64 protein-coding genes and 1 tRNA gene (2 of these 65 cut by a window edge) are annotated in these 54,761 nt (G+C 62.1%); 44 read left to right on the top strand and 21 right to left on the bottom strand.

All coding sequences use genetic code 11. The features are described 5' to 3' along the window. Window positions 1–665: the 5' portion of a phosphate ABC transporter substrate-binding protein gene (locus tag HWN36_RS00785; RefSeq protein ID WP_176789533.1), read on the bottom strand. The gene continues 166 nt to the left of window position 1, outside the view; the window shows 665 of its 831 coding nt (coding positions 1–665); the start codon lies at window positions 663–665; the stop codon falls past the left edge of the window. A gap of 184 nt (window positions 666–849) precedes the next feature. Between HWN36_RS00785 and HWN36_RS00780 the strand changes: the two genes are divergently transcribed. The 11 genes from HWN36_RS00780 (at window position 850) to HWN36_RS11855 (ending at window position 11,220) form a co-directional block, all read left to right on the top strand. Beyond that, complete coding sequence (locus HWN36_RS00780; protein ID WP_176787434.1) at window positions 850–1,854, top strand: phosphate signaling complex PhoU family protein; 1,005 nt, start codon at window positions 850–852, stop codon at window positions 1,852–1,854. Window positions 1,855–1,906: 52 nt separating this feature from the next. Further along, window positions 1,907–2,302 (top strand): thioredoxin family protein, encoded by a 396-nt coding sequence (locus HWN36_RS00775; RefSeq protein ID WP_246269801.1) that lies wholly within the window; start codon window positions 1,907–1,909, stop codon window positions 2,300–2,302. A gap of 492 nt (window positions 2,303–2,794) precedes the next feature. After that, complete coding sequence (locus HWN36_RS00770; protein ID WP_176787432.1) at window positions 2,795–3,871, top strand: glucose-1-phosphate thymidylyltransferase; 1,077 nt, start codon at window positions 2,795–2,797, stop codon at window positions 3,869–3,871. A gap of 17 nt (window positions 3,872–3,888) precedes the next feature. Continuing rightward, the gene (rfbB, locus tag HWN36_RS00765; RefSeq protein ID WP_176787431.1) at window positions 3,889–4,845 is read left to right on the top strand and encodes a dTDP-glucose 4,6-dehydratase; all 957 of its coding nucleotides are present in this window, start codon (window positions 3,889–3,891) and stop codon (window positions 4,843–4,845) included. A gap of 500 nt (window positions 4,846–5,345) precedes the next feature. Then, window positions 5,346–6,095 (top strand): YkgJ family cysteine cluster protein, encoded by a 750-nt coding sequence (locus HWN36_RS00760; RefSeq protein WP_176787430.1) that lies wholly within the window; start codon window positions 5,346–5,348, stop codon window positions 6,093–6,095. 88 nt (window positions 6,096–6,183) lie between these two features. Continuing rightward, window positions 6,184–6,255 (top strand) — tRNA-Thr (locus HWN36_RS00755). Window positions 6,256–6,659: 404 nt separating this feature from the next. Continuing rightward, window positions 6,660–7,433 carry a hypothetical protein gene (locus HWN36_RS00750; protein ID WP_176787429.1) on the top strand — a complete coding sequence of 258 codons (774 nt, stop codon included), beginning with the start codon at window positions 6,660–6,662 and terminating at the stop codon, window positions 7,431–7,433. A gap of 261 nt (window positions 7,434–7,694) precedes the next feature. Further along, window positions 7,695–8,186, top strand: a complete 492-nt coding sequence (locus tag HWN36_RS00745; RefSeq protein ID WP_176787428.1) for a hypothetical protein — start codon at window positions 7,695–7,697, stop codon at window positions 8,184–8,186. A gap of 54 nt (window positions 8,187–8,240) precedes the next feature. Then, window positions 8,241–9,926: a sodium-dependent transporter gene (locus HWN36_RS00740; RefSeq protein ID WP_176787427.1), complete on the top strand. Its 1,686-nt coding sequence runs from the start codon at window positions 8,241–8,243 to the stop codon at window positions 9,924–9,926. Window positions 9,927–10,075: 149 nt separating this feature from the next. Next, window positions 10,076–10,591: an SLC13 family permease gene (locus HWN36_RS11860; protein ID WP_246269800.1), complete on the top strand. Its 516-nt coding sequence runs from the start codon at window positions 10,076–10,078 to the stop codon at window positions 10,589–10,591. Continuing rightward, window positions 10,588–11,220, top strand: coding sequence for an SLC13 family permease (locus tag HWN36_RS11855; protein ID WP_246269799.1), 633 nt, complete (start codon window positions 10,588–10,590; stop codon window positions 11,218–11,220). The genes HWN36_RS11860 and HWN36_RS11855 overlap by 4 nt, the downstream gene beginning before the upstream one ends. Here the strand turns inward: HWN36_RS11855 and HWN36_RS12200 are convergent. Then, window positions 11,114–11,968 carry a universal stress protein gene (locus HWN36_RS12200; RefSeq protein WP_176787426.1) on the bottom strand — a complete coding sequence of 285 codons (855 nt, stop codon included), beginning with the start codon at window positions 11,966–11,968 and terminating at the stop codon, window positions 11,114–11,116. The two genes, HWN36_RS11855 and HWN36_RS12200, sit on opposite strands and share 107 nt — an antisense overlap. 86 nt (window positions 11,969–12,054) lie before the next feature. Between HWN36_RS12200 and HWN36_RS00725 the strand changes: the two genes are divergently transcribed. Next, on the top strand, window positions 12,055–12,453 hold the full coding sequence (locus HWN36_RS00725) for a GNAT family N-acetyltransferase (protein ID WP_176787425.1): 399 nt from the start codon (window positions 12,055–12,057) through the stop codon (window positions 12,451–12,453). A gap of 37 nt (window positions 12,454–12,490) precedes the next feature. Here HWN36_RS00725 and HWN36_RS00720 read toward each other — a convergent pair whose 3' ends face one another. Next, entirely contained in the window at window positions 12,491–12,958 is a 468-nt protein-coding gene (locus tag HWN36_RS00720) for a hypothetical protein (protein WP_176787424.1), read from the bottom strand. Window positions 12,959–13,130: 172 nt separating this feature from the next. Between HWN36_RS00720 and HWN36_RS00715 the strand changes: the two genes are divergently transcribed. From HWN36_RS00715 to HWN36_RS00695, 5 genes are all read left to right on the top strand, one after another. Further along, window positions 13,131–13,634, top strand: a complete 504-nt coding sequence (locus HWN36_RS00715; protein WP_176787423.1) for a PadR family transcriptional regulator — start codon at window positions 13,131–13,133, stop codon at window positions 13,632–13,634. Then, window positions 13,615–14,592, top strand: a complete 978-nt coding sequence (locus HWN36_RS00710; RefSeq protein ID WP_176787422.1) for an ATP-binding cassette domain-containing protein — start codon at window positions 13,615–13,617, stop codon at window positions 14,590–14,592. Before HWN36_RS00715 ends, HWN36_RS00710 begins: the two co-directional genes overlap by 20 nt. 2 nt (window positions 14,593–14,594) lie before the next feature. Next, window positions 14,595–15,344: an ABC transporter permease gene (locus tag HWN36_RS00705; RefSeq protein WP_176787421.1), complete on the top strand. Its 750-nt coding sequence runs from the start codon at window positions 14,595–14,597 to the stop codon at window positions 15,342–15,344. Window positions 15,345–15,496: 152 nt separating this feature from the next. After that, window positions 15,497–15,760, top strand: coding sequence for a hypothetical protein (locus HWN36_RS00700; RefSeq protein ID WP_176787420.1), 264 nt, complete (start codon window positions 15,497–15,499; stop codon window positions 15,758–15,760). Window positions 15,761–15,804: 44 nt separating this feature from the next. Continuing rightward, window positions 15,805–16,869: a hypothetical protein gene (locus HWN36_RS00695; protein ID WP_176787419.1), complete on the top strand. Its 1,065-nt coding sequence runs from the start codon at window positions 15,805–15,807 to the stop codon at window positions 16,867–16,869. On the opposite strand, the gene HWN36_RS00690 is transcribed toward HWN36_RS00695, so the two are convergent. From HWN36_RS00690 to HWN36_RS00680, 3 genes are all read right to left on the bottom strand, one after another. Beyond that, entirely contained in the window at window positions 16,862–17,272 is a 411-nt protein-coding gene (locus HWN36_RS00690; RefSeq protein ID WP_246269919.1) for a GntT/GntP/DsdX family permease, read from the bottom strand. The genes HWN36_RS00695 and HWN36_RS00690 overlap by 8 nt on opposite strands. Window positions 17,273–17,406: 134 nt before the next feature. After that, window positions 17,407–18,003, bottom strand: a complete 597-nt coding sequence (locus HWN36_RS00685; protein WP_176787417.1) for a GntP family permease — start codon at window positions 18,001–18,003, stop codon at window positions 17,407–17,409. Between the two features lie 60 nt (window positions 18,004–18,063). After that, on the bottom strand, window positions 18,064–19,524 hold the full coding sequence (locus tag HWN36_RS00680) for a response regulator (protein ID WP_176787416.1): 1,461 nt from the start codon (window positions 19,522–19,524) through the stop codon (window positions 18,064–18,066). A gap of 149 nt (window positions 19,525–19,673) precedes the next feature. On the opposite strand from HWN36_RS00680, the gene HWN36_RS00675 reads away from it, so the two are divergent. The 6 genes from HWN36_RS00675 (at window position 19,674) to HWN36_RS00650 (ending at window position 23,162) form a co-directional block, all read left to right on the top strand. Further along, on the top strand, window positions 19,674–20,381 hold the full coding sequence (locus HWN36_RS00675) for a glycerophosphodiester phosphodiesterase (protein ID WP_176787415.1): 708 nt from the start codon (window positions 19,674–19,676) through the stop codon (window positions 20,379–20,381). A 127-nt stretch (window positions 20,382–20,508) separates the two neighbouring features. After that, window positions 20,509–20,751, top strand: coding sequence for a sulfurtransferase TusA family protein (locus tag HWN36_RS00670; protein WP_004039100.1), 243 nt, complete (start codon window positions 20,509–20,511; stop codon window positions 20,749–20,751). 8 nt (window positions 20,752–20,759) lie between these two features. Then, on the top strand, window positions 20,760–21,119 hold the full coding sequence (locus HWN36_RS00665) for a DsrE family protein (RefSeq protein ID WP_176787414.1): 360 nt from the start codon (window positions 20,760–20,762) through the stop codon (window positions 21,117–21,119). Between the two features lie 10 nt (window positions 21,120–21,129). Then, a complete protein-coding gene (locus HWN36_RS00660; RefSeq protein ID WP_176787413.1) occupies window positions 21,130–22,278 on the top strand; it encodes a cysteine desulfurase family protein in 1,149 nt (382 codons plus the stop codon). A 15-nt stretch (window positions 22,279–22,293) separates the two neighbouring features. Then, on the top strand, window positions 22,294–22,683 hold the full coding sequence (gene nifU / locus HWN36_RS00655; protein ID WP_176787412.1) for a Fe-S cluster assembly scaffold protein NifU: 390 nt from the start codon (window positions 22,294–22,296) through the stop codon (window positions 22,681–22,683). An 11-nt stretch (window positions 22,684–22,694) separates the two neighbouring features. Beyond that, on the top strand, window positions 22,695–23,162 hold the full coding sequence (locus tag HWN36_RS00650; RefSeq protein WP_176787411.1) for a hypothetical protein: 468 nt from the start codon (window positions 22,695–22,697) through the stop codon (window positions 23,160–23,162). Here HWN36_RS00650 and HWN36_RS00645 read toward each other — a convergent pair. Then, window positions 23,135–24,079: a ketopantoate reductase family protein gene (locus HWN36_RS00645; protein WP_343044896.1), complete on the bottom strand. Its 945-nt coding sequence runs from the start codon at window positions 24,077–24,079 to the stop codon at window positions 23,135–23,137. The genes HWN36_RS00650 and HWN36_RS00645 overlap by 28 nt on opposite strands. 728 nt (window positions 24,080–24,807) lie before the next feature. Here HWN36_RS00645 and HWN36_RS00640 point away from each other — a divergent pair. Together HWN36_RS00640 and HWN36_RS00635 are read left to right on the top strand one after the other, a co-directional pair. Next, complete coding sequence (locus tag HWN36_RS00640; RefSeq protein ID WP_176787409.1) at window positions 24,808–26,535, top strand: MBL fold metallo-hydrolase; 1,728 nt, start codon at window positions 24,808–24,810, stop codon at window positions 26,533–26,535. A gap of 475 nt (window positions 26,536–27,010) precedes the next feature. After that, a complete protein-coding gene (locus HWN36_RS00635; RefSeq protein ID WP_176787408.1) occupies window positions 27,011–27,412 on the top strand; it encodes a fasciclin domain-containing protein in 402 nt (133 codons plus the stop codon). A 40-nt stretch (window positions 27,413–27,452) separates the two neighbouring features. Here the strand turns inward: HWN36_RS00635 and HWN36_RS00630 are convergent, their stop codons facing one another. From HWN36_RS00630 to HWN36_RS00595, 8 genes are all read right to left on the bottom strand, one after another. Then, window positions 27,453–28,742 carry an STAS domain-containing protein gene (locus tag HWN36_RS00630; protein ID WP_176787407.1) on the bottom strand — a complete coding sequence of 430 codons (1,290 nt, stop codon included), beginning with the start codon at window positions 28,740–28,742 and terminating at the stop codon, window positions 27,453–27,455. A 14-nt stretch (window positions 28,743–28,756) separates the two neighbouring features. After that, window positions 28,757–29,122 (bottom strand): ATP-binding protein, encoded by a 366-nt coding sequence (locus HWN36_RS00625; RefSeq protein ID WP_218133231.1) that lies wholly within the window; start codon window positions 29,120–29,122, stop codon window positions 28,757–28,759. Window positions 29,123–29,161: 39 nt separating this feature from the next. Next, a complete protein-coding gene (locus HWN36_RS00620) occupies window positions 29,162–30,523 on the bottom strand; it encodes a PP2C family protein-serine/threonine phosphatase (protein ID WP_176787406.1) in 1,362 nt (453 codons plus the stop codon). Next, window positions 30,520–30,876 carry an STAS domain-containing protein gene (locus tag HWN36_RS00615; RefSeq protein WP_176787405.1) on the bottom strand — a complete coding sequence of 119 codons (357 nt, stop codon included), beginning with the start codon at window positions 30,874–30,876 and terminating at the stop codon, window positions 30,520–30,522. The genes HWN36_RS00620 and HWN36_RS00615 overlap by 4 nt, the downstream gene beginning before the upstream one ends. 74 nt (window positions 30,877–30,950) lie before the next feature. Next, entirely contained in the window at window positions 30,951–31,559 is a 609-nt protein-coding gene (locus HWN36_RS00610) for a class I SAM-dependent methyltransferase (RefSeq protein ID WP_176787404.1), read from the bottom strand. 21 nt (window positions 31,560–31,580) lie between these two features. After that, a complete protein-coding gene (locus tag HWN36_RS00605; protein ID WP_176787403.1) occupies window positions 31,581–32,069 on the bottom strand; it encodes an FKBP-type peptidyl-prolyl cis-trans isomerase in 489 nt (162 codons plus the stop codon). A gap of 43 nt (window positions 32,070–32,112) precedes the next feature. Continuing rightward, complete coding sequence (locus HWN36_RS00600) at window positions 32,113–33,513, bottom strand: MFS transporter (protein WP_176787402.1); 1,401 nt, start codon at window positions 33,511–33,513, stop codon at window positions 32,113–32,115. Window positions 33,514–33,546: 33 nt separating this feature from the next. Next, window positions 33,547–34,287 carry a SagB/ThcOx family dehydrogenase gene (locus tag HWN36_RS00595; RefSeq protein ID WP_176787401.1) on the bottom strand — a complete coding sequence of 247 codons (741 nt, stop codon included), beginning with the start codon at window positions 34,285–34,287 and terminating at the stop codon, window positions 33,547–33,549. Between the two features lie 96 nt (window positions 34,288–34,383). On the opposite strand from HWN36_RS00595, the gene HWN36_RS00590 reads away from it, so the two are divergent. The 3 genes from HWN36_RS00590 (at window position 34,384) to HWN36_RS00580 (ending at window position 37,915) form a co-directional block, all read left to right on the top strand. Further along, window positions 34,384–35,604 carry an aminoacetone oxidase family FAD-binding enzyme gene (locus HWN36_RS00590; protein ID WP_176787400.1) on the top strand — a complete coding sequence of 407 codons (1,221 nt, stop codon included), beginning with the start codon at window positions 34,384–34,386 and terminating at the stop codon, window positions 35,602–35,604. A 516-nt stretch (window positions 35,605–36,120) separates the two neighbouring features. Beyond that, window positions 36,121–37,392, top strand: a complete 1,272-nt coding sequence (locus HWN36_RS12195) for a GNAT family N-acetyltransferase (RefSeq protein ID WP_176787399.1) — start codon at window positions 36,121–36,123, stop codon at window positions 37,390–37,392. Window positions 37,393–37,426: 34 nt separating this feature from the next. Further along, window positions 37,427–37,915, top strand: a complete 489-nt coding sequence (locus HWN36_RS00580) for a peroxiredoxin (protein WP_176787398.1) — start codon at window positions 37,427–37,429, stop codon at window positions 37,913–37,915. Here HWN36_RS00580 and HWN36_RS00575 read toward each other — a convergent pair. Further along, window positions 37,906–38,742 (bottom strand): DUF2115 family protein, encoded by an 837-nt coding sequence (locus tag HWN36_RS00575; RefSeq protein ID WP_176787397.1) that lies wholly within the window; start codon window positions 38,740–38,742, stop codon window positions 37,906–37,908. The genes HWN36_RS00580 and HWN36_RS00575 overlap by 10 nt on opposite strands. Continuing rightward, complete coding sequence (locus HWN36_RS00570) at window positions 38,720–39,085, bottom strand: YigZ family protein (RefSeq protein ID WP_176787396.1); 366 nt, start codon at window positions 39,083–39,085, stop codon at window positions 38,720–38,722. Before HWN36_RS00570 ends, HWN36_RS00575 begins: the two co-directional genes overlap by 23 nt. An 84-nt stretch (window positions 39,086–39,169) precedes the next feature. On the opposite strand from HWN36_RS00570, the gene HWN36_RS00565 reads away from it, so the two are divergent. Genes HWN36_RS00565 through HWN36_RS00545 form a run of 6 tightly spaced genes read left to right on the top strand, consistent with a single transcriptional unit; the run spans window position 39,170 to window position 42,623 of the window. Continuing rightward, the gene (locus HWN36_RS00565) at window positions 39,170–39,577 is read left to right on the top strand and encodes a plastocyanin/azurin family copper-binding protein (protein WP_176787395.1); all 408 of its coding nucleotides are present in this window, start codon (window positions 39,170–39,172) and stop codon (window positions 39,575–39,577) included. 2 nt (window positions 39,578–39,579) lie between these two features. Next, a complete protein-coding gene (locus HWN36_RS00560) occupies window positions 39,580–40,524 on the top strand; it encodes a radical SAM protein (protein ID WP_176787394.1) in 945 nt (314 codons plus the stop codon). A gap of 27 nt (window positions 40,525–40,551) precedes the next feature. Further along, a complete protein-coding gene (locus tag HWN36_RS11835) occupies window positions 40,552–41,139 on the top strand; it encodes a Glu/Leu/Phe/Val family dehydrogenase (protein WP_246269797.1) in 588 nt (195 codons plus the stop codon). After that, window positions 41,136–41,798 (top strand): Glu/Leu/Phe/Val family dehydrogenase, encoded by a 663-nt coding sequence (locus tag HWN36_RS11830; RefSeq protein WP_343044895.1) that lies wholly within the window; start codon window positions 41,136–41,138, stop codon window positions 41,796–41,798. The genes HWN36_RS11835 and HWN36_RS11830 overlap by 4 nt, the downstream gene beginning before the upstream one ends. After that, the gene (gene cutA / locus HWN36_RS00550) at window positions 41,799–42,128 is read left to right on the top strand and encodes a divalent-cation tolerance protein CutA (RefSeq protein ID WP_176787393.1); all 330 of its coding nucleotides are present in this window, start codon (window positions 41,799–41,801) and stop codon (window positions 42,126–42,128) included. It begins immediately after the preceding gene. A 39-nt stretch (window positions 42,129–42,167) separates the two neighbouring features. Further along, window positions 42,168–42,623, top strand: a complete 456-nt coding sequence (locus tag HWN36_RS00545; protein WP_176787392.1) for a GNAT family N-acetyltransferase — start codon at window positions 42,168–42,170, stop codon at window positions 42,621–42,623. Here the strand turns inward: HWN36_RS00545 and HWN36_RS00540 are convergent. Continuing rightward, window positions 42,617–42,817, bottom strand: coding sequence for a hypothetical protein (locus tag HWN36_RS00540; RefSeq protein WP_176787391.1), 201 nt, complete (start codon window positions 42,815–42,817; stop codon window positions 42,617–42,619). The two genes, HWN36_RS00545 and HWN36_RS00540, sit on opposite strands and share 7 nt — an antisense overlap. A 378-nt stretch (window positions 42,818–43,195) precedes the next feature. Here HWN36_RS00540 and HWN36_RS00535 point away from each other — a divergent pair, with 378 nt between their 5' ends. From HWN36_RS00535 to HWN36_RS00525, 3 genes are all read left to right on the top strand, one after another. Continuing rightward, window positions 43,196–44,104 carry a hypothetical protein gene (locus tag HWN36_RS00535; protein ID WP_176787390.1) on the top strand — a complete coding sequence of 303 codons (909 nt, stop codon included), beginning with the start codon at window positions 43,196–43,198 and terminating at the stop codon, window positions 44,102–44,104. 166 nt (window positions 44,105–44,270) lie between these two features. Beyond that, window positions 44,271–46,109, top strand: a complete 1,839-nt coding sequence (locus tag HWN36_RS00530) for an ATP-dependent helicase (protein ID WP_343044894.1) — start codon at window positions 44,271–44,273, stop codon at window positions 46,107–46,109. After that, a complete protein-coding gene (locus HWN36_RS00525; RefSeq protein WP_343044893.1) occupies window positions 46,106–47,278 on the top strand; it encodes a toprim domain-containing protein in 1,173 nt (390 codons plus the stop codon). Before HWN36_RS00530 ends, HWN36_RS00525 begins: the two co-directional genes overlap by 4 nt. A 637-nt stretch (window positions 47,279–47,915) precedes the next feature. Here HWN36_RS00525 and HWN36_RS00520 read toward each other — a convergent pair. Next, complete coding sequence (locus HWN36_RS00520; RefSeq protein ID WP_176787388.1) at window positions 47,916–48,866, bottom strand: IS5 family transposase; 951 nt, start codon at window positions 48,864–48,866, stop codon at window positions 47,916–47,918. Between the two features lie 229 nt (window positions 48,867–49,095). Between HWN36_RS00520 and HWN36_RS00515 the strand changes: the two genes are divergently transcribed. The 3 genes from HWN36_RS00515 (at window position 49,096) to HWN36_RS00505 (ending at window position 50,423) form a co-directional block, all read left to right on the top strand. Beyond that, window positions 49,096–49,614, top strand: coding sequence for a winged helix-turn-helix domain-containing protein (locus HWN36_RS00515; RefSeq protein WP_176787387.1), 519 nt, complete (start codon window positions 49,096–49,098; stop codon window positions 49,612–49,614). 8 nt (window positions 49,615–49,622) lie between these two features. Further along, complete coding sequence (locus tag HWN36_RS00510; RefSeq protein WP_218133165.1) at window positions 49,623–50,042, top strand: hypothetical protein; 420 nt, start codon at window positions 49,623–49,625, stop codon at window positions 50,040–50,042. Window positions 50,043–50,213: 171 nt separating this feature from the next. Beyond that, complete coding sequence (locus tag HWN36_RS00505) at window positions 50,214–50,423, top strand: hypothetical protein (protein WP_176787385.1); 210 nt, start codon at window positions 50,214–50,216, stop codon at window positions 50,421–50,423. 14 nt (window positions 50,424–50,437) lie between these two features. Here HWN36_RS00505 and HWN36_RS00500 read toward each other — a convergent pair whose 3' ends face one another. Further along, window positions 50,438–50,866: a DUF365 domain-containing protein gene (locus HWN36_RS00500; RefSeq protein ID WP_176787384.1), complete on the bottom strand. Its 429-nt coding sequence runs from the start codon at window positions 50,864–50,866 to the stop codon at window positions 50,438–50,440. Between the two features lie 84 nt (window positions 50,867–50,950). On the opposite strand from HWN36_RS00500, the gene HWN36_RS00495 reads away from it, so the two are divergent. Further along, entirely contained in the window at window positions 50,951–51,145 is a 195-nt protein-coding gene (locus HWN36_RS00495) for a hypothetical protein (RefSeq protein WP_176787383.1), read from the top strand. Between the two features lie 78 nt (window positions 51,146–51,223). On the opposite strand, the gene HWN36_RS00490 is transcribed toward HWN36_RS00495, so the two are convergent. Then, window positions 51,224–51,682, bottom strand: a complete 459-nt coding sequence (locus HWN36_RS00490; protein WP_176787382.1) for an EVE domain-containing protein — start codon at window positions 51,680–51,682, stop codon at window positions 51,224–51,226. A gap of 61 nt (window positions 51,683–51,743) precedes the next feature. Here HWN36_RS00490 and HWN36_RS00485 point away from each other — a divergent pair, with 61 nt between their 5' ends. The 3 genes from HWN36_RS00485 to HWN36_RS00475 all read left to right on the top strand — a co-directional run. Then, entirely contained in the window at window positions 51,744–53,429 is a 1,686-nt protein-coding gene (locus HWN36_RS00485) for a class I SAM-dependent DNA methyltransferase (protein ID WP_246269796.1), read from the top strand. Then, entirely contained in the window at window positions 53,416–54,444 is a 1,029-nt protein-coding gene (locus HWN36_RS00480) for a PDDEXK nuclease domain-containing protein (RefSeq protein ID WP_176787380.1), read from the top strand. Before HWN36_RS00485 ends, HWN36_RS00480 begins: the two co-directional genes overlap by 14 nt. A gap of 313 nt (window positions 54,445–54,757) precedes the next feature. Further along, window positions 54,758–54,761: the beginning of a hypothetical protein gene (locus tag HWN36_RS00475; RefSeq protein ID WP_176787379.1), read on the top strand. The gene runs 668 nt beyond the window's last position; 4 of the gene's 672 nt are visible here — the first part of the coding sequence; it begins with the start codon at window positions 54,758–54,760; its stop codon lies beyond the right edge, outside the window.

The following is a 54,761-nucleotide window of genomic DNA, read 5'->3' as shown; positions in this document are numbered from 1 at the left end:
ACAGACTTGCCGTCCGCATCGATCTTCAGCGCCTTCACCGTGGCGTCGAGGTAGCCGAGGCCCACGTAGCCGATAGAGCCCGGCGTCTGGGCGACGGTCTGTTTCACTGCGCCGTTGGAGTTCTTCTCGAGCTGGGTGCTGACATAGTCGGCCTTTTCCATGACCTTCTCAGAGAAGAATTCGCGGGTGCCCGAGGAGCTGTCGCGGCCGATGACGACGATCGTCATGTCAGAACCGCCAAGTTCTTTCCAGTTCTTTGTCTCGCCAGTGTAGATCGCCTTGATCTGCTCGATGGTGAGGGAGTTCACGGCGACGGCCGGGTTGACGATGACGGCGATGCCGTCACGGGCGACGACGTACTGGACAAGGTCGGGGTACTTCTCCTTCTCAGCAGCCTTGAGGTCGCGGGAGGCCATGCCGATGTCAGCGGTCCCCTCACAGACGGCCTGGACACCGGCGCCGGAGCCGCCGCCGCTGACCTGGATGTCGGCATAGGCGTTGGCGTCCATGTAGGACTCTGCCGCCTTCTGGGCGATCGGGAGGACCGTCGTCGAACCAGTGACCGAGATGCTCTGCACGGACGGGGCGGTCGTGGGGGTCGGAGTCGTTTCGCCGCCGTTGCCGACACACCCGGTGAAGAGGGTGGCAAGGACGAGGAGCGCCATGACCGGCGCGACAAGGAATCTGAAGTATTTACTCTCCAATGGATTTCACCATATGAATGTCGTCAGACAGGGTTATAATCCGATTCGAATTATACTATTTGTCAGAATATAATTCATAGAAAGTATATGTCGATATAGAGAGAAAAGTTAAATATATATCAATATGTAAACACAATACAATATCATGGAAATCCGGAAAGTCCAGATCACCGGCGGGTCATCCTATATTGTCTCCCTCCCGAAGGAGTGGATAAAGGCCTCCAGGATCGGGAAAAATGATCCTGTCGGTCTGATCGTTCAGCCTGACGGCACCCTTCTTGTCACGCCGAAGATCGATATGGAGGCGGTGCAGAGAAAGAAAGAGTTGCAGGTGAACGCAACCACCGACCAGACCTATATTCTCCGGTGCCTTATCGGGGCGTACATCTCGGGCTATACGACGATCGTCCTCTCTGCAGCGGGGCGCCTGCCGCCGTCCATTCGATTGCGCGTGAGGGAATTCACCCAGATGGCGATCGGGCAGGAGGTCGTGGAGGAGACCGAGACCTCGATCACGATCAAGGACCTGCTGAACCCCTCTGAGATGCCGTTCCAGAATACGATCAGGAGAATGGCCGTCATCGTAAAAGCGATGCAGCAGGACGGGATCGAGGCGCTGAGGAGCGGGAATGTCGCACTTGCCGGGGATGTCGTCGCGCGCGACAACGACGTCGACCGCCTCCAGTGGCTCGTCGCCAGGCAGTGCAACCTCCTGATGGCCGATGCGAACCTCGCCAGGAAGATGGGGATCAGCCCCCAGATGGCGATGAACTATTTCCTGATCTCACGGATCATCGAGCGTATCGGGGACCACGGGACGCGGATCGCAAAGAACGCGATCGAGTTCCACCAGGAGGGCTCGAAGGGGGAGGTGGTCGAGATGATCGGCACGGCAAGCGCCACCGCCTCGATGATCTTCGACCGGGCGATGGGGGCGATGTTCGGTCAGGACCTGGAGGGGGCCAATGCCACGATCGAATGCGTCGAGGATCTCGAGGTGCAGGCGAGGGCGATCAACCGGGAGGCGCTGAAATTCGACGCGGCGACGGCGACGGCGATTGTGTCTATATCGGACAGTATCCGGAGAATCGGAGAATATTCAGGGGATATCTGCGAGAACATCATCAACAATCTGGTCAACGAGGTATGAATCACGCGGGATAAGATAAAATATCAGATACGCTGTATCTTCCCCGATGAATATGACTGGAAATGGCGGCGTGGTGGAAGTCTCGGACACCACCTGGGAGCGTGCGATCGAGCGGGGGACGCTCCCCGCGGTGGTGATGTTTTACAGCGAAACGTGCCCGTTCTGCAAGCAGATAGAGCCGTATTTCAGGCAGTTCGCCGGGGATTTCGGGGAGAAACTCCTCTTCGCCAGGCTGAATGTCTCTGAAAACCCCTGGACCATCGAACGCTATGCGGTGCGCCAGACGCCCACCTTTAAGTTCTTCTGCACGGGAAAACCGGTGCAGGAAATCATCGGAGCGGCGTTTCCGGCACTTCTCAAGAGAAATATCGAGGAGTTTCTCAAGCACGGGGAAGGGTGCGCCCGGAGCAGCACCGAGATCGATGACGAGATCACCGGGTATGGATAGGCGAAAGGCCGATGGATGATCCGACCTCTCCAGAGGCGAGGGGAAGAACAAAAATTGAATAGATTGAATAAAAAATGGAGATTAAATATCCATTCATTCTATTGGGCCCGGGGTAAAAATAGATAATATTAAATATTATTAAATTTAACCAGTATGTAGGAGGATACAACCGTCTCAGGCGACACGTCCCCCCCGTAAACATGTGTCTTTTTTCTGAGACGATCTGTCCCTCCCTTTTGTGATATTCCTGATATGAAACGTCAAGCGATCATGTCTGCTCCATGACGATCGATCTTCTCCCACGAATAGATCGCTTCTCCGTCAGCACCTCAGGCACCGGTCAGGACGAGAGATCCTCACTCGCTATCCTGGTGAACTTCTTTTATCTTTCCCATTCGCCTGCATCCATAAGCCCAAAGAAGAAGAACGGGCACCGCCTCCGAAAGATATCATTATATAGTAGTTCATGCTGTATTGGTTCTCGGGGGACACATGAAAGGCCTTATTCTCTCCGGCGGGCATGGCGTCAGACTGAGACCGCTGACCTATTCACAGCAGAAACAACTGATTCCCATCGCCAACAAACCGATCCTCTTCTACTGCATCCAGGATCTCATCGACGCCGGCATCCACTCGATCGGCATCGTTGTGGGGCCGAACAAGGAGCAGGTGATCAGCGAGGTGACGGCGCAGGACTGGGACGCCGAGTTCGAGTTTATCACCCAGGACAGACCGGGAGGGCTGGCCCATGCGGTAAAAATATCGCAGCAGTTCCTCGGGAGCGACCGGTTCGTCATGTACCTCGGGGACAACATCCTTCTCGGCGGGATTAAATCTTTCGTGGATGATTTCAGGAGGTCTGATGCGAAAGCCAGCCTGCTCCTGACAAAAGTCGATCACCCGGAACAATACGGGGTCGCCCTCGTCGACGAGCAGAAGAAGGTGATCCTCCAGCTCCTTGAAAAGCCGAAAAACCCTCCGTCAAACCTCTGTATTGTCGGCATCTACTGCCTGACGCCCGAGATCTTCGAGGCGATCGAGAGCATCAAACCCTCGTGGCGGGGAGAACTGGAGATCACCGACGCTCTCCACTGGCTGATCCTTCAGGGCCGACCGGTGACCTATGACCTCGTCAGCGGGTGGTGGAAAGACACCGGGAAACCTGAAGACCTCATCGATGCGAACCGCCTTGTCCTCGACGCCCTGCCCGGCATGAACGGGAACGGGGCATGCCTGGAGAACGTCGAGAACAGCACGGTATCTGGAAGATGCAGGATCGGCAAAAACACGGTAATCAAGGACGGTTCGGTCATCAGGGGCCCGGTGATCATCGGCGATGACTGTGTCATATCAAATACCTATCTTGGCCCGTACACCAGCATCGGCAATGGTTCGTTCCTGTCCAATACCGAGATCGAGGATTCCATCATCATGGAAGGGTCGGCGATCTCCAATACCGAACGGATCGTCGAGAGCCTCATCGGGAAGAACGTCACCATCGCAAGAGACGGCCGCCTTCCTGCAGGAAAGAAGTTTGTGATCGGAGACAACTCGAACGTGACCATTTAAACCGGAGGAAAAAATCCATGAAAATCGTTATTACCGGCGGCGCCGGATTTATCGGCTGTAATTTTGTCAGGCACATGCTTGAGCGCCACCCTGAGAGCGAGATCGTCGTGCTGGACAAACTCACCTATGCGGGGAGAATGGAGAACCTGGAGGATGTTTTAGACCGGATCACCTTCATCCAGGGGGATATCTGTTCGAAGGACGACGTGAACCGGATCGGCGACTGCGACCTCCTCTTCAACTTCGCCGCCGAGACGCACGTGGACCGGTCGATCAACGACGCCGGCGTCTTCGTCCGCACCGACGTGATCGGGACGCACACCCTGCTCGAGCACGCCCGGACCCATGAAGTCGGGCGGTTTGTCCAGATCAGCACCGACGAGGTCTACGGGAGCGTGGCATCGGGATATTCAAAGGAGGGCGATCGCATGCAGCCCTCGTCCCCGTATTCGGCGAGCAAGGCCGGGGCCGAGATGCTTGTTGCGGCATATGCGACGACCTACGGCCTCGACACGGTGATCACGCGGAGCTCCAACAACTTCGGCCCGTACCAGTTCCCTGAAAAACTGATCCCGGTGATGATCCTGCGGGCGCTCCAGGACCGGACCCTGCCCATCTACGGCAACGGGATGAACGTGCGCGACTGGATCTACGTGACCGACAACTGCGAGGGGGTCGCCGTCGCCGGTGAACAGGGGCGATCGGGCGAGGCGTACAATATCGGCGGGGGGAATGAGCGGACCAATCTGGAGATCGTCCGCACGATCCTCTCGATCCTCAAAAAACCCGGGTCCCTCATCGAGTACGTGGCCGATAGGCCCGGCCATGATATGCGATATGCCCTCGACTGCTCGAAGATGCGGGAGCTGGGGTGGCGGCCCAGGCACCGGTTCATGGACGCCATCGAGTTGACCTGCGCCTGGTATGCGCAGAACCGCACCTGGTATGCGCCGCTCCTTGCAACGGTATCCTGACACTTTTTTTGGCTCTTCGCTCCTTTGTGTGGGTAGCCATGACACCGCCATCTGGCTCCCCTCAGGCGACCCGGGGAAATCATATATGAAAGACCGCTATTTTTAGAGGCGGAGCGTGTTGTGGGAAGAAAAAGCAGGTGATCTACGTGCCGGTGCCGGGGGCCTCCAGCCCCATAGACCTGCGATCGGGGGTATGGGGGTGCCTCCTCTTCTCGACGTCGTCCTGACCTTCCCGGTCCAATCGCACGCGGGGGTCCGGGGGTGCCCTGGCGGGCAGCCCGGGGAAGGCAGTGGACCGGTACGCCAGGATGTGGAACGAACCTGAACCTGGCATGCCTGGGACTGACCTGAGGGAGAGGATCATCTCGGCATTACCCCCATTGAACAGCGAAGAGCCTTTTTTTTCAAGGGGGGATCGGCGACCAAAGATCCCGCCCCTCCTCCGCGGTGACGGTCCTGATGAGATACAAATACGTCCTCCCGCATCCAAGATCCAGGGAATGGTTATGCAGCAGACCGACAGGATCGCCTTGATGATCGCATCCTACACCTCTGAACTCGACGCCCTCGGCGCCTACCCGGAGGAAGAACTCGTCGAGGTGATCAGGGAGGTCGGGTTCGCCTGCACCTGCTGCGGAAAATGCTGCACCCGCGCCTTCAACGACCACGTCTTCCTCCTCGAAGAGGACGCGGAGAGGGTGCTGGAGGTGGACCCCGCAGCCCTGATGCCGGCCCCGTACTTCGAGTTCTGCGACCGGGAGGGCCGGTTTTACGTCCCGGGCTATGCGCTCAGGACACAGGAAGACGGGAGATGTGTTTTTCTCTCGGCAGAGAACCGCTGCACGATCTACGACCGGCGGATGAGCATCTGCAGGGTGTACCCGTATATGCTCCACCGGGAGGCGGACGAGGACGGACGCGTGGACTGGAGGCAGATCAGCGGTTTAAACCTCCACGGGGAGTATGAGAGGGAGATCGACGCCGACGAGGCGAGAGGGATCGCGCGCGCGGTGATCGCATACGAAAAGGCGTTTCTCACCCAGGAGATCGCATTCCTGGAAAGCCTCAGGGCGTATTTCTCGGCGAACAACCTCAGGCACGTGCAGAAGGTCTACGACCGGCAGATGGCGCGCTTTGAGAGCGGCGAGGAGGTCGAGGTGAGGGTCTTTTTCAGGGGAGGGTTCTCCCGGACGACCGCACGGTGCACGGATTACGGCATCGTGCCGGTACCCCGGGGGAAACGGCGCTGAGCGGGCGGTCATCCCTCTCGCGGGGCGATGGAAGACAGGACCATCGCCATGTTTTTTATCAGAAACGACAAACAGGGTAGTGCATCGTGCCCCAGTGGCTTAGTGGTATAGCGGCTGACTTGTAATCAGCAGGTCGCGTGTTCAAATCACGCCTGGGGCTTCAGACCTGCAGTTCAAATCTCTTTTCGGTTCTTCGCCCTTTCACGCGAGTAACCGCCCTTCGTCCTGAACCCCTCGCCCTCTGCCGTGCAGGATCATCCCCGCACCCCGTTGTCCCTCATCGGTGTCGCACAAGATCGTTTGTAGGACATATTGTGCATGTTATGTCGCACAAACGGGGTCGTAGGACATAGATGTATTTCAACACCCCCCCGGTCTCTTCTGTACAAATGCCGAAATGCGTATCGGATCGGCACTCTGATACGCACAAACTGATTCATCGGTACCAGAATACTCGCAATCTCCCCGCTCCAGCGATCCCGGACCGGCAGGTGGGCGTCGCAATATATTTATCCCGCCATACCCTCCCTCACGTTGCTCAATCACACGAGCAGGGCGATGACCATGATGCGTACACTATCGGCAATGGTGATCCTTCTCCTCCTCCTCCTCTCCGCAGTGAGCGTCCCGGCAACCGCAGCCTACGGAAGCGGCGGTTCGGACGGAGCCGGCGCAGGAGCACAGGGCAACGGTGGCGATTCAGCCGGAGACGGGGCCGCCCCATCCGAACCTGAAGGCCCGCAGGCCCAACCGCTGCAGGAAGAGCAGGAGCGCAAGCAGCAGACGACCGTCGAACAACCCGGCGTCCAGATCAACCAGCAGGACCGGGACCAGACCCAGGGCAGGACCAATGTCAGCACCTCCGATGATATCGTCCTCCAGAGAGACCGCGACCATTTCCTCCAGCAGGTGGGTATGCGGCAGCAGAACCTCTCGGGCGAGCGGGATGGGGCGCAGGTAGCGCTCTACGCCCTCTCGATCGCCGGCAACGTGACCGGGAGGGACGGGCCCGAACTCGCCCGCCTCGGGGCAGAGTTGAACACTTCTTCTGCCGCTGCATATGCCGCAGAGGAGCAGATCAAAAACCGGAACTCCCTGATGCGCATGCTCTATGGCGGAGACCGGGAGGCTGCCGGTCTGCTGATCCAGTATGCCGACCAGAACCAGCAACGCATTCAGGTGATGGAGGGGCTGCTCGCAAACTGCTCGGACTGCGACCCGCAGGTGCGCCTGATGCTGGAAGAACAGGTGCAGGTGCTCTCGCAGGAGCAGAACCGGCTCATCGTTCTCGGGCAGGAGGAGCAGGCCGATAAAGGGCTGTTCGGCTGGCTGTTCTGAGGCTCAGGTGCGTCGAGAGGAGCCGGTCAGGTCACCGCCCTGACCGATGACGACCGTTCCCCTTATACGTTCCGGGGAGCGGTCACGCTTTTTCCTCAAAGGCCGTGGATGGGCGGCTTCTCCCCGACCGCTCCACCAGACGCCCCGCACCATAAAAGCAGGAGTGCCGTCTCCTCCCGGGGAAAGTGCTTTATAGTCACCAAAAAATATGCCGGGTGTTTACAGGTCCGTATACGGACGACGATCCTGAGGTATGAGTATATGGTGCGCATAAAAGATATTCCCGAAGGGACGCGGTGGCTCATGGCCACCCACGTCCTGACCCGCCTGGTCGTAGCGCTTGGCCAGGCGTCCGCCGAAAGTAAAGAGATCCCCCCCCATCTAGAGCAGCTCTTCTCCGAGATGGGCGATGAGATCCGGCTCATCGCCGACCGCTACAGCATGCCGCGCGAGCACGCCGCCGACCTGGTCCAGACCCTGGGCGCCGTCTCGGTCATCCTCTTCGGGCCGGCGTTCGAGACGCGGTTTATCGAAGGGTTTCCCGAAGAAGCAGTCATCAGACTGACCGAGTGCGCCATGTTCAGGGACGAGCCCGGGAGCGAGATCTCTCCCTCCCGTGTGAATGCCGTCTGCACCGCCTATGTGGGGCACGCAATCGAGGCCCTGAACCCGGACTATCAGATCACCACCACGCGGGCGCGGTGCGGCGGGGACCCCTTCTGCGAAATGGTCATCACGAGAAAGAAAGGCTGACGCCATACGTCGTCCTGAAACCGGGGCACATCCGTCCATAGGCGAGGAAACACCGTGACCGAAAAAACCGACCCACCTGCAACAGTGCCCTGGCACGCTCTGTCCCTCGACGAAACCTATGAGCGGCTGAGCACCGGTTCCCGCGGCCTCTCCTCGGAGGAGGCCGCCCGCCGGCAGAGGCAGTACGGCAAAAACACCCTCCCGACCGCACGACCCCCCGGACTTGCGGAGATCATCCTCCACCAGTTTAAAAGCCCCCTGATCTACATCCTCCTCGTCGCCGGCGTCATATCCGTGCTGCTCGGCGACTTCAAAGACGCCGGGTTCATCATGGCCGCCATCGGTTCGGCGGTCGGAATCGGGAACATCTGGCGGTTCTCCGCGGTAGTGGGGCAGAACGGCGGCGGGGCATACCTGATCCCCTACCTGATCGCCGTCTTTCTCTGCGCCCTCCCCCTCATGGTCCTCGAACTCGCCATCGGGCGGCACTTCCACGGCACCGTGGTCAGCGCCTTCCGGTCGGTCAGGCCGCAGTTCCAGGTCCTCGGATGGCTCCTCTGCGGCATCGTCTTTCTGATGCTCTCCTACTACCTGGTGATCACCGGGTGGACCCTGGGCTACGCCCTGACCTCTCTGGGGGGCGAGCCCCTCCCCTTCTCCCGTTTCACCGCGGGATGGCTGCCGGTCCTCCTGTTTGTGGTTGCCGCCGGGATCAGCGGTATCGTGGTATCCCTCGGGATCAGGGAGGGGATCGAGCGGATCTCAACCGTCCTGATCCCGGTCTCGGTGGGGATCCTGGTCGTCCTCCTGCTGTATGCGACCACCATGCCCGGCTTTATCCAGGGAGTCTCCTTCCTCCTCACCCCCGACTTCTCGGTCCTCGGCGACCCCCTCCTCTGGAGCGCCGCCTTCGGCCAGGCCTTCTTCTCCCTCTCGGTCGGCACCGGCATCCTGCTCACCTATGGCGCATATGTGCGCCCGGGGGAGAGCATCCCCGGCGCCGCCCTGATCATCACCCTTGCCGACGTGGGGGTCGCCCTCCTGGCCGGACTGGTGATCTTCCCCTTCGTCTTCTCCTTCGGGCTCGTCCCGACGATCGGGGCTGAACTGGCCTTCACCACCCTCCCGGGCGCCTTTGCCCTGATGCCGAACGGCTGGATCGTTGCTGCGGCCTTCTTCCTGGTGCTCTTCTTTGCGGCGCTCACCTCCGCGATCTCCATGCTCGAGGTCGGCGTGGCCGCCGTCCAGGAGTCGCTCGACTGGTCGCGAAGACAGGCGGCCTCCCTTCTCACCGGCGCAATCGTCATCGTCGGCCTCCCTTCCGCTCTCTCGTACAGTGCGATCGACCTCAGGATCGGGGGGATACGGGTGCTCGACTTCATGGACGAGACCGTGGGGGCCCTCGGCCTCCCGGTCGCCGCCACCCTCCTTGCGGTCGTCTTCACCTGGTTCATACCCCCGCGGATGCTGACCGAAGAGATCGGGCACTCAATCGCACGCTTCGTCCATCCCCTCTGCAGGTTTGTCATCCCCGGTGTCCTGATGGTCACGACCGGGGCGCGCCTCCTCGCCGGCCTCGACGATCCCGGCCTCCGAAACCTCCCGGGGAGCGCATTCATCGGGACGGTGCTGCAGGTCGAGGGGCTCGTTGCCATCGTCCTGATCGTGCTGGTCATCACCCTCATACTCTGCCGGTTCAGGGGGTGCCCTCTGGCCGGGTGGATACGCGGGCGGACGTGAGACCTCTCTGGATCATGAGGGGGGCCGGCTGCAACGCTCGCCGTATCTGAGCGTTTTACGCGGTTTTCTCGGAGATCAATACCTTTATCGTTAAAAGATCATCATTACGGTGAGCAGCAGGTCCGGGCGGCAGGGGAAAAGATCAGGCCATGATCGCGGTTACAGCCGAACAGGGGATCGTCTTTGTCACCCTCATTATTGCACTCGTTCTCTTTGTGTACGGGCGCTGGCGCTACGATATCGTCGCCCTCCTCTCCCTCTTCATCGTCACGCTGACCGGGGTCGTGGGATGGGACCAGGCGTTCCTGGGGTTTGCAAACCCGGCGGTGATCACGGTGGCGGCCGTGCTGGTGATCAGCCGCGGCCTCCAGAACGCGGGCGTCGTTGACCTGATCGTCCACCGCCTCTCCGGGGTGGGCGACGGGCCAGGGACGCAGGTCTCCCTCCTCACCGGTATTGTCACGGCGTTCTCCGCCTTCATGAACAACATCGGCGCCCTGGCCCTGCTCCTGCCGGTGGGCATATTCGGGTTCGCGATCGCCATCGCCGCCATGGGCCTCGTCCCGATCCAGATCGTCTTTCCGATGGCCGCCGTCTTCATGGTGCTCACCTCGCTCATACCCCCTGCGCGAGGTCTATTGAGAGCACTGGCGGCGCCCGGTTGATCGCATCCACCCTGCTCGGCCTCCAGGGCCAGATCCCGGCCGAGGCGATCCTGGTCATCCTGCTGGTGGCGACGATGTTCCTCTCGGACTTCATCAACAACGCCGCAACTGCCGTTCTGATGGCGCCCATCGGGGTCAGCCTTGCCAGCGGGCTTGGCGTGTCCACGGACCCGTTCCTGATGGCGGTTGCCGTCGGAGCCTCATGCGCATTTCTCACGCCCATCGGGCACCAGTCAAACACCCTTGTCATGGGGCCGGGCGGGTTGCGGTTCGGCGATTACTGGCGCCTTGGTCTCCCGCTGGAGATGATCATCGTGCTCGTGGCCGTCCCCCTCATCCTCTACGTCTGGGCCGCTCTGAGCGGCGGCGGCGCACAGGGATCTCCTGGCCCGAGAATAGGGGCGAACCTGAGAGAGGCCCGCAGGGGACCGAACCGGGAGTCAAAGGGCGAAGGGCGATATACGCCACCCTTCACCAGGGATCGCGCGGGGCCGGGGAGTGCCCCCGCCCGGATCAGAAGAGTTATTTCTTCAGCACAAGGATGGGCTTTTGTGTTCTCCGCGCCACGTACGAGACCTTGCTCCCGAGCAGTGACGTCAATATCCCCCTCTGTCCGGTTGCTTTCATAACGATGAGAGAGACATCCTCACGCTCTGCAAGGGAAAGGATCACGTCCTCGGCACTGCCGGCGCGGACCCGGATCTCCGCGGGGATCTGGTGCCTGCCGAAGGCATCTCTCATCGCCTCAAGCCGTTTCTGTGCATCGTCGACGCTTGCCTGCACTACCTCGTGCGAGTCGCCGGTGGTCACGACATGGACAAACGTCGCCTTCTGGATCCACGGGATCTTATGGAGGCAGAGGCCCCCGATTTCCGGTTCTGAGAAGTCGGTGGCGATCAGGACGTTTGAAAACAATTCCGGAAGAAGATCAGTTCTTTCTCCTGAGGCCATACCTCCAGGGCCCGGTGCATGAACGAGGAGCAGATCGGTCGTCCCATAGTGGAGCGTATCCGATGCAACGCTCCCCAGCAGCAGGGCTTCGATGACGCTCTGACCCCGTCGGCCCATCACGATGAGAGAGATGCCTTCTCTTGCAGCAACCGCTTTAATGGCATCGGCGATGGTGCCCCCCCTGATGTCCTCAACAATGGTTCTGATCGCTACGCTCTCCAGTTCAAGATCTTTTTTCACCTCTTCAAGGCGCAATCTCGCATAGTCCACCTGGGGGTCAAAGCCGTCAGGGCCTTTTGATGGGTGTTTATTATACAGGACATGGAGAAGCACGATCTGACGAATGCCCGGAATCTGACGGAGACACCGAACCGCATACCGGGAATCTTCGGAAAAATCATACGGGACTAAAATGTCTCTGAACATACTACCCCTCTGGACAGGTATGGTACATCAAAGTATCGAAGAGCCCGAAAAAAGCACATCTCCATCCACAGACTATCTCATGTACGATGAACGACAGCACAACGACGATACGGGAGGCCGGCGATGGGGATCTCGAGGCGGTCCTCACCCTCTACGAGCACCTGCACGATGCCGACGAACCGGCCGATGAAGACGAGACACGGGCGGCCTGGAGGGCGATCATGGAGGACGGCCGGACACACCTGTTCATCCTGGAGAGCGGTGGTGTTCCGGTTTCGACCTGCATGCTAAGCATCGTCCCCAACCTCACCCGCAGGGCGCGGCCGTTCGGGATCGTCGAAAATGTCGTCACCCGGCGGCAGGACCGAAGGCGCGGCTACGCCACCGCACTCCTGCACCATGCCCTCGGCTACGCCTGGGAGCGCACCTGCTACAAGGTGATGCTCCTGACCGGGCGAAAGGACGAGGCGGTGTTGGAGTTCTAAGAGGGGGCCGGTTTTGTGCGGGGCGCAAAAGAGGGGTTCATCGCCTATCCGCCGGAATGAAGGGGTCGTCCCGCTCCACCACCACCCTCCTCCCGGCCACCCCGGCGATCTCCTCGAAATACGGGTCTGAGCGCGTCGCCACGTAGGCCACGGTTGCGGATCTCTCCTTCACCCGCTCCCTGAGTGTCAGGCCGAGCACCCGCGTCAGGTCAGGGCACGGTGCATAGAAGGCGGGGTCGTGCTCCACCACGATCTTCGGCCGCTCGGTCCCGTCAAGGCCGTCGAGAAGACATCCGGCGTCCTGGACCGGCCAGATATCCACCGGCGCCGCGGAACCGCCGAAAAGGTCGAGGATCGGATGCGTCCTCCCGTAGAAATACACCGGGACCTGGCCTGAATTCCTGCACATCCTCCTGAGGGCCGGGACCATCTGCTCTCTCGGCGCCACGGCGGCGGTGAACGTGGCCTGCCCGAAGAAGAGGGAGGGGACGGTGGGTCGCTGCATATCTGTATTTTTCTACGGGCCGGTATGAGATGGTTGCGTGTGCGCGGTCCGAAAGTGTTTTTTCGGGGGTCAGGGGGGGATCGCTGCCCTGATCAGAATGTTCATCTGCGATCAGATTATAGTACGATATCGAACGGTTCTCGTTCGAACAGTGATCCCCCACCTGCGAATCATGAACGGCCTCTGGAAATTTTCCCCGGTATGCGGAAAGGAGAGGAGTTTGACCGCTCTTTTCATCCTCCACTCCCTGCACCACGAACCGAAGTCCGGCTATGACCTCTTAAAAGAGATTGCAGAAAAAACAGGAGACAAATGGACCCCGAGCAAAGGAACACTCTATCCTATTTTGAAGGAACTGGAGAAAGACCGACTCATACAGGTGCTCCAAACCGGAAAGCGTTCTAAAAATATCTTTGAACTCACGCCGGACGGAGAAAGGACACTGCTGAGTATCAGGGAGCACCGAAAGGAATCAGGAGAAAAAATGCTTGTGTTCAGAAATCTGCTCGTAGAAATATTCGGGCAGGAGAGATCCGTACCTGACGGATTGCTCTTTGAAATCAGATCGATCATCGAGGATCTGCCGGCTGAAAACAATGATCACGCCTTTGCAATTCTGGAAAAATGCATTGAAGATCTCAGGAGGATCAGGGCCGATGCCTGCAATACACGTTGAGAACCTGACCAAAAAATTCCACGACTTCGTCGCCGTGGACAGCGTCTCGTTCGACATCGGGAGCGGAGAGATATTCGGGCTGCTCGGGCCGAACGGGGCGGGCAAAACCACCACGATCTCCATGCTTTCGACCATGCTCAAACCGACCTCGGGGACTGCCACGGTCAACGGTTTCGATGTGCTGACCGACGAGGACGGCGTCAGAAAATCGATCGGGATCGTCTTCCAGGACCAGAGCCTGGACGAAGAACTGACGGCGTACGAAAATATGGACTTCCACGGCAGGCTCTACCGCATCCCCCGCACCATCAGGGAGGAGCGCATTTCAAAACTGCTGACCCTTGTGGAACTGGAGGAGCGCAAAGACGATCTGGTCAAGACCTTCTCCGGCGGGATGAGGCGGCGCCTTGAGATTGCACGGGGGCTGCTCCACCGGCCGAAAGTGCTCTTCCTCGATGAGCCCACCCTCGGTCTCGATCCCCAGACGCGCAACCATCTCTGGGCGTACATCGAACAGTTGAACAAGGAGATGGGCATCACCATCATCCTGACGACCCATTACATGGACGAGGCCGACCGGCTCTGCGACCGGATCGCCATCATCGATCGCGGCCGGATCATTGCGATGGACACCTCCCAGAATTTGAAGAGCACGATCGGCGGCGACGTGATCACGATCCAGACCCCGGACTTTGCCCTGATATCCTCGAAGATCGCGGCGCCGTGGGTCGAGCGTATCGAAGAGCACGACGGATATGTAACGATCAACCTGCATAACGCAGAAAAACACCTTTCAGAGATCGTCACCCTGCTGAACGGGATCGAGATCACGTCGATCTCCGTCCGTAAACCGACGCTCGAAGATGTGTTTCTGCATTATACCGGCAAGACCATCCGTGAGGGAGAAGCCGACGGGAAAGAGACGATGCGGATGTTCCATCGGGCTTCGAGGCGGTAAACATGGATATTATATATGCGATCTGGCTGCGCAACGTCAAGCGGTATGTCCGCTCGAAGAGCAGAATCGTCGGGAGTCTCGGGATACCCCTGTTTTTCCTGCTCATCATGGGGTTCGGGCTGAACTCGGTCGTCACGATCCAGAATACCGGCGAGGGCTATATCCAGTTCATCATACCCGGCGTGGTGGCGATGAGCGTCCTGTTCACCTCGGTCTTCTCCGGGATCCAGATCATCTGGGACAAGCAGTTCGGCTTCCTCAAAGAGACGCTGGTGGCGCCGGTCTCGCGGCTGGAGATCATGCTCGGCCAGACGCTGGGCGGGGCGACGACGGCGTTTATTCAGGGACTGATCATCCTGGTGCTCTCGGTGTTCATCGGCATGAATATCGTCAGTTTTGCCGGATTTCTCGTCGCCTTTATGTTCATGCTCCTCATCGGCGTCGCATTCACCGCACTCGGGATTGCCATCGCCTCGAAAATGGAGGACATGCACGGGTTCCAGCTCATCATAAACTTCGTCATCTTCCCGATCTTCGGGCTTTCAGGGGCACTCTTTCCAATCGACGGCCTGCCCTCATGGATCAGGCCGCTCACCCTCCTCAATCCCCTGACCTATGGCGTCGAGGGGATACGATACGGCCTTTCCGGCGCCGCCCAGATAAGCCCGGGGGTGTGCTTTGCGGTGCTGGCAGGGTTCGCCCTCGCCGTGACGGCTGTCGGGTCCTATCTCTTCAGGAAGGTTACAATCTGAGGGGAAAGGAGCATAGCTTTCTTTTTTGCGGGGCCGGATCCTCCTTCCACCGCACCATCCCGCTCGAACGGGCGGCGAACCACCTTTCTCTTTCCGCCGTGCGTACCAACACATAAATAGTGGCTTTTTCCATCCTCAGTGCAGGGAAAACCATGCTGAACACTCGCGAGATCATCAGAAAAATCTGGGACGCCCAGGGATACGGGAACCTTGCGGTCTGGAACAACGGGGCGACCGAGGTCATCGAGCCCGGTGCAACTCCACAAAAAGACGGCGAGCCCCCCCTTGTCATATTCAAACCAATACCGCTTGTCGGTGGATTTTCCATGCTTGATTTCGCACTCGGCGATGCCGAACTGCTGGCATTCGTCGAGAGCGAGGTGACCGGGGCCGGCGGGGAGATCGCGCGGGACTGATCCCCGGCACCGCCCCGGGGCCCGGGCCCCCACCGAGGAGAACCATGATTGCACTGAGATTTTACCGGATCTATGATATCGGCAGGGAAGTAAATCTCGACTGGCTGGAAAAGGAACTTGCCGCGAGTTTCGTCACAGCCAGGACGCGGTTTCGTCGGGTCAAGCCCAAGTCCATCATCATAGAGATCCCTCCCCTCATGCTCTGGATGGAGCCCGTGCTGGTGGAAAAGGACGGACGCACCTTCGATTTCAAGGTGGTCGCCCGCATCTACGACGTCGGTGCGATCAGCGTCTGTTTTGTCTATGAAAGAACGGATGCCGATTTAGCCGTCCTTGAAGATACGGCACTCCTTTTTGCCGGACAGGAAGGACTCTCCGATTTCTTTTTGAGTTATCTCAGGACTCTTGGGGAGATCCTCAAACCGCATATCAAAGATTTTGCCCTCAATCCAGATTTCTTTGAGGATTACACGATCCACGTCACCGATCGCCTGGACGACGCCATCGACCCGGTGGTTCTCCTGACCGGGGAACGGACAGCTATCTCGTCCCAGATGCGCGAGGAGATCCTGAAAAACACGCAGAGTTATACGGTGGACGACCGTGCGATCCTCTCCTGGGACGCCGCTCTCCTCTGCAACCCCGAATACCCGGCCGATCTCATCGACCTGATCGAATATGCCAACGTCCAGGTGCTCGAACTCCGGTACTATGACCGGGAACTCACCCGCCAGATGGAAAAGATGTACGACGACATCGCCCTCGCCGACCGTCTCCCCTGGTTTCGCCGAACACGTCATTATCATGGCATAATGGCGGATTTAATGGAGACAAACGCTGAGTTCTCCGAGATTATCGAGAAGATCGACAACCTGATCAAGGTCACCGAGGACATCTACTATGCCCGCGTCTATGCAACGGTCCTGAAGGTGATCAGGAGCAACCAGTGGAGCGAGAGCGTCAGCCGCAAGATCGAGGTGATCCGTGAGAATTACTCGATGCTCTCGGACGAAGTCAGGATCCAGCATTCACACTTCCTGGAATGGGTGATCATCGTCCTGATCGCCCTCGAGTTCGGGTTTGCGATCTGGGAATATTTCATCAGGTGAAGACGGCGGCGATCGCCCAGGCGGCGGCCGCGACCGCAGCCGAAGCCGCCATCATCGGGACGGTAAACCTCGATATGACGATCTCTACAGGATCGCCGGTTTCTCGTTTGACGACCCAGAAATAAGGGTCGCTGAACGCAGAGACCGAGAGACTTCCCGCCGCGATCATCAGCACCAGCGGCACCGCCCCGACGACACCGGCAACACCCGACGCCTGGACCATACCGGCCGTGACCACGGCGGTCACCACCCTCGAGCCCTGTGCGGCCTGGACAAGCACGGCGAGGAGGAGGGGGACGAACACCGCCGGCACCACGCCGTCGAGAAGCCCGAATGCGTCCTCTGGAAAACTGCTCCCAAGGATCACCGCGCCAAGAGCCCCGGCGCCCGAACCGGCATACAGGGCAGATTTTCGGCTCTTCGCTACTGTGTGTGGGTAGCCCTGATATCTTCATTTGACTCCTCTCAGGTGACACGGGATAATGGGCTGACCTCACAAAGCAAGTCGCGATTGAGAGGGCGAGGAGTGTTTCCAGATTAAAAGGAGTTGATCCCTGTGCTGGTGCCTGGAGGCTGTGAGCGTAATCCCTCAGGATCCCGTGTGTGCCTTCCCGGTCCAATCGTGCGCGGGGGTCCGGGGGTGCAACCCCCGGCGTGCAGTGCGGGGAAGGCGGTTGATCGATAGGCACGTGTGAAAGCGTTAGCCACATGAAACAGCGAAGAGCCAGATTTTCTGTCGCTGCAGCAGGAGAGGAAGGGGGAGAGCACGATGAATGCGGTGACGCAGCACATGAACGGGACGGCCAGGAGAAACCCGGCGATCCCCCCGGCATAGGCGGACCGGGGGACGACGGCGCTGAGGTCCTGGAATATCCGCTCCCGATAGCCGCCGAGTTCGATCACGCCGGCGATCACCGAACCCGCAAATACTACCGGCCCGAGGAGGGCAAAGATGCCGCCCGCCCCTCGTGCGGCGGTGCCGACGACCGCGTCGGGCGGGACACCGGCGATCAGGCCGTAGATGATCGCAGACGAAAACAGCGTCAGGAACGGGTTAAGCCGAAACCTGACCGTCAAAACGGCGATCAGGAGGAGCACGATGACAAATGCGAAGAGGGTTGAAATCAGGGCCATACGAGTTTTGCCTCCATTCCTGCCCGGCAGCGCGACCTGACCGGGATCGTCCGGTCCTGATCAGGTCTCCTCTCCTGCGCCCGAAGAGCGGCAGGCGACCGGCGGGATCGTGATCACGAACCTGACGCCCAGGCCGTACGCTCCCTCTTCGGTGATCGAAAGACCGGTGATCGAGAGGATCTCCTTTGAGAGGAAGAGACCGAACCCGGTGTTTTTTCCATAGCCCTGTTTGAAGAGGAGAGGCTTTTCAGGGTCGGGGATACCGACGCCGTTGTCCTCGTAGACAAACCGCACACCAGAACCGTTCGTCTCCGTCACGCACCGGATCGCTGTCACGTGACCGCCATGACGGAGCGAGTTGTCGATGAGGTTCTCGATCACCCTGACAAACATCGGGTCTGCATACACCTCGAGGCCGCAGGAAGACACCTCCACCGCCACGCCGTTGAGGTCCTGGTGACGGATCGCACTCCTGACGACCCGCTCGACGTTCTGCCAGGCAGGGGCGTTTACGCCGATGTCCTGGTATTCCCGCGTAAAGGTGATGAGGCGTTTGATGTTGACGGCGGCGGTCTCCTCCTTCCCGATGATTTCGAGCAGGGGGAGGTCTGAGACCATATCCTTCTCGATCTCGATATATCCCAGGAGGGCTGTCATCCAGTTGAGGATATCGTGGCGGGTGATGCTGTTGAGGATGTTGAGTTTCTTGTTCGCCTGCTGGAGGTCGGTCTCAATCCGTTTCCGCTCGGAGATGTCTGCGATCTGCTCGACGACCAGACGGACCTCGCCGTCCTCCCCGATGATCGGGTTGCTCCGGCATACGAGATACCTGCCGAGTTCAGGGAAGAACCGCTCCACCTCTTCGAGGTGTCCGCTTTCCAGCGCCCTCTCAGTGGCGCAGACCTCGCAGGGCTCGGAGCGACCGATCAGTTCATAGCACTTCTTTCCTTCGGCCTCTTCCGGGGTGCAGTCCAGGAGTTCGTAGCCTGCGCGGTTGAACCGGACAATCGTATGATCGGGCTTTTGAACGGCGAGGACGTCCTTGATGCCGTCGAAAACGCCTTCGAGGAGGTCAAAACCGTCGAGCATATTCTGAAAAAGATCCCTGTACTCGGCCTCGCGGTCTGCCAGCCTCTGCTCGGTCAGGCGGTTACGCGCGGCCTTCAGGATCATATGCCTGAGTTCTGCGAATTGCATGCGCGGGTTCCCGCCTTTCTGGAGATAGTATTCGGCGCCGTTGTTGAGGGCCTCGATCACCACCTCTTCACGCCCCCGGCCGGTGAAGATGATGACCGGGACCGAGATCCCGCGGGCGTTGAGCGCTTTTAAAAGGTCGATCCCGCTCATGCCCGGCATATCATAATCCGAGACGATGACGTCGAAACCTTCTGCTCCGATTTTCTGGAGAGCCTCTTCGGCGGAGAGAGACGGCGTAACAACAATGCCGCCCTCCCTCTCCAGGAAGATCTTCGTGATCTCGCAGAGGGCAGGTTCGTCGTCGACGAGCAGAACGTGGATCATGGGCGCCTTCACACGGTACACTATTGACGGTGAGCACGGAAAAAACGTTGGAAAGAGTGCAGCCATGACGCCAGAGGGCCGACACCTGAAGACCGGGGCCGGCGGCCGTGCAGGAACGGGTATATATCCCGCGGCGCCAGGTCCCTGTCATGCTGATCATCGGCCACCGGGGGGCACGCGCCCATGAGCCGGAAAACACCCTCCGCGCCCTGAGACTGGGGATGAAATGCGCCGATTATGTCGAGGTGGACGTGCGGCTGAGCAGAGACGGCGTTCCGGTGGCGGTCCACGACGCCACCGTGGACCGGACGACCGACGGAGAAGGGGCGGTGCGGGACCTCACGCTCAGAGAACTAAAAACCCTCGATGCCGGATGCGGCGCGGAGGTCCCGACCCTCTGTGAGGTGCTCGACTGCGTCAGGGGACAGTGCGGCCTTTTTGTGGAGATCAAGGAGAGGGACGGCGTGGAGGGGATCTGCAGATTGCTCGGGGAGAACGGGCCGGACAATCTGTTTGTCGTCTCTTTTGACGCCGACACCGTCAAACGAGCAGGAGATCTGATCCCCGAAGCAAAAACAGGCCTGATCGTCTCGGAAACAAACCCGGACCCGGTCGAGGCGGCGCTCGCTCTCGGCGCCGACGCCGTCCTGCCCAGGTTTGATCTGGCAGAGCGGGCGCTGGTCGACCGGGCACACCGGCACCATCTGCTCGTCTTTGTGTGGACGCTAAACACCCCTGATGCATGGGAGCGGGCGTGTGCGATCGGCGCCGACGGTGTCGCGAGCGACGATCCCTGCGCTGCCCGGGAGTATCTGCAGGGCGTTCGCACTCACCATACCGTTTCGCCCTCTTTTTGATATCTCCGGCGCAGGCGACGGATACCTTTATTCTGTCAGAACAGAATGGGAAGGTGCTCAGGGGGGGGCGGATGAACAGCGAATGTGTTACGTGCAGAGTGCACCGGGCACACGGGGGGACCTGGCGATGACCGGGAAGATCACGCCGGCACGGGAAGTGGACTGTGTCGGGCTGTTCTGCCCGATGCCGATCTCAAGGACAAAAGAGGAGATCGAGCAGATCGGCATCGGAGAAATTCTCAGGGTCGAAGCCGACGATCCGGCCGCGGAAGAGGACATCACGCGCTGGGCAAAACGGGCCGGCCACGAGATCGTCGGTTTTGAGAAAGAAGAGGGGATCCTGACCTTTTACATCAGGAGAATGAAGTGAGGCGAGAGATGACGAAGATACTGTATGTCCAGACGAGCGGGACCGACACGCCCGAACGCCTCTACGCCCCGTTCGTCCTGGGGACGACGGCGGCGGCGATGGATGTCGAGGCGTCGATATTCTTTATGATCAGGGGGATCACCGCCGTCAGAAAGGGGGAGGCGGAGAGGATCCGGCTCGGGTCGTTCCCGTCCCTTGCAGAGGTGATGCGGCAGGCGATCGGCGCCGGGGTGCGGATCTATATCTGCGAGCAGAGTTCGCACCTCCTCGGCATACCGCCGGGCGACTTCATCCCTGAGGGTATCATCGCCGGGGGGGCGACGCTGAACGACCTGGCCCTGGAGGCCGATGCGGTGCTGACCTTCTGAGGGGGGCGCAATGGTCTATCTTGATCATGCATCGGCCACCCCGGTGGACCCGCGGGTGCTCGCCTTTGCCGGGCGATTCCTGAGCGAGGAGTTCGGAAACCCGTCGACGCTCTACACCCTCGGTCTCTCGGCGCGGCAGGCGCTGGAAGAGGCGAGAGCGCGGGTCGCCGCCCTTGTCCATGCCGAAAAACCGGCGTCGATCATCTTTACCGGGAGCGCCACCGAGTCGAACAACCTGGCGATCAGGGGCACGGCCCTCAGGAACCGAAAAGATGGCAAAAAACTGCTGGTGAGTGCGATAGAGCACATCTCAGTGCTGAACCCGATGAAGGACCTCCAGAAGCAGGGGTTCGACCTCGGGGTCATCCCGGTCGATCCTGCGGGGACCGTCGATCTCGGCTCTCTCGAGGAGCAGATCTCCCTGGAGACGGTCCTGGTATCGGTCAACTACGCCAACGACGAGATCGGGACGATCGAACCGATCGCCGAGATCGCTCACATCGTGCACGAGAAGGGGCGGTACCTCCACGTGAACGCCACGGCAGCCGCGGGGCGCATCCCCATCGATGTCGAGCGGGACGGGATCGACCTCCTGACCCTCTCATCGAACGACCTCGGCGGGCCGCGGGGGGCGGCGGCGCTCTACATCAGGCCGGGGGTGAAGGTCCAGGCGGTGATGCCGGGCGGCGGGCAGGAGCGCGGCCTGCGGTCAGGGACCGAGAACCTCTTCGCCATCGCCGGGATGGGGGAGGCGGCGCGGCTTTCTGCCGACGAGATGGAGGCCGAGATGGCGAGGGAGCGGTCGATCCGGGACGGGCTTGTCAGGGAGATCCTGACAATCGACGAATCTTACCTCACCGGACACCCCGAGCAGAGGCTCCCCGGCCACGCCAGCTTCAGGTTCAGCCGGATCGAGGGGGAGAGCATCCTGTTAAACCTGGACACCTTCTTCGGCATCCAGGTGGCCACCGGGTCGGCCTGCTCCTCCCGGACGCTGGAGCCCTCCCATGTCCTGCTCGCCATCGGGCTTGCGCACGCGGAGGCGCACGGTTCGATGGTGATGACCCTGGGGCGGTCGAACGTCCCGGAAGACGTCCCCTATGTTGCGGATGCGGTGAAACGGACGGTGGAGAGGCTCAGGGCGATCTCTGCCCTGTAATGCTGAGGTGATACGATGGAAGATCGGCCACAGATTGGCTATTCAAAAAAGGTGATGGATCATTTCATGAATCCCAGGAACGTCGGGGAGTTCGAGGACCCCGACGGCGTGGGGACGGTGGGGAACCCGGTCTGCGGGGACCTGATGCAGGTCTCGATCAAGGTGAAAGACGATGTGATCACCGACGTGCGCTTCAAGACCTTCGGGTGCGGGTCGGCGATCGCAACGGCGAGCATGGTGACCGAGATGGCAAAGGGGAAGACGATCGAGGAGGCGATGGCGATCACCCGCACGGACGTCGCCGACGAACTCGAAGGGCTCCCGCCGGTGAAGATGCACTGCTCGAACCTTGCGGCAGACGCCCTGCATGCGGCGATCAAGGACTACCAGGAGAAGAAAAAGTAGCCGGGGCCGAAATGATCCCTTCCGGCAGGTTCATGGGATCGGGCAGGAAACAGACCTGCATGAACTGTCCGGGACGTATTCCCATACTCTGCCTGCTCGCCCTGCTCTGCGCCGTCGCCACCGGAGGCTGCCTCTCTGGCGAGAGGGCGGGGGGAGAGGACATACGCCCGGTCCGGGTGGAGATCGACAAAGGCGATATCGGCCCGTTCTACGAGACGGCCGCGGCGATGGACGACCGGGTGGTCTTCACCTTCGTCCCGACCGGGGCGAACGTCTCGGCATACCTGGTCACCTACGAGGTCAAAAGGGAGGGGAGCACGGTGGCGGCGGCGGACGGGAAACGCTACGAGGGTATCAGCGCCTCGCACCCGATCGTCATCGCCACGGGGCGCTCGCCCGGCGAGGTGGTCTCGATCGCCATCTCGATCAAAACGCCCGACGGCGAGGTCGTCTACGAGAGCGCCTCGTCGGTCGGGTGAGCGGGCCCGGCAGACTCCCTGAACCTGATCAGGTCGGCGATGCACCGGTTGTAGGGGGTGGGGATGCCGTGCCGTTCGCCGAGGGCGGCGACATACCCGTTGAGCAGGTCGATCTCGGTCTTTCTCCCTATTTTGATGTCGTAATACATCGAGGGATACACCGACGCGAAGTCAGGGATCTGCACGCAAAAGAGATGGGCAAGATACGCTTCAGGGGTCGCCCACGGCACCCTGACGCCTTCGGCCGCCATGACGGCGAAGGTCTCATGGACCAGGTGGGCAATGACTCCCCTGAGGCGGTCGTCGGCCGTCGCCCCGACCGGGACCGAGAAAAGAGCGCAGAGCGGGTTTACCGTTATGTTCAGGAGGGACTTTGCCCATTTTCCCGCCCTGATATCAGGCGACCGCTCGACCGGGATCCCGGCGGCGCGGACGATCCTGATGAGACGGTCCAGGCCGGCTGCGTCGCCGCCCGACCACGCCCCCAGCATCATCGGGCCGCTCGCGCTTTTGACCCTGACCTCTGCCGGGCCTTCGACCGAGAAATTGGTGGTCACGGTGCCGCCGATCACGCTGCCGGCATAGCGGGCGATCACCTCCTCGTTGCCGATGCCGTTCTGGAGGGAGACGACGGTCGAGCCCTTCATGATGCCGGCAAACTGCTCGCAGATCGCCGCCGTGCCGGTGCCTTTCGCCGTGATGAAGATGTAGTCGACGGAAGGCGGGAGATCGTCCGGCCCGGCGATGCAGGCGATTCCTTCGACGGTCCGGTCCCCCCAGATTCCCTCCATCAAAAGACCGCGGTCCCGGATGGCGTCGGCGTGGACCGGTCTGCAGAGGACGTACACCCTCGCCGCCCCGGCGAGTTTTCCTGCAAGGGAGAGGCCGACCGCTCCTGCACCGAGAATCGCTATCACTGGCCGTTCTGACTCCGTCATCTCAATCGAGATCCGCATTGGGCGTCCGGGAGGATAACCCTTGGGGAGGAAAAACCTCGATTATCCGGCTTTGTAGAAATCATCACTTTTCCGGATGGGAGGGTGAGTTATTCGTCTTTCCCAATCTTCGTGCCGGGGTTTCTTCCCCCGGACCCCGCGCGAGGATTGCTCCGGACATGAGGGAGCGGGAAGAGCGGTGCATCTCTCGATGGAATATGGTGGGTGGGCGTGCCGGCGTGGTTGCCCGCCCCTGCCCCAATCGCAGTTTTGCGGGGCGGTCAGCCCCCCGGGAGAGGCGTAACCAGATTTCCCGTACACACACAACGCCTGCCTCTGCCCGGGGGTTGCACCCCCGGACCCCCACATGCGATTGAACCGGGAAGGCGGCAGAGGGCCTGAAGGGGCTACTCCCATCCCCGCACCAATCGTAATCGGCAGGGGGTCCGGGGGGCAGCAGGCCCCCCGGTATCGAGGCGGCGATCCTCGTTTTCGTTCGCAGCGCACCGACCGACCGCCTTCCCGCATCCCCGCGCCGGGGGCTCTGCCCCCGGACCCCCGCGTGCGATTGGACCGGGAAGGCCGATGCGAGAACCAGCAGAGGAGGTCTGCGATCTCCCCTCAATCGCATTCAGCAGGGCTTCCCCGCGCTGCCGCCCCCACTCCATTCGATGCGCATATTGCCGCGCAGGTCTGATCCTCTTCCAGCGATGAGTGGACCGATGGAAGGAGACTGGATCGAGATCCCGGGAAGCGACGGGGCGTATGTACTCCCGTTCACGCGATACCCCGATGTCTGCTGTTCGAACGCCTATGTGGTCAGGACACCGGGAGAGGTCATCCTCATCGACACGGGCGCCGACGAGGCCCAGATCGCATCGCTGGCGGCGGCGGTCCGTGCGGTGAACGAGGAAGGCCCCCGCGCTGTTTCCGTGCTGCTCACCCACTGCCACCTGGACCATGCATACGGGGTGATCGGCCACCGGGACTGGATCGAATCCTCGGGGATCGCGATCTTCGCCCAGGAAGAGGGGGCGCTGGCCCTCCAGTCCGGCGACCCGCGCCTGACGGTCGCCGAGATGTACGGCCGGGAGATCGGGCCGGTGCCGGTGGATGTCCATCTCCTCACCGCCGATGACCGGGCCCGCGGGGGCGAGCGGACCGTGGAGGCACGCGGCCGCAGCGTGCGCCTCGACGCCGATCGGGTGCAGGTCGATAGCGAGACGGCGCTCTACCGGCAGCGGATCACCTTCCCGTCCGGGGCTGAGTGCACCGTGTATCATGTGCCCGGCCACAGCCCTGACTCTATCTTCGTCAGGGTAGGGGGGCACCTCTTCATCGGGGACATCCTGTTTGCAGCCAGTCCGGGGATCGCCGGTCTGCACCGCTGGAACTGCGGCGACCTCTGCGCCTCGGCCCGTGCGGCCCGCCAGATCCTGGCGTCCGGCGAGATCGGGTATTGCTGGAACGGCCACGGCCGCGGGATGACGGTCCCTGACACCCTCAGGGCGCTTTCGGCCCTTGAGAGGGAGACGAAAAAACTCGACGGGATCTGCGCCTTCGATCCCGTCCGCCTCAACGCCTCGGTCTGCTACGCCCGGGACCTCCTCGTCGAAGCAGGCAAACTCTTCTCGGTCATCGGGGGCAGGCTGTACTATCTCTCGTATTACCTGGAGGAACTTGGCGAGGAGGAGGAGGCAGAGAAATACCGCGACCTTGTCGAGAACGACGCCATCGATGAGTTCCTCACCAACTTCTCTGCCTTTGCAAAGGAGGTCGGCGCGGGGAAAAAACTCGAGATCCAGTTCGTGCTCAAGGCCGTGCAGATCGCGGGGAAGATCGAGCGGGCCCTCGGCGCCGGGGCAGGCGACCCGGTGCTCGACGCCTCCCTGGTCAGGCGGGCGCGGCACCTCCTGACCGACTGCCTCTCCACGGTCTACGGCCTCGACGAGCGTCTTTCCGGGGAGGAGATCGACCTTGCCGAATGCCTGGAACAGTTTGTCACCGGGTTTGGGGACTCCTCCGGTCTCGATGATGCGATGGTCGATGCCGTCGAGGACGAATCGGCGTTTCTTGCGGCCCTTGCCGCACGGATCGCCAATCCCGTCCTCTTCGAGAAGACCGCCGTCAGCCTGGAGGTCGGCACCCGCCCCCTGCCGGTCATGACCGATCCCGAACGGCTCTGCGACGGCATCACGAGCCTCATCGAGGACTTCGCCGCCGCCGGGGCGAAAGAGGTGAAGATCTCGGTCGCCGGCACCCCGGAGGGAGCGGCGATCGCCGTCACCTCAGACGCCCTGCACCCGGACTGGCCCTATGCCGGGATCTACGAGCGGCGGTTTTCGCGCTGCGGAGGCCGGTGCACCGTGGAAACCGGGGACAGAGACGCCAGGGTCGTGGTCTGTTTTCGGTACAGGGATGATGGGCGCTCCCGGTGAATACAAATGAGTGGAGGACGACAGGTCTGCTCTCCGGCCCGTCCTTCAACCGTATCCCCGGGCAGTCATACAGGCGAGGGTCAGATAGAGCCGGGAGTATCAGGTCAAAATCGGCTTTGTTGAATTCCTCGCCTACTACAACAACCATGATCGCCTGAATCGCCTTCGTGAGGTTATGGAGTATCAGTTTGATCTTGATCTCCTTGATCTGGTACCAAAATACTCGTGCTTTCAGCCCCTCTCCAAACTTTCTTTTTATCTTGCGGGGGGTGAAGGGGGCGGAGCGGGAAGACCCCACCCAACAGGCGCGGGGTAGTTCATCCAGGGATCAGTCTATCAGATGGTTTCAACGAAGCCAAATCCTCCATAATCCCCAATTAAATCGGCAAAGGCAACAAATCGACACCAAAACCAACCTGGAATGTCTTTAAATAATGTAAACACGATTATCCCACATCCCATGGGGGGACCATCGATGAAAACCATTGTAGAAACAGCGATTGAAACCGGCGAGTTCACCACGCTCGTCAAGGCCGTACAGGCAGCCGATCTCGTAAATACCCTGAATTCTCCGGGGCCTTTCACTGTATTCGCACCAAACGACGCCGCATTTGCAAAACTGCCGAAGGGCACCGTTGAGGAACTAGTCAAGGACAAAGAGCGTCTGAAATCGGTGCTCACCTACCACGTCGTTGCAGGCAAGTACATGGCGGCAGACGTGATGAAGATGAAATCGGCAAAAACCGTCCAGGGCGGAGAACTCATGTTCGACACCAAGGCCGGTGTGAAGGTCAACAATGCACAGGTGATCAAGCCGGACGTTCTCTGTTCAAACGGCGTCTGCCACGTCATCGACGCAGTTCTGATGCCGAAATAACCTCATTCTTTTTCAGAGAGTTCTTTCCGGAAAAAAGAGATTATGCCTGTTTGATCGCGGAGATATAGGCGATCCCCACTTTTGCGCGGCGGATCCTCGTTGAATCAAGCAGATGACGCATATCTACAAATTCCCCGTCTGCAAGACACCGCTCGATCCCCCTCACGAGGTCGGTTTCAGGGTCCCAGGGCACGTTTCTGAATACGACGCCGTGGTTGTGGAGATGCAGATCCCCCGTTCCCGCCTCTTCAGTGTGGATGGCGTCGAGCGCCGCCCGGTCGTAGCCCGAGAGGTCGGCAGAGAGGTCGACGCCGATGCCGAAGGTGACGATGCTGTAGCCGTCGTATTTCATCTCGGTGCAGACGTCCATCCACTCGTCGTAGTTTTCCGGGTCCAGGATCGAACCGCCGTTTGCGGGTGCGTCCTGTGCGATCGGCGACCGTTTGATCCCGGTGCTCTGGACGCCGGCGACGACGCCCCAGATCGCCGTCGCCAGAACGCCGCGGCACTCCTTCCTCCTCTCCTTCGCCAGCGCAAAAATGGCGCGGTACAGGGCGTCGAGGGCGATCCCCTCCTCGCCGGTCGCCTCCACGACGGCGACCTCGTTGAACGCCCCTTCAAGCGAGAGGTTGAATGCCGTATATGCCCTGACCGCCCCGGTATCCCCGGCCGGCACGAAAAAGTCGGGCGTATCGTGGCCGTCGGTCGGGAGCCAGATCATCGAGCCGTGCAGGGTCATCATCTCGCCCAGGAAGGGCATCGTGTCCTCGACCCCTCCCCCGAGGGCGCCGAGGCCGAGCGAATACGTGATCCCGGAGAGGCGCTCGGCGCTGAGGTCCTCCTCCCTGATGCGGGCATGGAGAAGCGTTGAAAGGCTCCCCTTCACCCGCAGGGAGGCGGGGGCGCGGGACGCAGGCTCGAACCCGAACCGCGCCCCTTCCCGCTCGACCGTCGGATTTTTCAGGTCGGCGATCAGGGAGAGGGAACCCTCGCGCTTCTGCACCTCCCTCAGGGCGTCATCCCGGGACGAAAAGATCGGGAGGACACGGTCGAACCCGGCCATCGAGAGGACGTTCCGCGGGTACTCTCCCACATTGCAGAGGGCGATCCCGCCGTTTCTCGCCTTCACCTTCTTATGGAGCGCCAGCAGGATCCTGATCCCGGCGCTGCTCATATAGGTGAGCCCGTCCATATCGAAGACGACCGAGCGGTCGTCGTCCCGCAGGCTCCGCTCGATCTCGGGCGCCGCCTGCGTCGCCGCGTAGCCGTCGAGCCGCCCTTTCAACCCGATGACGAGGACGCCATCCATTCGTTCCGTTGCAATCTCCATCTCTCTCCCTCCATTCACAGAATTTTTTCAAGGACCAGAATGTTCCGTCCGCCTGCACGTTCGTATCGCAGTTCATCGGTCATCCGCCTGATCAGGTGGATGCCGAGGCCGCCGATGGGCCGTTCATCGGCGTCCCCCTCAAGGTCGGGCTCCGCGGCCTCCGTGGGATCGAAGGGCACCCCCTCGTCCTCGATCCGCACCCTGACCACCCCGCCCTCGACCCCGCAGGAGATCCAGATCCGGCATTCCGAAGAGGAATAGCCATGAAGCATGATATTGGTCACCGCCTCGTCCACCGCAAGTTCAAGCGCCTGGACGGCCTCTCCGGGCACGCCGAGGCGTTCGAGAGCCCCGGTCACCGCGGCGAGCGCCCCGGGCAGGGACGAGATGACCGCATCGAAGACGATCTCCTCGATCGTTCACACCCCCCTGAGTACCATCAGGGTGATATCGTCAAACTGGGGCTCGTCACCCGCGTGCTCGCGAATCCCATCCCTGATCTCCCTGATGATCTCCTGCGACGAACGGCCGCGCACCTTCAGCACCGTCTCCATCAGTCTTGCCTCGCTGAACTCTTCGTCTTTGCTGTTGATCGCCTCGGTCACGCCGTCGGTGTAGAGGACGAGCAGGTCGCCCGGCAGGACGGTGACCTGCGCCTCCCCGTACTCCTGGTCTCTGGCGGCGCCGAGCGCCACACCCGTCGGCATCAGGCGGACAAAATCGTTCGACCCCGCCCGAAGGAGGAGGGGCGGGTTGTGGCCGGCATTGGCGTAGGTGAGCGTCCGGTTCTGCTCATTGAGCACGCCATAGAAGAGGGTGACGAACATGCCCGAATCCGACTGCTCCTCGATCATCGTGTTCGCATCGGCAAGGGCGAGCGAGACCTCGGGGTGCCAGGTCGCCATCGCCCTGATGATCGTGCGGGAGAGCGCCATGTACAGGGCCGCAGAGACGCTCTTGCCCGAGACGTCCGCGATGACAAGCCCGGTATGGTCCGGCCTTAAGCGGATCGCATCGTAGAAATCGCCGCCGACCTCCCGTGCCGGGCAGCTGACGGCGAAGAGGTCGAATCCCTTCAGCGGCGGGATGGACTTCGGGAGGAATGTCTGCTGGATATCTGCGGCAATCTGGAGTTCGGCCTTTTTCCGCTGGAGTTCGTCGTGGTACGAGTCGCGCTCGGCCTTTGTCTGCCGCTCGGCAAGGAGGTTGGCGATCAGCTGCGCGAAGATGAACATCCCGACGGCGTTGGCAAGAATCATCGGCAGGGCCACCCCGTTCACGAGGGAGAGGGCCTGGTCGAAGGGTTGCGCCAGGGCGAGGACGACCCCCATGTGGAGCAGTTCCATGCCCGCGGCAAATCCGACGGCGGTTTTGACGGCGACCGGGCGCCCCCGGTGGGCGTAATAGATTGCCCCGCCGAGAAGGCCGGCAACGACCGTCGAGAGCGAACAGGGGACAGCGGTGAAACCCCCCATTCCCATCCTGAAGGCGCCGCCGATGAGCCCGGCGCCGAGACCGACCACCGGCCCGCAGAAGATGCCGGCGACCATCGGGCCGAGGTCCCGCACATTGATCGGCGCGCCGAGCACTTCGACGCCGCTCAGGGTCCCGTATATCGAAAGGATACCGAAAAACAGGATCAGGTACACTCTGTTCCTGATCGAAAGCCGCCGTTCAAGTACTTCGGTGAAGATCCCGGTCCTGGTGATGAAATAGGCTGCGACGATGATGACGCAGATCATCTGCAGGAGAACGAGCAGATCCTGTATTTCGACGTTCATCCTCTCTGTCCCTTTCTGCGAGCGGCCTCCTCGACCGTGTCATGGACGGAAAAGATCCTCAAAAAACCTGATATCTCAAAGACTTCCCGCACAAACGGCTTCAGGGCGGCGATCGAGAGATCCCCGCCCACCTTTTTCAGGTTCTTCTTTGCCGCGAGGAGCACCCGGAGACCCGAACTGCTGATATACTCGAGCCCCCCCATGTCGACGATGATCGTGCGTTCGCCGCCTTCGATGAGCCGGGAAAACTCTGTTTCCAGGAGGCAGGCCGAAGAGGCGTCGATCCTTCCTGTTACGGATACGACGGCACCATCCTCGCCCGCATGCACTGATATGCCGATGGCATTCGTCATTGCTATTCGCGTGTCATGTACGACCATAAGTAGATTGTTTTTCTGCGCACGGCGTATGCTCACCGAACCGCCGGTTATTTCCGGAAGATCCCCTCGATCTCGGCGCGCAGGTGCGCCGTCCCCCTGACCCTGAGGGGCCACGTCCGGGTCAGGAGACGCACCGGGGCGAGGGTGGAGAAGAGGTCGGCGACCTCCTCTTCGGTAAAATAGTGCGTGAGTATCCCGTCGCCCCGCCGGTATGATGCGGGTTCCGTCTCCGCCCCCTTACCATAGCGCATGTCCGCGGTGGAAAAACCCCGGAAAAAGAGGCGTCCCCCCTCGCGGAGCACCCGGCTCAACGCCCCTGCCGCACGCCTCCGGTCTCCCTCTTCCATGTGGCCCAGCACATGGAAGGCGCAGACGGCGTCATAACTTCCTCCCCTGAACGGGAGGGCACGCACATCGGCGACGAGCAGGTGGGCGGCGTCGCGGACCGATCTGCGGGCAAGGGCGACCGCCGCGGCAGAACAATCTATACCGACAACACCGGCATTGTTTGCGGCGATCGCAGCGAGCGTCTTTCCATTGCCGCACCCGACTTCAAGGAGGCGCCCGCACCCTCCGATCGCGGGGAGATCGTGGACCGCCCCGCCCCAGCGCTCTCCCCTGGCCAGGTAGTCCTGCTCCCATTCTTCCCCGGCCATAAAAAAAAGAGGTTACTGGTGTCACTCGATCGAGAGCAGTTTGATCGTAAACTTGAGGTCCTGCCCGGCGAGAGGCGAGTTTGCGTCCAGGGTGACGGTCGTCTCGTTCACCGCCACCACTCTAAACTGCGCCGAGTTCTGCAGGAACACCTGCCCGACCGCCGTATCGGCCGGCAGGTCGGTGCTGTTTATGTAAAAGACCAGGTCGTCCCGGTGCTGTCCATATGCCTCGTCGACCGGGATGGTCACCTCTTTCGTCTCGTCCACGGCCATGCCGATGACCGCATCGTTAAACCCGGGGATCACCCGGCCCCCGCCGACCATGAAGGTGAGAGGGGCCCTGCCGACCGAGGTGTCGAACACGGTGCCGTTCAGGTACATTCCGGTATATTCGACCGTGACATTATCCCCTGTTGCAGCCGTCTCCTGCCCGGGTGTCCCGGTGCACCCTGCAGCGAGGATCAGTGCCGCCAGTATGGCGCATCCCGCCAGTGCGATCCTTGATGCCATCTCCTCGTTTCTGGGAGGTGAAGGGATAAAAGGTAGATGGTGGTCAGGCCGCCTCGCTCCGCACCCGGCCCCGCGCCAGGGAGAAGTAGATCCCGGCGACGCAGAGGGCGGCAAAAAGGGCGAATGCGATCTGCACGCTCGAGAGGAGGGCGGCGTGGTACTCCGGGGTGATCTGGACGCGCCCGATGACCACCGAGAAGATCATCATGGCGATCCCCATCGAGAGCATCATCCCGACCTGGCGGGAGGTCCCGAGGGTGGCCGAGGCGATGCCGAGGTAGCGCCGCTCCACCGAACTCATGATCGCGTTGGTGTTCGGCGAGGAGAAGAGGGCGAACCCGAGGCCGAGAAGGGCGAGGGCCCCGACGATAAAGACGGGCGGCGTCTCCGCGGTGAGGAGGGCGAGCATGGCAAGCCCGACCACCGTCACGCCCATCCCGGCCGAAGCGACGATCCCGGGCTCGATCCGGTCTGAGATCCGCCCGGCCGCCGGGGAGAGCACCGCCTGCACCAGGGGCTGGGCGACCAGGATCAGCCCGGCGGCCTGCGGGTCAAGACCCCTGTTGTACTGGAGGTAGAGGGAGAGGAGGAAGGTGACCGCAAAGGTGGCGCTGTAATTGATGAGGGCGGCGAGGTTCGAGAAGGCGAAGACATGGTTCTCAAGGAAGAGCCTCACCTGCAGGACCGGGCTCTCCACGCGCATCTCCCGGCGGATGAAGAGGGCGAGCATGAGGATGCCGAAGATGATATAACCCCATCCCGCCGTCTCCGGGAGGACCGAGAGGCCGTACATCAGGGAGAGGAGCATCAGGCCGTAGAGCACCGAACCGAAGAGGTCGAAGTGATCGGGATTGCGTTCGGTCCACTCCTCCCTGTTCCTGAGGAGGAGGAGGATGACGACGGCGCCGAGCGGGAGGACCGCAAGGAAAATGCTCCGCCAGCCGAAGGCATGGGTCAGCACCCCGCCCAGAAACGGACCCGTGGCGAGGCCGATATAGACCGAGGCGACATTGATCCCGAGCACCCGGCCGCGTTCGCCCGGCGGGTATACGGCCGTGAGGGCGGCGACCGCCGTCGAGAAGATCATGGCGCTCCCGAACCCCTGGACCAGGCGGAAACCGATGAGCATAGAGGTCGAATCGGAGAGGGCGCAGAGCAGCGTCGCGATCGTGAAGATCACAAAGCCGGGGAAGAAGATCCGCCGCATGCCGTGGATGTCGGCAAGCCTGCCCATCGGGATCATGAATATCGCCGAGGCGAGGATGAAGGAGGTCGGGATCCAGCCGATAAGGACGGCGTTGGCCCCGAACTCCTCTCCGATGAGCGGGAGGGCGATGTTGACCGACGAGCTCATGAAGGGCGTTAAAAACGAGGCGAGGGTGGCGATCACCAGGATGCACCGCCGGTCTATTGGTGCACTCCTGCACGAGGGAGAGGTGGTCATGAATGGTCTGAGCAGATTAGGGCGGGAAAATATTTAGTCCTCTGCACCGGCCCGCATTCCGGCCGCAGCGCAGTAGATGACAAAGATATCCTTCCCGTCCAGGCCCAGGATGGCGTTGAGGGCGTCGTCGTCGAAGGCCCCGATCGCACAGACGCCGCAGTCGACCGCTTCGGCGGCGAGGTAGAGGTTCTGGCAGGCGTGACCGGCGTCGATGAAGATGTAGCGGTAGCCGCGCTCGCCGTAGCGCCAGGTCATCCGGTAGATGTCGGCCGCCCAGATGAAGAAGGCGGCCGCGTCGGTGACCATCGGCTGGTTCAGGCAGGCGTCCCTGATCCTGTCGGCCACATCCGCAGGGGCCTGGAGCCGGAAGAGGCGGTTGGAAAGCGCCGCATAATGGTACAGGCCGGGCTCGACGCCATCGACCCGGTTGGCGAGGACGTAGGTCTCAAGGGCATGACGGGCGCCGGCCGACGGGACCGACCTGATCGTCCAGTCCTGTCCGACGACCGACTGCACGCCCTGCGAGCACCAGAGCAGATAGGAGAGCGTGGCGAGCGGCATCTTTGCCGTGGCATAGGTGCGCACGCTCCGCCGCCGGGCGATCGCAGCGGTGAGGTCGATTGCTCCGGGGCAGGCCTCGCCCGGGAGCGGGAGCGGAAGACCCGCACCGCTGTCTTTTCTCTCCAGCGGAGGCTGTGCTCTGCCGAGGCGCTGGTCTGAGGGGCCGAGGTACGGGAACCTCGTCTTCTCGATGAACTCCTGTCCTGTTCCCATCAGATCACCTCCTGCCACACCACCGGCATTAAAGATTGTGCGTCTCCCTGAAGAAGACTCATCTGCCCCGGGGTCAAGAGATAGAGGAAGGCAACCGTGACGCACTACGATCTGATCATCATCGGGGGCGGGCCGGCCGGGCTCTTCGCCGCCGCACGCGCCGGCGCAGGGGGTGCGCGGGTGCTCGTCCTCGAAAAAATGGCAGAGCCCGGGAGAAAACTGCTCATCACCGGGTCGGGCCAGTGCAACCTCACCCATGCCGGGGATATTCCCGGATTTTTCAGCCATTACGGGAAAGGAGGCGCGTTTCTCAAGCCGGCGCTCAGGCATTTCACCAATACCGATCTCGTCTCCCATTTCACCGAACGCGGTATTTCCCTGGACGCCGGGGAGGACGGCAAATTCTTCCCGGTCTCGCGGAAGGCCCAGGATATTCTCGACGCTCTCCTCGCCGATTGCAGGAAGCACGGCGTCGCCATCAGGTGCGGAGAGGCGGTCACCGGGGTCGAACGATCCGGCGACGGCTTCTGCGTGACGACGGCCGCCGGCGAGTATCGTTCGACGTTCCTCCTCATCGCCACCGGCGGGGCTTCGTATCCGTCCACCGGGTCTTCAGGCGACGGCTACGCCTTTGCACGGTCTCTCGGCCACACGATCGCCGCCACCGCCCCGGCCCTCACCCCGGTGCGGATCAGGGACTACCCCTTCTTTGACCTTGCCGGGATCTCCCTGCAGGACTGCACCGTCTCGCTCTTTCGTGAGGGGAAAAAAGTTGACGGTTTCTGCGGCGACCTGCTCCTCACCCATGACGGGCTCTCCGGGCCGGTGATCCTGAACGCCTCCCGGTATATCCTGCCGGGCGATGAGGTGCGGGTATCGTTCCTGCCCGAAGAACAGAGGAACGACGTTGTACAGGCCCTGACCGGGTGCGGGGCGACGCGGGTGAAAACCGCCCTCATGCCGTTCCACCTCCCGGAACGGCTGTTGAAGCGCCTGCTCGACCTCGCCGGGATCCCGCCCGAGGCGACCTCTGCCCACCTCACGAAGACGTCGCGCAACCGCCTCCTCCAGATCCTGACCGGCCACCAGATGACGGTCGAGGCCCTCGGGGGATACCGCATCGCCATGGTCACGAGGGGCGGGGTGGCGCTCGACGAGGTCAACGGGAAGACCCTGGGCTCCAGGATCGCGGACGGGCTGTTCTTTGCCGGCGAGGTCCTGGACATCGACGGCGACACCGGGGGATACAACCTCCAGGCGGCCTTCTCCACGGCGGCACTGGCGGCGGACGCGATCCTTCTGCGGCTGAAAAGGTGAACAGATCCCTGCCGGGGGACCTGCAGCCCGCAGAACTGCGATTGGTGCAGGACGGCAGGGCTCCTCTTCTGGACGTCGCACCGGCCTTCCCGGCTCAATCGCATGCGGGGGTCCGGGAGTGCAACCCCCGTGGGGCAGCGAGGGAAAGGCGGTCGTTCGGTGCGCTGCGATCGAAAAAGAGGATCGCCGCCTCGATACCGGGGGGGCATGCTGCCCCACAGACCTGCGATTGGGGCAGGGACGGGCGAACCACGCCGGCACGCCCACCCATTATTTTTCATCGCCAGACGCTCCGCCTTGCCCTTCCCCGCATGTCAGGGGCAACCCCCGGGCGCGAAGATTGGGGAAGACGAATGACTCACCCTTGCATCCGGAAAAGTGATGATTTCTACAAAGCCGGATAATCTCTCTTCTCCCTGACCAGTCGGTATTATGTACCTTCTCCTCCCATCTGCGTAGTAATGGCCTTCTGTATCCTTGCGTACCGGGAATGAGAGGGCGTTCTGGTGAATCGCGATGTTCGAGAGAATACTGTGCGCAACTGATTTTTCCCGGTCCTCAGAGGCAACGACGGCACTCATCCCCGGGATCCCCACGGCAAAGGAAGTGGTCCTCACCTACGTGATCGATCCTGCAGACACCTCCTATTCCATCTGGATCCCGGGTCGGCCCCGGGCAGTGCCGAAAGAGGCCGCAGAGGCCGCAATGGCAAAGGAAAAACAGCAACTCCTCGGCGCCGGCCTTGCCGTGACCGAACACGTTGCCGTTGCAGAGGGGGGGAACATCGCCGAGGCCATCCTGGCGGTTGCGCAGGAGGTCAGGCCCTCCCTGATCGTGATGGGGGCGCGTGGCCGGAACATCATCAGCGACTTTTTCCTCGGCAGCGTCTCGGCCGGCGTGCTGGAGCGGGCGCGGACCCACATGCTCATCGCCCGCACCACGCCGGAGGGGGCCGACCCCTTCTCGCGGGTGCTCTGTCCGGTCGACTTCTCTAAGCCCTCCCTCCAGGTCGTCTCGATGCTCCGTCGCCTCAGGGTCCCTGAAGTGGTCCTCCTCCATGTGGTCGCCGGCAACGGGGAGGCAGGGGAAGCGGTCCGCGACGCCGAAGCCCGTCTCCTGGACCTCAAAAAGACCCTCGAGGCCGCCGGGGTGCGGGTCGAGACCCGTGTCGCCCGGGGCCAGGCGGTCGAGGGGATCTGCACCGCCGCGGAAGAGAGCGGGGCCACCCTGATCATGCTGCCGCGCCTTGGCCGGACCGACTACATCACAAACACTCCCATCGGGAGCGTCGCCGCCGGCGTGGCAAAACAGGCGCGTCACTCGGTCTGCGTCATCTTCCCGGCCCTTGACCTGGAGATCGAGGTGCGGGAACTCAACGCAGATGAGTTCTCGCTCGCAGAGAAGATATGGATGCACTACCACCAGCAGACAGGCGATCCAGAGAGAGACCGGATCTTCGGCGTCTTCGTGGAGGGAAGCCTGGTCTCGGTGGCGCGCTGCCGGGCGCACCCTGACGGCCTGGAGGTGGACGGCGTCTTCACCCCGACCGAGTACCGGGGACGGGGCTATGCGAAGCGGACGGTCGAGGCCCTCGTCGCGGCCTGCGGGAACGAGACGCTCTCCATGCACTCCACCCTCGAACTGGTGGGGTTCTACGGTTCGTTCGGTTTCGTCTCCGTCCCCGAGGACAACCTCCCGCCGACGATCCGGGCGCGGTTCGACTTTGCGCTCGGCGACATGGAGGGCGCAAACGTGCAGCCGATGATGCGGCCGGGGAAGACTCCATAAGGGATGGGGTGCAGGTGGGGTATGGTGATCCAGAATGGCGGTTGACGTGGGCGATCAGGCCCCGGAGATCTGTCTCCCTGATATGGACGGAAACGAGTTCTGCCTCGCGGATGCACGGGGATCGTTTGTCGTCCTGTATTTCTACCCGAAGGACAATTCGAGCAGCTGCACCATCGAGGCGAAGGATTTCACCGCAGAGGCGGCGGCATTCGCCGGGGAGGGGGCGCGGGTGATCGGGATCAGCCCGGACTCGACCGAGAGCCACCGGCGGTTTACCGAGAAGCAGGCGCTGGACCTGACCCTGCTCTCCGACCCCGATCGCCTGAGCATGGAGGCCTTCGGGGTCTGGGTGAAGAAACGGATGTACGGGAAGGAGTATATGGGGGTCGAGCGGAGCACCTTCATTATCGATCCCGAGGGGCGGATCGCCGCCGCCTGGCATGCGGTGAAGGTGAAGGGGCATGCGGCGGCGGTGCTCGACCGCCTGCGGGAGTTGAAGGGCGCAAGCGCTCTTCAGCCGTGATAGTCCCGGCGCGATCTCTCGATGGTGCCGAGGCGCTCGATCCGCAGGTCGGCGTCCCGGCCGTGGAGGGAGCGGGCGCCGGTGTCCTGCCGGGCCGGGCAGAAGGGGCAGAGCGAGAAGGCGATGTCGTCGCTTTTGTCCCTGACCGGGCAGTAATAGGAATCCCCTTCCCGGTAGACCGCAAGGCCGCCGGGGAAGGGGGTTCCCACCGGGTGGGCCGGTTGTTCCAGGACGTACATCGTGAAGGCCGCAAGGAGGTATTTGAGGAGATAGAGTTCAAGGGGTTTTCCGGCCTGCGCACGCCTCCGGCAGGCCTCCTGCACCATGGCGGCGTATGCCGGCAGGGAAGGGCGGACCTGGCCGTCTTCGAGGGCGGGATCGTCCGTGCAGAGGAGCATGAGGGCGTGATATGACCCGAAAATATAGTCGTTGATCCGCGGGAGAAGGAGGCGGCGGTAGGCGGGGTCGAGGTCCCGCGTCTTCTCCTCGAAGTTTTTCATCATCGCTTCCAGGTCGGTGACCGAGAACCGGGCCGCCGCACCCGAGATCGCCCGGAGAAGTTCGAGTTTTGTCTGCGCCTTCCCGATGGCGGCGGCGATCTCCTCCGCCTCGGCAGGAGAGAGGCGGGCGCCCCCGCGCTGGCGGCCCGCGGGCGCCAGGATCTCCTCCCACATCGCCGGCCCCGGGGAGGTGACGGGGGCGTGCGAGGAGGGTATTCGTTTCTTTCCCGTGCGGTCAGAGAACCATGCGGAGAGCCTGAAGGTCACGAAAAAGAGGTCGGCGCCGGAGCGGATAATGATGGTGTCACTGCCCGGATGACACCGCACCCTCGCCGGCGTCCCGGAACGCCCGCGTCACCCCGCCGGGGCCGAGTTTTGTCCCGCCGAAGATCCGGGAGACGACGAGGGCGTGGCGGTCGAGGGCGTGTTTCTCAAGGACGGCGAGGAGCGCCCGCCCGGGGGTGCCGACCTCGCCGTCGTTGCGGGAGAGTTCGACCGTTCCCGAGGGGGCGCCGAACCTGAGGGCGGTGCAGTGGTGCGCCGCCTTCCGGTAGCGCTCCCGGTGGAGGGCCAGGATCCCGGCGAGGTCGTCCGGGGAGTCGATCTCGTAGAGATGAGCGTAAAACCTGGACTTTTTCACCTCCAGTTTCACGGCGGCGAGTTCCTGCATGCGATCCTCTTCGCCGCCCGGAAAGAAAGAACCCCCGGCAAATCGCGGGGATAGGGTTAAGTCTCGAAACGCTCTCTGGGCATCATGCACGCACACCAGAGCACACTCATCATCCTTATCGCCCTGCTCGCCTGCATCGCCGGGTGCACGGGCGAAGGGGAGACGCCGTCGCCGACCGAGACCCCGACCCTGCCGGCGGATGCCGTCGAGATCACCCTGCTGGCGGAGAACTTCGCCTTCGACCGCCCGGAGATCTCGGTCCCGGCCGGTTCGGCCGTCGTGATCCGGTTCGAGAACCGAGACGCCGGGATCGGCCACAACGTCGCCGTCTATGAGACCGATGCCGCCGAAAACGCCATATTCAGGGGCGACATCATCACCGGACCGGCCGAGACCGTCTACACCTTCACCGCTCCCGATGCGCCGGGCACCTACGTCTTCCTCTGCGACCCGCACCCGGTCCAGATGAGAGGGGCGTTCGTCGTGACCTGACGATGACCCGGCCGTCCTATCTCGGTCTGCTGGAGAGCGGCGACCTCGCCAGGCGGGCCGAGGAGGCCCGGGCCAGCCTTTTGGCCTGCACCCTCTGCCCGCGCCGGTGCGGGGTGGACCGGCTTGCCGGGGAGAGGGGATGGTGCCGGAGCGGGCGGCTTTTGCGGGTCGCCAGCGCCGGCCCGCACTTCGGCGAGGAGCCCGAACTCGTCGGGAGAGGCGGGTCGGGAACGATCTTTTTTGCGAACTGCACGATGCGGTGCGAGTTCTGCCAGAACTATTCCATCAGCCAGTGCGGCGAAGGCGAGGAGGTCGCGTGCGCCGACCTCGCACGGATCATGCTCCGCCTCCAGGAGGCGGGCTGCCACAACATCAACCTGGTCTCGCCCACGCACTACCTCCCCCAGATCCTCCGCGCCCTCGTCACCGCCGCGGCGTGGGGCCTCGCCATACCGCTCGTCTACAACACCGGCGGCTACGACCGGGCCGAAACGATCGCCCTCCTGGACGGGATCGTGGACATCTACATGCCGGACGCGAAGTACGGGCGCGACGACGTCGCCCTCGCCCTCTCCCACGCCCCCGAGTATACGCGTCATATGAAAGAGTCGATCCGCGAGATGCACCGGCAGGTCGGCGACCTCGCGGTGGAGGACGGCGTCGCCGTGCGGGGGCTGATCGTCAGGCACCTCGTCCTCCCCTGCGGCCTCGCCGGCAGCCGGGAGGTCTTCAGGTTCATCGCCGACGAGGTCTCCCCCGACACCTACGTCAATGTCATGGACCAGTATTATCCGGCCTGGCACGCCGCCGAGCGATCGGCTGATCTCCCGTCCTGCCTGCACCGCCGGCTTTCCCCGGCTGAATATGCCGGAGCGCTGGAGGAGGCCGCCGCGGCCGGGCTGCACCGCGGCTTCACGCCGCCGCCCGGACGACGGGCAGGTTTATGAGGGGACGGGGATATTCAGGTGTGCCCTATGACCGAGACCGATCTGTTTGAGACGATCAGGGCGCATGTCTGCCAGTGCGCCTACGACCTGCACCTGGCGCCTGACGTCGAGGCGATCCTGAAGATGCCGATGCGGGAGTACCATTTGTCGATACCGGTGCGGATGGACGACGGGCGCATCAGGGCGTTCCAGGCATTCAGGGTGCAGTACAACGATGCCCGCGGGCCGACGAAAGGGGGGATCAGGTTCCACCCGGCCGAGACGATCGAGACGATCCGGGGGCTGGCGGCGATCATGACCTGGAAGTGCGCCCTTTTCGGCCTGCCTCTCGGCGGGGCGAAGGGCGGGGTGGTCTGCAACCCCAGGGAGATGTCGGCGGGCGAGGTCGAGCGGCTGAGCCGCGCGTATGTCCAGGCGCTCTACCGGCATCTCGGCCCGGAGAGGGATATCCCGGCGCCGGACGTCTACACGACGCCTGAGATCATGGCATGGATGATGGACGAGTACTCGAAGATCGCCGGGCATACCACCTTCGGGGCGATCACCGGGAAGCCGATCGCCGTCGGCGGTTCTGAGGGGAGGCTTGACGCCACGGCGCGGGGGGGTGGCACGTGATCGCCGAGGCGGCGCGGGAGGCCGGGATCGACCTGAAAGGGGCGACGGTGGCGGTCCAGGGCTTCGGGAACGTCGGGGCCAACGCGGCGCTCCTCGCCCGGACCCTTGCCGGGGCAGAGGTGGTGGCGGTGAGCGACAGCCGCGGCGGGGTGCTGGACCGCGGCGGCCTCGACCTCCCGCGGCTGCTGGCGCATAAGGAGACGACCGGGAAAGTCACGGGGTTTGCAGGGGCGGAGACGATCAGCAACGAGGCGCTCCTCGAACTGGACGTGGACATCCTCGTCCCGGCGGCGCTCGAGAACGCCATCGACGCCAGCAACGCCGGGAACGTGAAGGCGAAGATCGTCGCCGAGTTCGCAAACGGCCCGGTCTCGAACGAGGCCGATGCGATACTCAGGGAGAAAGGGGTGGTGCTCATCCCTGACCTGCTCTGCAACGGGGGAGGGGTCGTCGTCTCCTACTTCGAGATGGTCCAGAACCTGAACATGGACCACTGGGACGCCGGGGCGATCGACGCCCGCCTGCAGCGGATGATGACCTCGACCTACCGGGCCGTCAGCGAGACCGCACGGAGGAGGGAGTTCTCCCTGCGGCAGGCGGCGTACACGATCGCCGTGCGAAACGTCGTCGAGGCGATGAAGGCGCGGGGGTGGGTCTGAATGGAGACCGATGTGGTGGTCGTGCTCTGCACCGCCCCGCCCGGCGACGCCGAGCGGATCGCCGACCTCGTCGTCGGGAAGAGGAAGGCGGCGTGCGTGAACATCATGGGCGTGGGATCGGTGTACAGGTGGGAAGGAAAGATCCAGCGGGAGCGCGAGGAGTTGATGATCATCAAGACCGACCGCAAGCACCTCGACGCCCTGATGGAGACGATTTCAGGGGCGCATCCCTACGAGGTGCCCGAGATCGTCGCCCTCCCGGTCATCGCCGGCACCACCGATTACCTTGAGTGGGTGAGGGAGTCGGTGGGGGGGCGCCCGTCGCCCTGACCGGAGGGTTTTCCACCTCCGCGGGCGAACGATCTCTCGATGGCGACGGTGATCAGGCCGTACCGGGACGATGACTTTGAAACGGTCATGGCGATCGAGCGCGGCGAGGACGGTTCGGATTACCAATCGGCGGTCTTTGTCAGGCAGGCTGGGGTGCTCTACCCGCAGACCTTTTTTGTCCTGGAGCACGAGGGTACGGCCGCAGGCTTCACCGTCGGCGGGGGCGTGCAGGGGGATGGGGGGCGTGCGTGGGTGCTCCGCCTGAAGGTGAGGGAAGATCTCAGGGGGCGGGGCTTCGGGCGCCGGCTTCTCTCCTGCCTCCTCGACGCCCTGAAAGATCGCGGGGTTGCAGAGGTCCTCCTGAGCGTCTCGCCGCAGAATCTCCCGGCGGTCGGGCTCTACGAGAGCGTCGGGTTTGGTGTGGCCAGAATAGAGGAGGGCTATTTCGGCGAGGGCGAGGACCGTCTGCTCATGCGCCTTCCCCTGCCTCAGTAGCGCGGCCCGGCGAGCGCTTCGAGTTCCTCCCTGATCACGCGTCTGAGGGTCTCCTCAAGATCATGCCGTTTCTCCTTTTTTTTGGCCGCCTCAAGAGCGGTATGCATGGCCCTGATCCCCTGCGACAGGTTCGGACCGTATTCAAGGGCCAGAGCACACGCTTCTTCGTCAATGCGGACGACTTTCGAGGGCATGTTACAGCATGTAACATGCCTGCAGATAAACATTACAATTTGTTACACCAGGAGGGGACGGCCGTTGCGCCCTGTAATGGGGGGGGCGGTATCGAGGGATCCCTCAACGGCAGGGGGTTTTGCAGAGGCCGAAAACTCTCAGAACAGACGGCCCCCACCGTCCTCCTTTATCAAGGCCCGCGCGCGGGCCTTGAAGATCATCCCGAGGATGCACGTTTCCGGCTCGGTTAAGAATGGCCCATATAGGGAACCGCTCCACTGCTCTGTGGAAGTGTACAGAGTGATTGCATACAGAACCAGAAGTCGAAAAAGCGCACGAGAACGCATGACGATCCGGCTGTCAGCATGTTGCGGCGGCGAAACGGCGGAGCAGGGCTGATGGCGGAGAAACCGGCGACCTCGCTCGGCCCGGTCCCCCTCCTCGAGGGGATCGCCCTCTCGGTCGAGGCCGGGCCTGAGGGGTGGGTCACGTCGTTTGAGCGGGGCGGGGAGACGATCGCCGAAGACCGGTCGGCCGCCCTGCCCTGGATCGATCCCCGCGCCCCCGGGCGGCTGACAAACAGGCTGCACGAGGCGGTCCCCCTCGACCGCAAGGCGATCAGGGCCGCCCTCCTGGAGGTCTTCGAGACGGTCAGGTCCTCGCCCGACGCCGGCGCCCTGGTCTCCGGGCCGGTCGCCCGCGTGATCGGCGAGACGGCGGCGGTCTCGATCGAGGAGAGCGACCCGCCGGTCTACATCGTCGATCTGGCGGACGGGGGGCGCCTGATCTTCCAGAACCGCGAACTCGCCGACCCGCGGCCGGCGACCCTGAACGAACGCTGGCTTGCCGCCCACCCGGGAGACGCCCTCGACGCGAACGGCCGGGATTTTAAGACGGTCAGGGACTACTGGTTCGGGATCGCCGAACGGGCCGAGCCCTCAGGGGCCGGGTCGCAGTGGGAGCCGGTCGCCGAGGCCCTGCAACGGACGCTCTCCACGCTGCCGACGAGCACGGAACGGGAAGGGCTCCTCAGGTACGGCCTGTACCTCGAAGAGCGGCCCGAGGGTTCGGCGGTCCTCTGGGTGGCGAGCGGGATCATCGAGAGCGTGCTCAGGGACCGCGGCCGGTCCATCATGGACCGGACCTTCCCCGAGTTCCTCAGGCAGGACGGCGCCCTGGTATCGGGGTCGCGCCGGTTCAGGGTCGGAGAGGTGTTGTGCCGCGCCTGGGGGTTTGATCCGGGGTTCAGGCCGGAAAACACCGGGATCACGGTCTTTGAGAATCTCATCGAGGAGGCCCGCCCATGATCCGGGATGCCCCCTCTGTACCGCACGCGAGGGAGAGGCCTGCACGAAAACGTGCGAGGATGTTTTTACCCGGTACAGGTGGAACAGGCGGATCACCTCGACGCATATTCGATAGTATGCGAATCGGATACCCAGGTGCATGGTTTTTCTGTTCCACCTTCGGATCGTGCATCCCGGTACACCCGGAACAGGTGCTCTCCTGTACGGGACCGCGACCCGGGACGATGCAGAAAAGAGAGGAGCCTTCAACCCTCGCGCGCGATCGATGGAGGCGGTCTGCATGACGGCCGACCTGATCCGGTGGCGGGGCGGACCGGGCGCCGGGAAGTCTTCGACCCTGATCGAGTACTGCCGGACCGAAGCGGCCGCCGGGGCCGGGACCTCAGACCTGGCAGTGATGACCTTCTCCCGCTCGCAGGCCGCCGACCTGGCCGCCCGCCTGCACGCCGCGGTCTTTCCCGACGCCGACGCGAGGGCGATCGCGGCGATGTGCACGACAATCCACGGTGCGGCCCTCAGGCAGTGCCTGGCCGCCGGCCTGATCGAGAGCCCGCGTGAGCAGGTGCTCCAGCCCGGCGACCGGAAAAAGGCCGGGGTCTACCGGACCTTCATGGATGCATACGCTCTCGCCTTCGACCCGGCGATCGGAGCCGACGACGAGGAGGAGCGCACCCGTTCCGACCTCCCGGTCGGCAACCAGGTGATCGCCCTCGCCGCCTACCTCTCGGCGACCCTGCGCCCGCCCAAAGACTGGCGGGAGGCGGCGGCCGCCCTGGGGCTCTCGGTCCCGGGGTATGCCTGGCCTATCGAAGACCTCCTCGACGCATGGTCGGCATATAAAACCGAACGCGGCCTCTTCGAGCATGAGGACTACGTGCGCCTGGCCCTCGACCACGAACTCCCCCCGCCGGCCCGGGTCCTGGTCGTGGACGAGTACCAGGACGTTTCCCCGGCGCAGGACGCCCTGATCCGGCAGTGGGCCGCCCGCCCGGAGACCTGCCGGATCTATGTGGCCGGGGACGAGGACCAGTCGATATACGGGTTCCGGGGGTGCGATCCCGCACTCTTCCTCACCATCGACGCCGAGGACCGGGGGGCGACCGGGCCGGCGTCCCGCCCGGTCTCGCACCGCTGCCCGTCCCGGATCATGGCGGCGGCCGAGACGATCCTGAGCCGCCCGGCGAACGTCTCCCCGTGCGACCGGGACGGGCAGGTGCACCACGTCTGCCCGGGGACGGCCGAAGGGCTTGCCCGGCAGGTAGAGAACGCGATCGCCTACGCCCGCACCCTGCCGGGAGAGCGCCATCCGGTGTTTATCCTCTCCCGCTACCGGAAGGGGGCCGGCAGCCTCGCCCATGCCCTCTCTGCCGCGGGCGTCCCGTGCAGCGGGATCAGGGCCGGCCGGGTGCGGTTCTGGACCGGGGTGCGGATCGGCCGGGACCGGGGCGCCCTCGAGACCGTGACGGTCAGCCCGTGGACCCTGACGCGGGCGATCGCCCGGTACCTCGCCGGGTGCGAGATCGATCCGGTGCCGACCGTCGAGGCCGAGGCCCTGGTCCTCTCGACTCTCGACGGGCGGGAGCGGACCGCCGCCCTCACCGCCCTGCGGATCAGGGCAAAGCAGGGGCCGGTGCGGATGGGCGATCTCTATGCCCTGACCGGGGGGCGGCAGGGGGTGCGGATCTTCGACGCCCTGAACCTGCGCCCCTGGATCGTCTCGCAGATCCACGCATGTCTCGCCCGGGAGCGGCAGCGGGGCTCAGAGATCCCGCCCGATATGGTGCGGGTGGACACGGTCCACGCCGCAAAAGGGCTTGAGGCGGCGGTGGTGCTCCTGCACACCGGCTACCTGAAGAACCGCCTGGACGACCTCGCCGACCCGGTGCGGCGGGCCGAGGAGCGGCGGGTCTATTATGTCGGGGCGACCCGCGCCTCCCACGCCCTCCTCCTCCTGGATTTCGGGGAGGGGCCGGTCTGCCCGGTGCTCGCGGGGGTGGCGGCGTGAGGGAGCTCATGGAGGACGCCTGCCGGTTCTTCGAGCGGCACCTGACCGGCGAACACCGGGCCTTTCTCCTCGCCCGTTACGGTTTTTGGCCGGCTTTTTCAGAGAGGGCGCGGATCGGCTACGCCCCGGCCGAGGGGGCGGCCCTCATCCTGCACCTGATGGACCGGGGATATGGCGGGGAGGAGATCGTCGGCTCAGGCCTCGCCGTGCGGTGGGAGCGGGACGGCCGGACGGGGGCCGGCGATCACTTCAGGGGGCGGATCGTCTTTCCCTACCTGGACGGCGAGGGAAGACCGGAGTATTTCATCGCCCGGGCGACCGGCGAGACCCCGGCGCACGGCGACCGGCCGCCGGCGAAGTACGTGAAACAGATCGTCACGGAGACCGGGCCGAGAGAGCCGATCTTCGGTGCCTGGTCGGTGATCGACGGCGCCCCCCTGATCGTCACCGAGGGGATCGCCGACGCCCTCGCGGTGCTGCAGGACTGCCGGCCGTGCATCTCGCCGGTGACGACGCGGTTCAAGCGGGAGCGGATCGAGGCGGCGGCGGCATGCTGCCGGCGGGCCGGGGCGGTCTACGTCGTGATGGACAGCGAGGAGAGCGGGGCCGGGATGGCGGGGGCGGCGAAGACGGCGCACGCCCTCCTGGCGCACGGGATCGAGCGGGTGTATATCGGGACGCTGCCGCGGCCCGACGGGATCGAGAAGGTGGACGTGAACGACTATCTCCGGGAGGGCGGCGACCTCGCCCGGGTCCTTGCGGCGGCGGTGCCGGCCGCCGAACACCCGGGCGTGCGGGAGGAGCGGCGGCAGGCGATCCTGGCCGGGGTGGCGAACCTCAGGTCGGCCGTCCCGCGGCAGGGGAAGAAGGGCGGCGGCGATCTCGAGGACCTGAAGCGGTGCATGCCCTCCCTTTCCGCCTACACCGGGATCGCCGCCGGGCGGAGGGGGGCGCACCCGGTCTACGGGTCGACGCACGGCGACAACTTCGCAGTCTCGGCAGACGGCGAGACCTGGACCTCGTTTCACGGCGGGAACGAGGCCGGGAAGTCAGGGAACCTGCTCAAACTGATCGCCCTGGAGCAGGGGTTTCTCGGTGACGAGGGGATGCCCCTGCGGGGGGAGGCGTTTTTGCGGACGGTGGGGTATTGTCGGGGGCGGTGGGGGTGAGGGGGGGTGGAGCGGTTGGAGAGTGATGATGGATAGGGGCGCCAGAGGCGGGATGAGGGGGCGAGCCCGGCTCTGCGAGGGGTGTTATGCGCGGTTGGTGCGGGCGTGGTAGTTTTGTTCCCGGGTGATTCCGGCTGTTGGGGGCATGGAATCAAGCATCATGGGCATAATTAATTGTTGAATTTCGATAGCGGTGCAATATATAAATAATATGAAATTCTAACTTCTCAAAGACCCCCATGTCGTGCGGACTCACCGAAGAAACCCTCTTTATTCTTAATATACTCTATAAAAACAGAAACCTGAGATCAGATAGAGGATATCATTCTGAGAAACTGAACAAACTATACACGAAAAAATTTTCTGGCCGGGACCACCCTTCATTTAGAGATGCCATTAAAATACTGCTGAAAAAGGGATACATTACAACAATTAAGAAAAAAGAGGACAAATACTATATTTCTGACATCAATAAAGCACAATTGGCACTGTATAACCATGGATTTACTACCGAGAATTGCGATTAACTCCTCCCTGCCATCAGATACTCGCTCCCGACTGCCCTCTTCCCCTCGCTGTTCAGCCGTTTCCTTCCTGAACCCCTGCATTTAGAGGGTTTTTTGGATTTTCTCGAGAGCTATCGCTCGGCAGCTTGCGCTTTGAGGGTAAGAAGTTGCCTGAAGTTGAAATTCATGCAGGAGAAGATGTTCTTGACGTGCACTCTGGCAACCGTCGTGACCATGAGGTGGCCTGCATGGAACACCCGCTTGATCACGGCAAACGGTCGTTCCACCAGCGATCGTGTTCTGCTGATGGCCTTGTTCCGCCGGTTCTCCTTGATGGAGAGGGGATGGTTGCGAACGGCCCGGTGCATGGTCTTGTCCATAGATGCCTGCGGTTTCACCCCAAAATAGCCTTTATCGCGATAGACCGTCTCACCTTCCCGGGAGAGATCGATCCTGCTGTCATGGAGTGACGCCGTGGTGGTCTCAATCCGGCGGATCAGCTGACTGTCCTTGTCGAGCAGGATGTGAAGTTTGTACCCGAACTGTGACTTCGAGCCCTTCTTGGCCCAGGTGCCGTCGCGGCTGCGCCGCGTCTCTGCCTGATCTCCCCGGGGCGTGCCGGCAGGAGCATGCCCGGGATCGGCGGTGATGAACGTCGCGTCCTGCATGACACCGCGTTTGATGGCGAGCCCTTGTACTTCGAGTTGCCGCTGGAACTCATCCCAGATCGCGGTATCCTTCCCGGTTTGCGCCAAGCGTTCCCGGAACAGCCAGACCGTCGACCGATCCGGAATGGTTTCCGGATATCCCAGGAAGTGACGGAACGAGATCCGGTCGGTCGCCTGACGCTCCAGTTCGGGGTCAGACAGGCCATACCACTGCTGAAGCACCAGCAGCCGGATCATCAGAACGACGTCATAGTTCGGACGGCCGCCTCGCCCCTCGGCGTTGGTGTAGAGGTCAGCAAGGAGAGGGCGGAAGGCATCCCAGTCGATCAGACCGCTGACCTCACCCAGCCGATCACCCAGAGCTGCAAGGCTGGCATATTCGTGGTGGATCGCGAAATTGGTAAACGTGCTCATGGGAAAAAGGTCGATCCGGGACTATAAAGTACTTTGGGTGAGGTGGGGTTGTTCGAAATTCTCTACCCTCAAGGGCCTGTAACATTAACCATGGGAACAATGCAAAATATTTTTATCACATGTGATAATATGATTTATCACTACGCAGTATGTATGCGTCTGTCTGCATCGTCACCATTGCAGGGTGACTGAATGGACTGATTGATCAAAATCCAACCTTGAGATAGATATGACTCGTCCCTTTGAAGGGGTGTTCGGGAACACCTGTGAATTAAGACTTCTTGAATTCCTGTTGCCACTCGAGGGCATGGCGTTCAACATCACCGAACTCTCGGAAGAAGCAGGCGTAAGCCGGGTCACGGTCGGGCGGGTGGTGAAGAAGTTTGTCGAATGGGGCATCCTCACCGCCACCGATGACCATATCCCCCAGTACTCCATTAATCCGGCGTCGCCGATCGTCCGGTCGCTTGAGATCATGAACAATTCGTTGATCGGTCGGATGCTTGGTGACGAAAAGGTCCAGGAGATCCGGGACTCTATCCTCGAGCACACTCCAGCGGCCAGCGCTCTGGAAATGGATACCTCAAACGACCCTGCATGGCCGTACTGCCCGGAGATGCCAGAGCCCGGCATTGGATGGGGAACAGGAGACCCATGCGGCGCCAGCGGCTCCGGCCCTCTCTACCCCATCTCTCCACCTGCAACGGCAGATGACTACAATAACGAATTTCCAGGATATATCCAATAGGAGGCGAAATGATGTCACGGGATGATTTCTTCAGAAAAGAACTGGTCGCAGAGTTGCGGCGTGTAGAATTATCTATGAGAAGGGAGGAGAAGGTCGAGAAAAAGATCTACTATCTTTCCGCAGCATACGGGATCACCAGCCGTACACTCAGGTATTCCTTTACGGAAGATTATCTGCTGGCGGATTTTGTTCTGAATACCTCGTATAACGGACTGATGGAACGCTACAAACGCATCCGCTCGGGAGATGCAACGGTCGAACTTCAGCCGATTCATTTTGAACGCATCCAGGACGGCCTGAAGATGCTTGCAGATGCGTTTGAATCCGGCGATTCAATCCTCCTTTCTCTGGAGCAGATCCTGGCGGCGATGTATGCAACGACCGGGCCGGGGAATTACCTGCGTGAGAAAGGGCTTTTGAAACTGTAATTCTTTTTTTTGTTCCGCCGCAGACTCTTGGGGGGGGAGTCCGGGGCAGGTGCCGGCAGGACGCTCACGCCCGAGGGGCTCCGTGCTCCGAATGCCTTGATTCTGCACAATCCCCTCCGTGCAGAACCGCTGTTTCTGACCCGCTATATCGAGAAGGCCGACACCCCCGATATGGTCGACCTCTGTGAGCGGGCCGGGCCTGTGTCCCCGGCGTTCAGGCAGGGGGGCGGGAGTGCGGGTTTTGGCGCCCGGGTGATCGGGAATGTGTTCTGGGTGGCGTACGGGGCGGTGACGGGAAACCCGTATGTGGTGGTGATGTTCGGGTTTTACTGGGTGATGGCGGTGGTGGGGGTGGTGAATGCGGGTAAGGAAGGTACTTAAAAAGAGAGTGAGCCTTATTCCCTCAGATACTTGCCGCCGACCGGGACGAACCTCTCGGGTTTCTGGACTGTTTTATACCGGCGGACCGCTTCGAGTTCGAGCGCTATCCAGGGCTTCCGCTTCCCGTCGCCCTTCCTGACCCGGACGCCCTTCCATCGTTCCTGGTTCCGGACGTAGGCCTCTGCTTCCTCCCGCGTGAGGAAGACGGCGTCGCCGAAGGTCTCGAAGAAGGTGAGGGGGTCGTCGGTGATGATGACCCGCTTGATCCTGGCCTCGCCGACATAGCCGGTGTCCTCGTGGGACTGGTAGAAGACGAGTCGCATGCCGGGCTTGAGTTCTTTGAAGACGGTGGCGGGTTTGATGAGGACGGTTTTGCCGCCGTCGAAGAAGCGGGGCATGAAGGGTTTGGGGATGGGGAAGGTGGCGCCGGTGATCGTGGTCATATGGTTCCTCTTTTTCTGGCGGGATAGATTAAGGTCGCGGATTTATTTGTGCAGGAGGTGCTTGCACACATTACGTGGTATCACATGGTCACGCTGCTCGATGACGTGAAGGATACGGTGCGGCGCGAATGGCAGACGCACTCGTTTGCCGGGGCATGGCCGGACCCTGAATTTGTGCAGCGGGCTGCTGCACATATGCCCCGATCTTACACCCGCGTGATCCTGGACATACTCTATGGGCAGGCGGAGCGGGAGCGGTCTATCCGGGGGACGATCTAGAACGGGTGATCGCGGAGCGTGAACTGGAGCAGAGGGGGAGGTAAGTGTGATCAGGGAGAACTGTTCTCACCTCCCGGGTCAGTCCCGCGGCGTCTCTGCCGCTTTCATGATGGAGGCGTGGTCTTCTTCGGGGATCGCCCGCATCGCCTGCCCCCTGATGTGCCCGGACCACTGCTTTTTGTTGGTGATGAAGGCGAGATGCGGGATCAGGGGCTTGAACTCCACCGAGGGGTCGAAGACCTCGATCGTCTTCACCCTGATCCTGAGGGGGAAGACCTCGGCCCCGAGTTTGGGCGGCGCAGTGAAGATCGGTTTCGCGTCCTCATAGACCTCCGAGGTGATCTCGAAGCATCCGGTGATCGCCGGCGGGAGGGTGGTGTCCCTGTCGATCACCTGCTGCCCGACATAGACGAGGAGGGTGTCGCCGGGGCGGGTCTTGCTGATCTGGTTGATGGCGCGCTTTGGGACGCCCCAGAGGTGTTTTTTGATCGTGACGTCTGAGTTTGTGCGGTTGGAGATGGCGAGCCAGCGGGTCATTGCATGGCATTTTCCATCTCTCTGGCAAAAATGTATCGGACCTGCCTCACAAAAGAAAGGAATGAACCCGTTTGACAAAATATTTCTCTCTCTGTCCGGAGTATTACTTACAAACAGAGACATCACCATGAAACAGACCGCCCTTCCCACCAAAACGCACGAACCACAGCGACCAACTGGTGTCACCCTCGGCTTTGAGTCCAAACTCTGGGATGCAGCCGACAAACTCCGCTCCAATATGGATGCGGCGGAGTACAAGCATGTCGTCCTGGGTCTGATCTTCCTGAAATATATCTCTGATGCATTTGAGGAGCAGAGTGCACATCTCTGGCAGGAGGTCAGCGATCCGGCGAGCGAGTGGTATGTGGCCGAACCTGAACAGCGGTATGAGGTGGTGGAGGACCCGGATGAGTACCGTGCCGAGAATGTCTTCTGGGTCCCGAAGGAGGCGCGGTGGTCGCATCTGCAGGATAATGCCAGGTCGCCGAAGATCGGGGTGCTGATCGACGATGCGATGGTGGCGATTGAGGGGTGCAACCCCTCGCTGAAGGGTGTGCTCTCGAAGGATTTTGGCCGGGCGAGTCTGGACAAGCAGCGCCTCGGTGAACTGGTAGACCTTGTCGGAAGCATTGCGGTCGGGGACCGGGAGAGCAGGTCGAAGGATGTGCTCGGGCGGGTGTATGAGTACTTCCTTTCGCAGTTTGCGAGTGCCGAGGGGAAGAAAGGCGGGCAGTTCTACACGCCCCGGTGCATCGTCAGGACGCTGGTGGCGATGCTCGCCCCGTATCAGGGCCGGATATACGACCCGTGCTGCGGGTCGGGGGGGATGTTCGTCCAGAGCGAGGAATTCGTGGAGGCGCATGGCGGGCGCCGGGACGACATCAGCGTGTACGGGCAGGAGTCGAATGCCACGACCTGGCGCCTGGCGAAGATGAACCTGGCGATCCGGGGGATCACCGGAGACCTCGGGAAAGAAAATGCCGATAGTTTCCTCAACGACCTGCACAAGACCGTCAGGGCTGACTATATTCTGGCAAATCCCCCCTTCAACCTGAAGGACTGGGGGGCGGAGCATCTCCAGGGCGACGCCCGCTGGCGCTACGGCATCCCGCCGAAGAACAACGCCAACTTTGCCTGGATGCAGCACATGATCCACCACCTCACGCCGACGGGACAGGCGGGGATCGTGCTGGCGAACGGGTCGATGTCCTCGAATACCTCGGGCGAGGGGGAGATCCGCAAGAACATCGTCGAGGACGATCTGGTGGACTGCATGGTCGCCCTGCCCGGACAACTCTTCTACACGACGCAGATTCCGGCCTGCCTCTGGTTCCTCTCGCGGGACAAGAAGAACCATTCCTTCCGCGACCGCCGCCGCCAGGTCCTCTTCATCGACGCGAGAAAGATGGGCGTGATGACCGACCGCACCCACCGGGACCTGACCGACGAGGATATCGAGCGGATCGCCGGGACCTATCATGCCTGGCGGGGGGACGAGGGTGCGGGTGAGTACGAGGACGTGCCCGGTTTCTGCCGGAGCGTGACCGTCGAGGAGGTGGCCGAGCAGGGGTATGTGCTCACGCCTGGGCGGTATGTCGGGGCCGGGGAGGTCGAGGACGACGGGGAACCGTTTGAGGAGCGGATGGAGCGGTTGACGGCTGAACTGCAGGAGCAGTTCGTCGAGTCGGCGAGGCTGGAAGGGGAGATCAGGGAGAACCTGCGGGGGATCGGGTATGTCCTCCAATGATCTCCTCCCTGCCGATTACCCGGCCCTTCTCTCAGACCTGAAGGTGCGGATCCGCGAGGCGCAGGTCCGGGCGGTGCTCCTGGCGAACCGCGAACTGATCCTGCTCTACTGGCAGATCGGACGGGAGATCGTGGTGAGGCAGGAGCAGGAGGGGTGGGGCGCAAAGGTGATCGACCGCCTCTCTGCCGACCTGAGGAGGGAGTTTCCCGATGTAAAGGGGTTTTCCCCGAGAAATCTCAAGTACATGAGTGCGGTCGCACGGGCGTACCCGGACGAGGAATTTGTGCAGGAGGTGCTTGCACAAATTACGTGGTATCATACGGTCACGCTGCTCGACAAGGTGAAGGACCCGCTCCGGCGCGAGTGGTATATCCACAAGACTATCGCGAACGGGTGGTCGAGGAACGTGCTCGTCCACCAGATCGAGAGCGGGCTTATCGAGCGTGAGGGGCGGGCGGTGACGAATTTTTCGGCGACTCTCCCGGCGGAGCAGTCTGACCTCGCCCTCCAGACCCTGAAGGACCCCTATGTCTTTGATTTTCTCCAGATGGGGGAGAAGGTGCGGGAGAGCGAACTGGAGCGAGGGCTTCTCGACCACATCCGCGAGTTTCTCCTGGAACTCGGCGTGGGGTTCGCGTTTGTGGGGAGCCAGTATCACCTGGAGGTCGGGGGCCAGGACTATTACCTGGACCTCCTCTTCTACCACTTAAAACTCAGGTCCTATGTGGTGATCGACCTGAAGGTGGGTGAGTTCATCCCTGAGTATGCAGGGAAGATGAACTTCTATCTCTCGGCGGTGGATGACCTCCTGACCCACTCCTCGGACAACCCGAGCATCGGGATCGTGCTCTGCAAGGCGAAGAACCGCGTGATCGCCGAGTACGCCCTGCGGGATATGGCGAGGCCGATCGGGGTGGCCGGGTATGCGCTGACCTCGGCGCTGCCCGAGGAGATGGCCGGGAGGCTGCCGACGGTGGATGAACTGGAGGAAGAACTGGAGCGGGGGGAGGAGTGAATGGGGATATGTACTCTGTGCCGGTCGTGGGTGCGATCTGATGGGTGCGTCAGGTTGCAGGGCGGCGTTCATTCGGGTCTTTCTCTGTGTGGTGCGTGATTTAGGGTATGTAACTAGTATGTAACTGGCCGGTGATGTATGCGGAGACATGGAGGGTTCCAGAATAGTCGTTCTCGTCAATGGATTGATTTAACGGGAGTACAATATTGATAAATCTGCAATTACATTCTTATGATTAAATAGAAATATACATCATACAAATTGAATGATTAGATCATATTAGATTCCTAATTGATTATGGGGAGGTAATAGCGTGG

This window comes from Methanofollis tationis, assembly GCF_013377755.1.
Lineage (GTDB): Archaea > Halobacteriota > Methanomicrobia > Methanomicrobiales > Methanofollaceae > Methanofollis > Methanofollis tationis.
This window is presented reverse-complemented; position numbering and strand designations above follow the sequence as displayed.

Coding starts and splice junctions, on each gene's coding strand:
- HWN36_RS00675 (WP_176787415.1), top strand. CDS start 19,674: ATGCTGATCATCGGCCACCGGGGGGCACGCGCCCATGAGCCGGAAAAC.
- HWN36_RS00605 (WP_176787403.1), bottom strand. CDS start 32,069: ATGGCATCAAGGATCGCACTGGCGGGATGCGCCATACTGGCGGCACTG.
- HWN36_RS11860 (WP_246269800.1), top strand. CDS start 10,076: ATGATCGCGGTTACAGCCGAACAGGGGATCGTCTTTGTCACCCTCATT.
- HWN36_RS00490 (WP_176787382.1), bottom strand. CDS start 51,682: ATGACCCGCTGGCTCGCCATCTCCAACCGCACAAACTCAGACGTCACG.
- HWN36_RS00610 (WP_176787404.1), bottom strand. CDS start 31,559: ATGGCCGGGGAAGAATGGGAGCAGGACTACCTGGCCAGGGGAGAGCGC.
- HWN36_RS00715 (WP_176787423.1), top strand. CDS start 13,131: ATGAACGGCCTCTGGAAATTTTCCCCGGTATGCGGAAAGGAGAGGAGT.
- cutA (WP_176787393.1), top strand. CDS start 41,799: ATGGAGACCGATGTGGTGGTCGTGCTCTGCACCGCCCCGCCCGGCGAC.
- HWN36_RS00480 (WP_176787380.1), top strand. CDS start 53,416: ATGTCCTCCAATGATCTCCTCCCTGCCGATTACCCGGCCCTTCTCTCA.
- HWN36_RS00650 (WP_176787411.1), top strand. CDS start 22,695: ATGATCCCTTCCGGCAGGTTCATGGGATCGGGCAGGAAACAGACCTGC.
- HWN36_RS12200 (WP_176787426.1), bottom strand. CDS start 11,968: ATGTTCAGAGACATTTTAGTCCCGTATGATTTTTCCGAAGATTCCCGG.
- HWN36_RS00510 (WP_218133165.1), top strand. CDS start 49,623: ATGATGTCACGGGATGATTTCTTCAGAAAAGAACTGGTCGCAGAGTTG.
- HWN36_RS00570 (WP_176787396.1), bottom strand. CDS start 39,085: ATGCAGGAACTCGCCGCCGTGAAACTGGAGGTGAAAAAGTCCAGGTTT.
- HWN36_RS00545 (WP_176787392.1), top strand. CDS start 42,168: ATGGCGACGGTGATCAGGCCGTACCGGGACGATGACTTTGAAACGGTC.
- HWN36_RS00695 (WP_176787419.1), top strand. CDS start 15,805: ATGATTGCACTGAGATTTTACCGGATCTATGATATCGGCAGGGAAGTA.
- HWN36_RS00680 (WP_176787416.1), bottom strand. CDS start 19,524: ATGATCCACGTTCTGCTCGTCGACGACGAACCTGCCCTCTGCGAGATC.
- HWN36_RS00685 (WP_176787417.1), bottom strand. CDS start 18,003: ATGGCCCTGATTTCAACCCTCTTCGCATTTGTCATCGTGCTCCTCCTG.
- HWN36_RS00770 (WP_176787432.1), top strand. CDS start 2,795: ATGAAAGGCCTTATTCTCTCCGGCGGGCATGGCGTCAGACTGAGACCG.
- HWN36_RS00775 (WP_246269801.1), top strand. CDS start 1,907: ATGACTGGAAATGGCGGCGTGGTGGAAGTCTCGGACACCACCTGGGAG.
- HWN36_RS00705 (WP_176787421.1), top strand. CDS start 14,595: ATGGATATTATATATGCGATCTGGCTGCGCAACGTCAAGCGGTATGTC.
- HWN36_RS00535 (WP_176787390.1), top strand. CDS start 43,196: ATGGCGGAGAAACCGGCGACCTCGCTCGGCCCGGTCCCCCTCCTCGAG.
- HWN36_RS00485 (WP_246269796.1), top strand. CDS start 51,744: ATGAACCCGTTTGACAAAATATTTCTCTCTCTGTCCGGAGTATTACTT.
- HWN36_RS00750 (WP_176787429.1), top strand. CDS start 6,660: ATGATGCGTACACTATCGGCAATGGTGATCCTTCTCCTCCTCCTCCTC.
- rfbB (WP_176787431.1), top strand. CDS start 3,889: ATGAAAATCGTTATTACCGGCGGCGCCGGATTTATCGGCTGTAATTTT.
- HWN36_RS00580 (WP_176787398.1), top strand. CDS start 37,427: ATGGCGGTTGACGTGGGCGATCAGGCCCCGGAGATCTGTCTCCCTGAT.
- HWN36_RS00710 (WP_176787422.1), top strand. CDS start 13,615: ATGCCTGCAATACACGTTGAGAACCTGACCAAAAAATTCCACGACTTC.
- HWN36_RS11835 (WP_246269797.1), top strand. CDS start 40,552: ATGACCGAGACCGATCTGTTTGAGACGATCAGGGCGCATGTCTGCCAG.
- HWN36_RS00665 (WP_176787414.1), top strand. CDS start 20,760: ATGACGAAGATACTGTATGTCCAGACGAGCGGGACCGACACGCCCGAA.
- HWN36_RS00745 (WP_176787428.1), top strand. CDS start 7,695: ATGGTGCGCATAAAAGATATTCCCGAAGGGACGCGGTGGCTCATGGCC.
- HWN36_RS00520 (WP_176787388.1), bottom strand. CDS start 48,866: ATGAGCACGTTTACCAATTTCGCGATCCACCACGAATATGCCAGCCTT.
- HWN36_RS00660 (WP_176787413.1), top strand. CDS start 21,130: ATGGTCTATCTTGATCATGCATCGGCCACCCCGGTGGACCCGCGGGTG.
- HWN36_RS00640 (WP_176787409.1), top strand. CDS start 24,808: ATGAGTGGACCGATGGAAGGAGACTGGATCGAGATCCCGGGAAGCGAC.
- HWN36_RS00565 (WP_176787395.1), top strand. CDS start 39,170: ATGCACGCACACCAGAGCACACTCATCATCCTTATCGCCCTGCTCGCC.
- HWN36_RS00500 (WP_176787384.1), bottom strand. CDS start 50,866: ATGACCACGATCACCGGCGCCACCTTCCCCATCCCCAAACCCTTCATG.
- HWN36_RS00700 (WP_176787420.1), top strand. CDS start 15,497: ATGCTGAACACTCGCGAGATCATCAGAAAAATCTGGGACGCCCAGGGA.
- HWN36_RS00615 (WP_176787405.1), bottom strand. CDS start 30,876: ATGACGAATGCCATCGGCATATCAGTGCATGCGGGCGAGGATGGTGCC.
- HWN36_RS00630 (WP_176787407.1), bottom strand. CDS start 28,742: ATGGAGATTGCAACGGAACGAATGGATGGCGTCCTCGTCATCGGGTTG.
- HWN36_RS00670 (WP_004039100.1), top strand. CDS start 20,509: ATGACCGGGAAGATCACGCCGGCACGGGAAGTGGACTGTGTCGGGCTG.
- HWN36_RS00600 (WP_176787402.1), bottom strand. CDS start 33,513: ATGACCACCTCTCCCTCGTGCAGGAGTGCACCAATAGACCGGCGGTGC.
- HWN36_RS00515 (WP_176787387.1), top strand. CDS start 49,096: ATGACTCGTCCCTTTGAAGGGGTGTTCGGGAACACCTGTGAATTAAGA.
- HWN36_RS00780 (WP_176787434.1), top strand. CDS start 850: ATGGAAATCCGGAAAGTCCAGATCACCGGCGGGTCATCCTATATTGTC.
- HWN36_RS00540 (WP_176787391.1), bottom strand. CDS start 42,817: ATGCCCTCGAAAGTCGTCCGCATTGACGAAGAAGCGTGTGCTCTGGCC.
- HWN36_RS00725 (WP_176787425.1), top strand. CDS start 12,055: ATGAACGACAGCACAACGACGATACGGGAGGCCGGCGATGGGGATCTC.
- HWN36_RS12195 (WP_176787399.1), top strand. CDS start 36,121: ATGTTCGAGAGAATACTGTGCGCAACTGATTTTTCCCGGTCCTCAGAG.
- HWN36_RS00560 (WP_176787394.1), top strand. CDS start 39,580: ATGACCCGGCCGTCCTATCTCGGTCTGCTGGAGAGCGGCGACCTCGCC.
- HWN36_RS00635 (WP_176787408.1), top strand. CDS start 27,011: ATGAAAACCATTGTAGAAACAGCGATTGAAACCGGCGAGTTCACCACG.
- HWN36_RS00505 (WP_176787385.1), top strand. CDS start 50,214: ATGGTCGACCTCTGTGAGCGGGCCGGGCCTGTGTCCCCGGCGTTCAGG.
- HWN36_RS00620 (WP_176787406.1), bottom strand. CDS start 30,523: ATGAACGTCGAAATACAGGATCTGCTCGTTCTCCTGCAGATGATCTGC.
- HWN36_RS00495 (WP_176787383.1), top strand. CDS start 50,951: ATGGTCACGCTGCTCGATGACGTGAAGGATACGGTGCGGCGCGAATGG.
- nifU (WP_176787412.1), top strand. CDS start 22,294: ATGGAAGATCGGCCACAGATTGGCTATTCAAAAAAGGTGATGGATCAT.
- HWN36_RS00595 (WP_176787401.1), bottom strand. CDS start 34,287: ATGGGAACAGGACAGGAGTTCATCGAGAAGACGAGGTTCCCGTACCTC.
- HWN36_RS00720 (WP_176787424.1), bottom strand. CDS start 12,958: ATGCAGCGACCCACCGTCCCCTCCCTCTTCTTCGGGCAGGCCACGTTC.
- HWN36_RS00760 (WP_176787430.1), top strand. CDS start 5,346: ATGGTTATGCAGCAGACCGACAGGATCGCCTTGATGATCGCATCCTAC.